This is a genomic window from Chloroflexus sp., assembly GCF_049970315.1.
GTDB lineage: Bacteria > Chloroflexota > Chloroflexia > Chloroflexales > Chloroflexaceae > Chloroflexus.
On sequence record NZ_JBMFNE010000018.1, the window covers coordinates 1 to 57671 of the forward strand.

Sequence of the window (57671 nt, forward strand, 5' to 3'; positions counted from 1 at the left end):
GGTAGCCGGCCCGACCGGCAAGACCGGCACACTCAGTTGGCGGATCACATCAAGCTGCGCAATAACCTCAGCCAATAACCGATCTTGTTGGCGGGAACGTTCCTCAAGCTCTTGCAAAGTTATGTGCAACGTTTCGGTTTGGAACGCAACCTGCCGATCAAGTTCGGCATTCAGTTGCTATAATTCATTGGCCGACTGTTGCGCTTGATGCAACGCAGTTTGGAGACGACGATGTAATGTCTCATTACCGAGACTTTGCACAAAACTGATCACGGCGATGAATCCGCACAAAATAGTAGAAGTTAGTAAAAACGCTTCCGACGAAATCGTGATCCGCGTCGGTTCAATACCGCTAACCAGCGTTAAAGATGTCTCGCTGCGCTCGACATGACAGGGAGAGGCAATAGTTAACAGGATTGCTTGATGGTGGCAAATTTGTCGCATGACGAGACAAGCGTATCCGACAGACCTGAGCGATGCAGAGTGGCAAATCATCGCACTATTGATTCCACCGACAAAGCCGGGCGGATGGTCGCGCACCACGGACATGCGAGCAGTTGTGAATGCCAACTTCTACTTCATATTTGTTGCGAACCGGTTGTGCCTGGCGTATGTGGCCGCATGACCGGCCACCTTGGCAAACGGTCTACGAACACTTCAGCCAGTGGCGTCGAGATGGCACCTGGCAGCGACTCATCGACCCATTGCGTCGTGAAAGTACGGGTGGCCGACGGTCGCGACCCAGAACCCCGTGCCGGTCTCCTGGACAGCCCGTCGGTCAAGACGACGGAAAACGAGACATCTTTAACACCGGTTATTGACATTTGGGATGGTGAGTGGGAGCCTCGCCTCCCTGTCATGGCGAGCGCCGCAAGACATCTTTAACGCTGGTTATGGTGAGTGGGAGCCTCGCCTCCCTGTCATGGCGAGCGCCGCGAGACATCTTTAACACCGGTTATGGTGAGTGGGAGCCTCGCCTCCCTGTCATGGCGAGCGCCGCAAGACATCTTTAATTATGGTGAGTGGGAGCCTCGCCTCCCTGTCATGGCGAGCGCCGCAAGACATCTTTAACGCTGGTTAGCGGCATTTGATAGGGTGAGTGGAGCACATCGGATGGTAAGATTTCTCGCTACGCGCGAAATGACACAGAGGTGCAGCGTTTGCAGCTGATCTGGGCCGATGGTGGCTCTGCTGGTCAGCTCATTGACTGGTTCGATGCCGTCTGCGGCTGGGTGCGTCAGTTCGTGCAGCGCTCCGATCAAGGCAAGGGCTGCCAAGTGCTGCCACGTCGCTGGGTCGTTGAGCGCACTTTCGGTTGGCTTGGTCGCTACCGGCGTCTGAGCAAAGACTACGAGTATTTGACCGCAACCAGTGAAGCCATGGTCTACGCCGCAATGACGCATCTGATGGTCAGGCATCTGGCTCGCATCCGGGCTAGATCGGTTTCCTGATGGACTTTTCAGACACGCTCTGAGCAAATGAGGCTATCGTCGTCCCGACAAGTGCTGTTCCAACGGTAAGCTAGCCACCAAAGTCAATGAAGCAGGTGCCGGAGCGCCGAAAGCACTCGCAGTTGGGAAGTTCCAACGGTAAGCTAGCCACCAAAGTCAATGAAGCCTTGGCAGGTCAGGAAGGCAATGCCAGCATACAAGATAGCTGATAGAAAGGTTGAGACAAGGAGCGAGACCGATTCGGGGAAGCCCACAATGATCGTACTTGAAACGATGAGGTTGATTACCAGTAAACCGAGCGCGATTATGATGATATTGCGCCCGCGCTGACGTGATTCTTCGTCAGAATGACGAATGTCGAGGAGTTTATGGAAGATGTCGGTCATAGATGTAAACAAGATTGCTCAACCGATCACTTGGCGATTATAATTGACGAGGGTTATTTTGACAATCTCATCACGAATCTCGACGCATGCACACCTCATCGTTCCACATTCGGCGCATAAACTTGACCGCACTACATTGGCTGGTGAGTGGAAGCGTTGCCTTGGGGAGTATTGCCGGCTTTACCTTAATCCAACGCCAGCCGGTACAACTGTTCAGCGTGATCTATATCGATGGCTTGAGCTGTTTTACCTTGCTCATTGCCGGATTGTTAATGCTAAGTTTACCCGGCCAGTGGCGACGGATCGGCCAACTGGTGGCCCTTGGTTTGGCAATGTTCAGTGGGCACCTGATGGGAATCGCAGTCGGTCTACTTGGCGTAGCGATCTTCAGCGAGCGGTGGCCGAATCGCATTGCGGGAGCCGTGATGGCTGCCGGTTATGGGCTGATCGGTTTCCGGGCTACGTCGTGGCACCTATTAATAAGTGGTAACGGGTTGAACAGTATCAGCTTTTTACTCGTGCTGGCCGGCGTTGTGATGATGGTCGGCGCGCTCGATCTACCGGCAGCGCCCCTACCACCATCGGTCGATCCTTTGGCGACCGTTACCGGACTGGTCGCACTCCTCCGACTGTTCAGCGTCGGGCCGTGGAATCTTGGGTGGCAACTGGCCGCATTCGTGGTTGGTGGTACGCTTGGCGTTGGCACCGCGTGGTATGCCCTTACGAGCAGCGATCCGTTTGCTGCCGAAGAATGGATAACCCGCAGTCTCAGTGGCTTAGCGATCATTGCCATTGGCTGTGCCTCGTCGGCAGGAGTCGTGGCAACCGGTTTGCTCTTCGGTCACCTGACCGTTCGTCGATTGACGCAACCTGCTGCCGGCACGAGCCGGTGGGCCGGTTGGCTGTTAAGCGGCGCCGTACCGGGAACACTCGGCTTCGTCGCACTGTGGTCGGCAAGTGCCGCCGTCATGGCAGCCGGTGTAGCAGCTTTAGCAGTTGTCGTATGGGCTACTGCATTGCTGCTGATGGTAGCCGGTGGCCGACAGATACAAACGGCTCGTCGTTTGGCGAGCACCGTTGGTGCCGGAGTGAGTCTGGGTCTTGGTATCGCGGCGCCGGCGCTATCACGCTGGTTGATCCGTCCGATCAGTGATCAGTTGCAGGGTGGATTAACCCCCTACGGCGCTATTGAACCGTGGGGATGGGCAGGGATGCTGGCTTTCGATGCCGGTTCACGGATAGCAGCCACGGCACCCGGCGTTGTCCTCTTGCTCTTAATGGGATTGATCGGCGCCTTAGCGTGGCTGATCAGTCGTTGGTGTAAATGGGTATGACCGATCTCCTTGGCGCATTAGGGCAAGCATGGGTACGAGTGCTGATCTTTCCAGGTGGGTTAAGTGCCTTCCTCCTATCCCTGCTGGTCGCATACATAAGCGGTTGCCGGCAAGTTGAACGGCTCTATGCCGTTACCTTACTCGATGTGCTCCCGCCACTCTGTGCGATCACCCTGTTGCCGTTAGTCACAGCGCCGTCATTCCCCTATGGCCTTGATCTACCGACCGCATTGGTACTCCTCCTCTGGCCGGTTGTTCGCCGTTTCGCCACGACACCACTCGATCCACCGCGCCTCATCGAGGGCTATGTACCACTCCTCAGCGCTATGCTTGCGCTCATCAGCGCCACCGCGACGTTCGATCTCGGAGGCCTACTTCGTTGGCCTACCGCACTTCCCTACCAAATCGCACTTAGCATCGGTACGATAACGTGGCTAGCTGCGTTACCGTACTTGTTACCCCCACCAACGGATCTTGCACTGGCAACGAGTCGGCTCGGTTTGATACTGATCGGCTCCTTACCGATCAGCACAGCACTGAACGTTTACACCGAGATTGGCAGCACCTTACCGTGGCTCATCACAGCCATGAGTAGCGCAACCGCCATCGCCAGCACTATCGCTTTTGGCTCCGCACCGGCATCGGTGCGGTATGTACTGGCCGGCAGCGCATTTATTACTGCCGGTTGGATCCTTGGAGTAGGGCAGTAGAGGAAAGAGACGACAACGATTACGCAGCATCGACCGAACGGTAGTTACCGTTACCGCGGGAATGAAACGTCTCGCTCAGATTAGCGATAATCGTGCGGGCCAATTGCAACTCAGAACGGATCAGACGGCGCAAACTCTGCACATCACGGTCTTCCCACTGTTCAAACAGATCGACCATGGTAGCACTTACCAACTGGATCGCCTCAAGTTCAACCCGCTGTTCGACCGGCTGGTAAATCCGCCGTACCTCTACCGAAACCGGTTCAATCTCAATGACCTCATTGGGAAAGTGGTGGGTAAAGGCACTATGCACAGCGCGTTGAAACATCCGCACCAATTCTACATCACTCCGATCACGGTGATTGGTCAACGTCACCGTATACGTCAACGTCAACTCCAGTGGATCGGCCGGCAGATCGCGCCCCTCGCTGATCAACTGATGGACCGGCGACCACGTAAACGTTATTTCAAGCCAGGGCGGCATCGTCGCCAATGTGAGCGGCTCGGCGTGATCGGGGAATAATTCAATCTTGCACGTGCGATCGTGCGTGGCGGGTATAAAACTCTCGATCAACGTGTGTTCGTGCAGGCCAACGCTGAGCCAAGCATCTTCCAATGCCATCACGAGATCGTCATAGGTTACCATCAACTCTACTCCTTAGCCGGTAGCATAACTGTTAAATTGTACCCTAGACCGACGAGGATGGCAACCGCCAAAGCTGCATCACCTCCATAATGTACTCTAACACGATCAGGCCGATGGATGCGCTATAATTCCGTAAAGAATATTCAATTCTCCCCACCCTCACGCTATTTCCTAACCAAGTGTGCTGCGCTCCTAAAAGGAATAACCGGCGTGTTACTATCATCAGCCGATAAACACACCACTCGCAGCCGCTAACGCAATCGCCCGTCGTGGATCGATCACGCGCGGTCCATGCGGATTAAACCGCAGCAACGCCGTCTCGCCGGCCCGCAGCTCGAGTTCGCGCTCACCATCGAACGCCAACACCGCCGGTTGAGCGCGATACACGCGGACCATCTCACCGGGAGCCAGCACGCAATGCGCGGCGACATGAACCGTCTGCATCAAGCCTGGTGCAACCGGCGCGCGCACCGGTATCCCACTCGTATCCAATTGCAAGTATAATCCATGCCCTGGTGGATAGTTACCGGCCAATACGTTGGCTCCAATCGACGACAAACCGATATTCCCCGGCTCGGCGCGGGTCAGAACAAGATCGGTAATCCGCCCACTATCCCAGATTGCGCGGGCAGCGACAAATCGCTCATTGTAGATAGCGGCATCAACCAATGCGATATCATCAGGTGCATCGGGCGTGAAATCGCTCTGACCGGCAGCCAACCGATACACGTCGATCCGTGGTGCGCGCGAGACCGCCGCATCAGCGCGCCCACTCGCCACCAATCCGGCAGCCAGACCGGCCGTTGTTGCTTCGATCATCATTGGAAACACGTTGTTAGTGCCGGTCGAAATTGGCATCAGTGCCACATCACCACAACCCTTTGCCACCAAGCGGTTGGTTCCATCACCACCAAGGGTGACGATACAACCAACCCCGCGCTCGGCCAGTAATTGCGCCGCCCGCCGCGAGTCATCAGGCATAAACCATGCCGGCATATCGAGTAATGTTGCTTTGATCTGCAACGGCAGGTTATCGAGCGCCTTCAGACCGATACCAAAGCGATCGGGCATAATCCAGACGTGTTGCACACCAACCGCCTCTAACCCCAGCAACACCCGTTTAACAATGCTTACCTTCTCTTCGTTATCGAACACCGAGCCATGGGCAACAAGACGCCGGATGTCTTTGCCTGAAGCCGGATTTGCAATGATACCAACCGTGATCATAGCAAACACAGCGCGGGGCACAGCGGCCCCGCGCTCATTAAAGAGATGATGCCTACCCTACGTGTACCGGTAATACCTCGTGGAGGAATGAGACGATACGATCAGTTACTCGGGTAAAACCGGTGCTACCCGGTACTACCCAGTTGAAATGGCTCATACCGGGTACGATGTCCAGCCGGCAAGATGAGCCAGCCCGGATCGCAATAGCCTCGGCCTCGGCCAACGGCACCAATTGATCGGCATCACCGTGGACGACCAATAATGGGCGTGGGGCAAGGCAATGTACCATTTCTTCGGGTGCATACTCGATCAGTGCCTCAGCACTTTCGAGCGGTACCATCACCTGCATCTGTGGAAATTCTGCGCTCACCTGATTGAGAAATACTTGTGATTCAGGGTCAGGTACGACAATCTCCAACGGATCGACCAGTGTTGAGACGCCGGTCATAACCCGTCGTCGCCGATCTTCGGCCAAGCGCACCAGAAACTCGCGCCATTCCCAATGACGACGCAGACTACGCAACCAACGCGCACCATTACCCGGCGGTTCGAGGGCCACTGCCGCTTTCACCCGCTCATCAACCGCGGCGGTTGTGATAGCATGGGCACCGCCGAGGCTAATCCCAACCAAAGCCAGCCGTTCAGGATCAACGCGGTGCAAGCGGAAATTATGATCGAATCACTGCCAACACCTCATCACGCTTCGCTTCCATCTCGGCTCGCGAGGCAATCGACTCGAGGTTGAGCCGGATCAGCGGCTCAGTGTTGGAACCACGTACATTGAAGTGCCACGTATCGTAGCTCACCGAGACACCATCGATCCGCTCGATCTTGCCATCGCGATACCGTTCGGCAATCTCTTCAAGCTTGGCACGCACATCGCTCACCCGCGAATTAATCTCGCCTGAGATGAAGTAGCGCGACTCGAGTCGGCTCAACAGCTCGCTCATCTTTACGCCACGCTTCGACAGCATTTCGAGCAGATAGAGCGAGGGGATAATGCCCGAATCGGCAAAGGCAAAGGCTTTAAAGTAGTAGTGACCGGAGACCTCACCGGCAAAGATCGCATCTTCGTTTGCCATACGCCGTTTGATAAACGCATGACCAACCCGCTCGACCAACGGAATACCTCCGGCGGCACGCACTTCGTCGGGTACCGCCCACGAGGCACGCACATCGTAGAGAATCTTCGCGCCTGGCTCCTTCTCGAGCAGATAACGACCTAAAATCGCCGTCAGGAAGTCGCCGGAGATAAACTCACCGCGATCGTCAATCGCAAAGAAGCGGTCACCGTCGCCATCAAAGGCAAAACCAATGTCGGCGCCTTCCTCCTTCACCCGCCGCTGTAATTCGGCCCGATTCTCCGGCATCAACGGGTCAAGACCGTGATTCGGCAAAGTGCCATCGGGTTCGAGATACATTCCGGTCAACTGGATCGGCAGGCGGGCATAGACCGCTTGCAGGATAGGACCAACCATCCCATTACCGGTATCTACGATCACGTTGAGCGGCTTGATCGCCTCAACGTCGATCAGGGAGAGCACCTTCTGCACAAACTGCTCTTTGAAATCGTACTCGCGACGCTCGCCGCGTCGGGTCGGTGTAGGGAAGGCTTCACGCTCGACTAAGCGGCGTAAATCCTGGATACCCTCATCACCTGACAAGAGATAGGGCATGCGACGCACCATCTTGAAGCCGTTGTATTGCTTTGGATTGTGCGATGCCGTGACCATCATACCCGGTAAACCGAGCTGTGTACACGCAAAGTAGTATTGATCGGTGCTAACCATCCCGATGTCGGCGACATCGGCGCCCTGATCCATAATGCCACGGGTCACCGCATCGAACAACGCCGGCCCAGAGGTACGCATATCACGGCCAACAATGACCGTGTCGGCGCCGAGAAACGTAACAAAGGCGCGCCCGATCAGGTAAGCAATCTCTTCGTTTAGCTCGGTCGGATAAATACCCCGAATATCATACGCCTTAAAAATTGATGGATTGACCTGCACGAAATGCCTCCTTGGCTTGATTCGGTGAATAGTTCCGGCTGTATCCTACCACAAGCAGCAACTACGTGGGCCACCCATCCAATAACTCACTCGCTGCCGCATATGGATCTCGCCGACGTGCGGCAATCTCACCAACAATGGTATTCCACCGTGGGCCACGCAACCGTTCGAGAACAAGTTCTTGAATTGCTGTAGTCAATTCACGTTCAGCAACCATGAGCGCTCGTCGGGCCGGCATATCGGTTGTGGTGAGAAACTGCCGGTGTTGGTTCACCGCATCAACCACTTGTCCACATCCCTCGCCGGTTGTCGCAACGGCGGTCAAGACCGGTGGCACCCAACCATCGGTCGATCCGCCGCCCAATTGCAACATTGTACGCAACTGGCGTACCGTCTGATCGGCACCCGGTCGATCGGCCTTATTGACGACGAAGATATCGGCAATCTCTAGCATGCCGGCTTTAATACTCTGAACATCATCGCCCATACCGGGCACTTCGACCACGATGGTCGTATCGGCAGTTTGGGCAATATCCACCTCATCCTGACCGGCCCCAACCGTTTCGATGAGCACAACCGAAAAGCCGGCAGCAGCGATCAGAGTCACGGCATCAGCCGTCGCTCGGGCCAGACCACCCATCCGCCCACGGCTGGCCATACTACGGATAAACACACCGGGGTCACCACCGAGCACCTGCATACGGATCCGATCACCGAGCACGGCGCCACCACTGAACGGAGATGACGGATCGACGGCAACAATACCAACCGTCACACCACGTTTCCGCCACTCTTGGGCCAGTGCGGTCACGAGGGTCGACTTTCCGGCGCCGGGCGGTCCGGTAACACCTACCCGGTGGGCGTGGGCGTATGGATAGGCGGCAGCTAATACTGCTCGTGCTGCCGACCCTCCCTGTTCTACCAACGAAATAGCGCGCGCTAAGGCTCGCCGTTCGCCATTGCGCAGGCGCGTCACCAAGTCGTGTTCGTTCATGCTTAACCCCGCGCCAACGGAACGTTTGCCCGGATGAAGTCGATGATAGCCTGGGTTGATGAACCCGGTCCAAAGACCTCGGCGATGCCATGTTCGCGCTTGAGGATCGCAGCGTCTTCGTCGGAGATGATCCCGCCGGCGACGACCAACACATCCGTCATCCCCTGTTCGCGCAGCAACTGCATCACCTTAGGGAGTAGCGTCATGTGGGCGCCGGAGAGAATCGAAAGACCGATCACATCAACATCTTCCTGGAGAGCTGCTTCAACTATCATCTGCGGAGTCTGTTGCAGACCGGTGTAAATCACCTCCATACCGGCATCACGGAGAGCACGTGCAATCACTTTCGCACCGCGATCATGACCATCAAGACCAGGTTTGGCAACCAGTACGCGAATTTTTCGCTCCATTGAGCGCTCCTTTTGCTGCGATAACAATGGCGTCTGTGGTAAACCCTATCGTTGGTGACATCGACAACGATCGCCTTACCCGGCAATGACGGCGGCCACGGCATCACCAACGGCAGCCGTTGTGGCGACGACCTGACCGGGAGTGGCAATATCGGCCGTTACAATCCCACGGTCGATGACCGTTGCGACTGCCGCCTCGACACACGCGGCTTCTTCAGGCAAATCAAGCGAATGGCGCAACAGCATTGCCACACTGAGAATCGTTGCCAGCGGATTAGCCTTACCCTGACCGGCAATATCTGGCGCCGAACCGTGGATCGGCTCGTAGAGGCCAAGCCGACCTTCGGCGAGCGACGCCGACGGCAACATCCCCATCGAACCGGCCAGCATCGACGCTTCATCGGTGAGGATGTCACCGAACATATTTTCGGTCACGATCACATCAAAATCGGTCGGTCGACGGATCAGATGCATTGCACAAGCATCGACCAGCATCGTCTCGAACTCTAGATCGGCAAATTCCTCGCGGACGAGACGGGTTGTGATACTCCGCCATAACCGACTCGTCTCAAGCACATTAGCTTTATCGACCAAGGTAAGCTTACCACGTCGGCGTCGAGCTAGTTGTCCGGCTACTCGTACCACCCGCACAATCTCTGCTTCGCTATAGAGACACAGATCACTCGCCCATTCACCATCAGGACCACGTTCACGCCGTTTCTCACCAAAATAGATACCACCGGTCAATTCACGCACGACGATCAAATCAACACCTTGCAGCCGTTCGGGGCGCAACGGCGATGCACCGATCAGCCGCGGATGGACCGTCACCGGTCGTAGATTGGCAAAAAGGCCGAGCGCCTTGCGAATACCGAGCAATCCCTGCTCAGGTCGAACCCGAGCCTGCGGATCGTCCCACTTTGGCCCGCCCACAGCGCCGAGCAAAATTGCATCGGATGCACGACACAGGGCTACGGTCTCTGCCGGTAATGGTTCACCGGTGGCATCGATTGCACAACCGCCGATCAAGCCTTCGCGCAGAGTGAAGGTATGACCAAACCGCACTGCGACCGCCTGCAACACCTTCACCCCTTCAGTCACCACTTCCGGCCCGATCCCATCGCCGGGTAACACAGCAATCACTGCTTGCATTGTTTCCTCAGCATCTTCACAAAAAACGGTTACGAAATGGTAAGAATCCCTCAGTATGATACTACCAAGATACGTGAGGGTATGCGACAGAATAGGATAGCACAAGGAATGAACGTATGGCGACACGCCGAGTCGAATCTTTTTTGGTCCGCATTGTCGTCGCTGAGAATGAAGGTAAGACAGCGCAGCAATGGCACGGACGGATACAGCATATCGGTACCGGCTTCGAGTGTCGGATTGATCAACTTGAAGAACTTCTGGCCTTCATTACGAATCATTTGCACGCCAGCACCAATAACACTACCACCGATCCGACATCAAGCCCAACCACATAGTAGCTACGAAGACCGGCGCCCACGCACCTGTTCAAACAGCGCAACGGTCTCCGGCAGTGGCTCGACGCCCAACTCATCACGTAGCGCGGCAACACAGCGATGATACAGCCGGATCGCTGTACCGCGCTCGCCAATCGCTCCATACGCCCGGATCAGCAACTGATACGCCTCTTCTTGAGCTTTGTCATATTCAAGAACACGCCACCCTAACGTAATTGCCTCTCGGTAGCGACCTTCTTCAAACAGGAGGCGACCTAAACTAAGAGCGGCATCGTTAAACAGCAACCCCAACCGCTCACGCTCAACCACCGACCAATCCTCATAGAGACTGTCGGGTAAGAAGGGGCCGGTATAGATCGTCACAGCCTGTTGAAATGCTTCGCGTGCCTCATCATAGTGGTTACGCTGTAACGCGCGTCGCCCGCGTTCAACCGCCTGCACGAAGGTGGCAACATCGTATTCATGGTCGCTATCAACGTTGAAACTTCAATACTTTCGGCTCACGGTAGAGCACTGAAACTGGCAACATCGTATTCATGGTCGCTATCAACGTTGAAACCGTAGGTATCACCCTGTTGCAAAATGTAGTAAGTTGGTGCGCCTTCAGGACGATCCGGTTCGAGCGCTTTAATGAGCCGGCTAACGGTCACGCGCAGATTATTCGATGCCGAATCACCATCAAGGCCGGGCCAGAGCATATCCATAATTTGATCGCGCGACAACATACGGCCCCGCTCAATCAGGAGGAGCTGGAGCAGATGGCGTGCTTTGATACTGCGCCAATCCCGTTCACGCACTTCTTGATCGCCGCGCAACACCTGAAACCCACCGAGCGCACGAATGATCAGCCGGTAGGGGGGACGATACGCCAGCCGTTCCAGCGCATCCGCGGCGGCTTGCCGAAGGTCTGGTACACGTTCCTTCAATAACGAACGTAATGTACTGTAAGCTTGAACCAACCCCAACTCACCGACCAAGCCGGCGATACGTACCCGGAGTGTCGTTGGGTACGCTTCATCGAGGAGTGGTACCAAGATGGAGGTCAGGGTTGCAGTATCAAAATTGCGCAATGCAGCAATCATTGCCCGGCTCGACAGCCCAAGCTGTAGTGCCGTTTTGATGGCCCAGAGCATCACCGGACGTGGTAGGAAGGGCAACGTCTCCACACCGACGCGGTCGCAGATCGTACAGGCGATACGAATATCATCGGCCACAGCCTCCATGTGCGGTTGTTGCTGGAACATCAAATAGGCGCGGTAGATATGAATAACCGCCTGAAACAGACCATCGCGACGCCGAACGATAAACGCGAGCAACGAATCGGCCATCGCCAACGCTTGTTCAGTCTCACCACCTTCACCCATCGCGAGCAGCAACAGAGTCTGCATCCACGCATCGTGTATCTGGAAGGACTGCAAGTCGCTCTCACGGGTCACCGGTGTATTAGGATCGGCGCACTCGCGTAATTTGTGCCAAAATGCAACAGCTTGTGCGGCAGCCGTCGGCGATTGGCTTCGTAACGCAGCGTAAATCTCAACGACACGCACCCGCATTCCTAATAACCGGTCATCAAGCTGACTCGCAATTTGCCGTCCCCGTTGCAGATACGTCGCCGCCTCATCAAAGCGCTCGTGCTCAACTAAGAGTAACGCCAGGATCAGCACCGCATTACCGGTCAACACACTGCCAGGGGTGTAGTCGTTCAGACGAAAATAGCACTCTTGTGCTTGATCAAGAGCAACTTCGCTCTGACCTTGCTGATAGAGGGCTAACGCCTGTAACAACAACAACGACTGGCGCAGCATATCGTTGCGATCAATTCGGGGCAGATCAAGAGCGGCACGGATGGCCGTCAGTGCCTCGGCCGGATAGCCCTGTTGCACATAGATTGACGAACGCAACACCGCCAACAACCACTGCCAAAGCACACTCAGCGGCCACCGTTCTGCCCACCGCCCTACTCGCAACGCGGCCCGGAACCGCCCTTGGCTATAGAGCAACGCCATGAACCCAACCAGTGCTGCACCACGCGACCAGGCATCGTTGATGCGGGTTGCGGCTTCGATCACTCGCCGGCACACGCGAGCAAACTCGGCCGGTGTATCGGCCCAAAAGAGCAAAACAGCCATATCGCGCAACGCGCGCATTTCTTGATCGGTGGCGCCGGCTAATCGATACTGTTCGGCAGCTTGTGCGATCAACTGTAATGCGCGTTCCCGATTGGTGTTAAAAAAGCTCCATCCATACATATGGAGCAGCGCCGGATCACGTTCGCGTGCATCCTGTGGCAAGCGCTCGATCCAATTGCGTAGACTCTCGCGTTGGGGAGAATCGATCAGCGGCCATGCGTACTCGCGCAGGGCATAGGCAATCGCTGCCGGATTTTCCGCCGCGGCCAGATGACGCAAAGCCGCCTCGATCTGATCGTGCCGGGCCAGGGTCATCCCAAACCGCTCATGAAGCTCACGAACAAAGACCCGGTCGAAGCGCAATAGGGCCTGATCGGCTAGTAAGCGCTGCCAGAGTGGATGGAAGCGAAACACCCGTTCACCGGAAGTGCCATCGGTTTCAACGGTGAGCGGTAGACCAAAATCAATCGCTTGCTCGAGCAGTTGCGTGCTATCATCAACTCCTAGGGCTTCATCGAGGAGTGAGGGGATCGCTTGACCAAACAATGCCGTACAGATCAGACGGTCAACTAAGTGGCTCGGGAGCATGCCCAACACTTCTGAAGCCAAATACTCAAAGAGATCGTGCTGATTTGTCGCCAAACCCTGGAGATAAGCTCGACGCTGTTCAGGTGTCTGGCGCGCCAATGTGCGCACCGCCAACTGCACACTCAACATCCAGCCACCGGTCCGTTCGAGTAACAGGTCAAGTTCATCGTCGGGCAATACCACACCGACGCGCGCTAACAACTCAATGGCCTCATCGCGTTGCAACAAGAGATCAGACGCACCAATCTCGAGCAACCCACCCTCGGCGCGTAGGCGCGGCAGTGGCGCAAACGTCAGGGGCCGGCGCGAAGCCATCACAATATGCAAATTCGGTGGTGCAGCACGGAGAAGATAACCTAACAGTTCGGTAGTTATCGGGCCTTCACTGACAAGATGTACGTCGTCGAGCATCAAAATAGCCGGTGACTGCAATTCACGTTGCACATTACTCAGTAACGCACCGGCAACCAATGGCCAGTTTTGCTTAAGACTGTCCAGACTCTGCAAGAGACGCAACGCTTGCTCACCGGCGGTAGGGAGTAAACGCCGGATAGCCACAATCAAGTACGTTAACAGTAAGGCCGGCTCTTGATCACTCGTATCGAACCCAAGCCACGCTACCTGGGCACCCGTCTGAGTGAGTTGGTCAGCCCACTGTGCGAGAAGTGTCGTTTTGCCATAGCCGGCAGGGGCAACAACGACCGTCACCGGTAATAAACGTACTTCGGTCAGTAACGCCTGCAAATCGTGACGAAGGATCTCCTCTCGTCGCACCGGCGGCGGTGTGATCTTGAGAGGTAAAATAGGGGTGCCTACCGCAACCGATGGCGCTTGCTCGGCCAGATCGGTCATGGGCTGCTCCTTAGTGTATCAACATATGCCATAGATAAAGAGAGGTGGTAATCTATGGCGTTCTCCGAAATTCAGGGTTTAATACAAGGTATGATACAGTTGTATACTATATCATCGTCTGTATTGTAGCATGCCCTTTTTATTATGCCTACCCTCCTGAACAGTCTGCCAACACCGCATCCGGCACTTGTATTCACCCGTGCCGAACGCGATCAAGCCGTTATCTTCGAGCCGGCTTGTGCATCATTCTTTCGTCCATTGGTCGACAGATCTACGTTACAACCGTGGCATACTCCCATCGGCGACCGCTGGTTGTTAGTCATACCTCCGGGGTACAGCCAGCAGTCTGCGATCACGAGCGTCACCGACTTGATCCAACGCCACCCCGGACTCAACCGACGATTGAGCGCCTATACCGATCACACCGAGCCGTTATGGTGGGAAATGCCGTCGCCTGCTACGGCAATTCTGACCGCACCGACACCTCGCATCTTGATCGGCACCGGCGAACAAGCACCGATTGCGTGGGATTCAGGTCATGCGGTTGCCCTCCATCCGATCCGCGTTGTGGCACCGGCCGATCATCTCACGCTAGCGTTACTCACATCTAGGGGCGGACGTATTCACTTACAGCAAGCATCTGACACCATCACGCTACCGGCCACACCGACCCAGATTGCCGGTCGGTTAGCCGAACTAGCCGCACAAGCGGTAGCGATGGCACACGAACAGCAAGCACTTGCCCGTGAATTCGCTCGTCGGTTACTGGCCGATTTTGGGCCACCGGGTAGTACCCTCAGTCCAGCCCTCCACCGATGGTGGGAGCTAGAGTTTCGGGATTTACTCGCCGAAGTACACCGTGCGTTACGCAATCCGATACCCGAACCGTTTCAACCTTTTTGGGCGGCACGACACGCCGAAGGTCGTTCACGCTACTATACCCTGGCCGCCGAATTAGCAGCAGTTGCGGCTGCCATTGACGAACTCGCCAATCCGTTGTGGAATGAAACACAGATACCATGACTCGCTACCCCATCCCGGCTGCACCGGCACGAACAGAAATTGTTGTGCGCGGTTCCCGTTTTATCGCACAGGCGATCCCTACCTCAACTGTAGAAGCGGCCCGTGCCGCGATTGCGGCAGTCCGTGCTGAAATGCCCGACGCGACCCATCATTGCTATGCGTACCTGATCGGGTATGGCGCCAGCACTGTCGCCGGGATGAGTGACGATGGTGAACCGGCCGGTACCGCCGGTCGACCGATGATGGCGGTACTGCGTGGAGCCAATCTCGGTGACATCATGGTGATTGTCACCCGCTATTTCGGTGGCACCCTGCTCGGTGTAGGGGGATTGGTTCGGGCGTATAGCGACGCTACCCGCGCCGTCCTTGCCATAGTACCACGTACCCAACGGGTTATCTATCGATACATCACCCTTCACGTCCCATACGCCGACTACACAATGATCCGTCGGCTGCTGGAAGCCAATGCGGCTGTGATCATTGATGAAACATTTGCCGCCGCGATTACGATTACAGTCGGTTTGCCGGCCGATCAAGCTGCTACTATCAGCAAACAGATCGATGAATATAGCGCAGGCAGGATTCGCATCGAGTCGGCACACGAGTATGGTATAATATAGGCGATGTACGCATTGCATCCCGCTACAGTCCATATACCTATCGGGCTGCTGTTAGCCAGTAGTCTCTTCACCCTAATAGCACTGCGCACCGGTCAGAAGCAGTGGGAACAAAGCGCATACCACTGTCTCATCTTTGGCCTCATCGGCGCAGTCGTCGCCATTGCCAGTGGTCTCTTTGATGCCGCTCGTCAAGTGTTTGGCCGTCCTACCGATGACCCGGTACTTTTATGGACAAATGGTCATGCAGCGGCCAGTCTTATCGCAACGTTATGTTACGGACGAGTTTGGCTCATTCGACGGCGACAGCCCGATATCGTTTACCATCTAACCCAGCGACAGAGCTATCTCAGTTGGCATATCGCCGGTAGTCTCTTTCTGATTGTCGGGGGTTGGCTTGGCGGGCGCTTAGTGTTTGGTTTCGATCTTGGCCGTTAAATCCACGAGTGGCCGTTATTGGTAGATTGCGTGAGGAGGTCATGTTCGCCTACGTCGTGTACGGTATTCTCTACCTCATCATCAACTTTTTTCGGCTCATTGGCTGGTGGCGATGGTCAATCACCGGTATTGAAAACTTACCACCGCGTGAGCAGGGTGGGATGATCCTCGTCATGAATCATATCAATTGGGTTGACATTCCCGCGGTTGGTGCGCTCTTACCATTCCGCTATCGGCTTTCGTGGTTGGCAAAGATCGAGATCTTCGCAAACCCTATAGCCGGCTGGTTTTTTCGCACGATGCACGTGATTCCGATCCGCCGTGGCAAACGTGACCTCGCTGCACTCGATGCTGCCACCGACGCACTACGGAATGGAGCCGTATTGCTGATCTTTCCCGAAGGACACCGCAGCCGCAACGGCATCTTGCAATCGGGTCGTGGTGGTGCAATCCGACTGGCGATGCAGGCCGGCGTACCAATTGTGCCAATGGCCATCACCGGCACCGAACATGGCTTCCGCGGCACCTTACTGCGCAAACCGGTCTATATTACTGTTGGTGAACCCTACCGCATCGACCCGCTGCCCGATAATCGCATTCCCGCCGATGTGATGGAACGCTTAACCACTGAAATGATGGTGAAGATTGCATCTATGCTACCACCGGCTCAGCGTGGCCCGTATGCCGCTCTGGTTGAAACAGCCACACCATCACAGTAAGGATGAAGTTCAGTCGAACGGAGATGTTTGTACCAATATAGATGCATCGCTCACGTTCAGGGCACATGCGGTTCGAGAAACAGCGTCCCATCGGGGGTAGCAACGGCACACCACCCACTCACACTACCTACTTCCACCCGCCACCACGTATAACCATCGGCGTCAACCGGCCCTTCGCGCAGGATCACTTCACGACCGGCCGGAATGAGCGCCACTACGCGCGCAGTTAGGCCTGGAGCCGACCGCAGGCGCAGCGCGGCATTCCCTACGTTAACGATAACAGCCCGGCCACCAACTTGCAACGTTGGCGGCGTCGGCGTTGGCTCCGTAGTCGGTGAAGGCAACGGTGAAGGCGTTGGCGGAATAGGTGACGGTGTTGCCACAGCCACTGTTGTTTGGGGAGTCACCATCGGTTGTGCGACGACAGCCGGACCCAAACGTCCGACGAACCAGACAACCACCGTCACCAGAAGAATACCACCCATCACGAATAGCGCAATACTCACGGGCGTGCGCCATGAGCGACGGCGGCGCACCGAATCATACCCTAACCGGTAGTAGTAGTAGTGCTGGTAGTAGAAAGGGTTGAATTCTCCCCGTTCGGCATCGGCAGCACCGAGTTCGTACATCTCGCTCGTTGTTGGCATAGGCAAGCGAGGATACCGACTATTTGGTGATAACTAAATCTTCACGCCCCATTTCACGCAGCATGTTGGGGTAGATCGTGTATATCGGCTCAACTGCAGGTAAGAGCTTGAGGATTTTAGGAATTGGACCTTTCGCAATAATTTGCCGTCGTGCTAGTGCCGTCATCAGATTGATCTTGCCGTGCCAAAATTGGTGAGCGATATCTGCTTTCATGCTCATCTCAACATCGGGCTTGAGATCGACATCACCCCAGAACACATCGCAATACGCACCGGGCTGAGTCGGTGGATGGGCAGCATCGATGGTAACAACACCGTGCGGTTCTTCGTAGCGAAACTGAATGACGATCCGGCCTTCGCAGATCCGTGGCGCAATCTGCGCATCGCATTTAACCCGATCATAGAGCGTCCCTAAAACCTGTCGCAGCTCTTCCTCATCTTTGAAGAATGGCATAAGGCGTCTCCCACATCTCTCGGCAGCTCTAGCATATGTCGTTGCCCGTATTGGGATTATACGCGGTTCAGAGACAAAACGCAAGGTCGTCAATAACGCACTGCGTTATAGTGGTGTGTCAGCACCCAACACAATCTCAGGAGCATGAACACCGGCCAACCATGCTGCACCACTCATTGGGCGACGGCTCGCCGGCTGCACCTCAACCAATTCAAGGGCGTCGCTACCGGTCTGCACCAACGGATGACCGTGGGCACTCCGGCCAATCACCATTCCTGGCGTAGCCAAGGCATCGGTCGGGACCACAGCGGCACTCATAATTCGCAACATCTGACCACGCCAGAACGTATACGCACTCGGCCATGGATCATAAGCGCGGGTCATTCGCTCGATCACAATTGCCGGCAACGTCCAATCAATCCGGCCATCTTCCTTTTTGAGCATCTTGGTGACGGTTGCTTGGCCGTGATCTTGGGGACGCAGTTCGATCTCGCCACGCACGTAGCGAGGTAGCACCTCGACCAACAACGTAGCACCCAGCCGAAACAGCTCATCGGTGAGTGGGCCGGTACGCGCATTTGGTGGAAGATCGACCATCGCTTGGGCTAAAATGGGACCACTATCCATACCGGGATCAAGTCGCATAATTGTCACGCCGGTGACCGTTTCACCGGCCAAAATCGCACCGGCCACCGGAGTCGGTCCCCGATAGAGCGGCAACAACGACGGGTGAATATTCAGATAGCCCAACGGCGGAATCTCGAGCACGGCCCGGCGTAAGATCTCACCATACGCTGCCACCACACCGACATCCGGCTGTAGTGCCCGCAGCGTCTCGACTACTGCTGGAGCACGCAGCGTCTCCGGTTGGAGCACCGGCAAGCCATGGGCCAACGCGGCAACCTTCACCGGGGGTGGTGTCAACCGCCGGTCGCGCCCGGCCGGGCGATCCGGTTGCGTAACAACGCCAACAATCGTATACCCGGCAGCCACCAGTGCATCGAGTGCATGTACTGCATAGGAGGGACTGCCGAGAAAGATAATACGCATAGAACATCTCCTTGGTCTGGCGATGGGATCGGCTCGTAGTGAGGTCGCAATTGTGCAACGCTGACATCGATCCTGTCATCGCAGGCAACAGCATATAGTATAATAGAGCTACGACTTTCGCAGACAACTTAGTCACGAACTTCACCAATTTGCCTCTGTCGAAAGGGACAACATAGAGCCATTCCGGTAAAGTCATGCGAGCAATTGTTTTCGATGGTAGTTTACGCTACACTACTGATTATCCCAAACCACACCGCCCACCAGGTGAAGCGCTGATCAAACCACATTTGGTTGGGATTTGTAATACCGATCTCGAAATTACCCGTGGGTATATGAACTTTCACGGTATTCTTGGTCACGAATTTGTTGGAACCGTCATCGATTGTGACGACCCGCAATGGCGTGGGCGACGAGTCGTAGGCGAAATCAACGCAGCTTGTCGTCGCTGCGTCACCTGTTTGCGCGGTGATGAAAGTCACTGCCCACAACGTACTACGCTTGGTATTGACCGTCGTGATGGCGCGATGGCCGATCTGTTTGTGCTACCCGAAGCCTGTCTCCATGAAGTACCGGCGACTGTTAGCGATGAGGCAGCGGTCTTTACCGAACCACTAGCCGCCGCACTCGAAATCGTCGAACAGAGCCACATCCACCCTTCCGAACGAGTTGCAGTTGTTGGCGACGGTAAACTCGGAGCAATGATTGTGCAGGTGCTGCGCCTAACGGGTTGTGCATTGACGTTGGTCGGTCGTCATCCCGAACGGTGGGAGCTGTATCGACGTCAAGGAGTAACCTGTACAACCAGCACTGACGTACCGGCAGCCCATTTTGACGTTGTTATCGATTGTACCGGCAACCCAAGCGGACTAGCAACGGCACGTCGTCTTGTTCGCCCACGTGGACGGCTGGTGCTCAAGAGTACGTTTGCCGCCGAAACCCAACTGAACCTGAGCATGCTGGTAGTTGACGAAATACAGCTCATCGGCTCGCGCTGTGGTCCATTCGCGCCGGCACTGCGCTTACTCGAACGCGGGCTTGTTGAGACATCAGCCTTGATCAGTGCCTGTTACCCCCTTGATGCTGGTTTACAGGCATTTAGCGCCGCACCCGGCCAACTTAAGGTATTGCTCAGTGTCTGAAGAGATCCATATACCGACGGTTTTAATTGCCGACGATGATCCAAACCTGCGCTTTTTGCTCAGCGATATGCTGCAACGCGCCGGTTTTGATGTTTTGGTCGCGGAGGATGGTATCGCACTCCTCCAGATCGCTCAAGAACAACTGCCAGACATCATCTTGGTTGATTTGATGTTGCCTGGAGTCGATGGCTATGAGGCGATTCGCCAGTTGCGCAACGACACACGCACTGCACATCTCCCGATTATCATTGTCACCGCACGCACCAACCCGGCAGATGTGGTGATCGGCTTTGATACCGGCGCCGATGATTACGTCACAAAACCCTTTAATGACGCCGAATTGATTGCCCGCATCCGCTCGCTATTACGGCGTACCACGCAACGCCCTGTCCGCAATCCACTGACCGGTTTGCCCGGTAACTCATTGATCGTTGAAGAGTTACGGTATCGCTTACAACGCGGTGAGTCGTTTGTGTTGCTCTACATCGATCTGAACGATTTCAAAGCGTTTAACGACTCGTATGGCTTTGCCCGCGGTGATCAGGCGATCCGACTATTGGCGCAGATCTGTGAACAGGCCCAACAACATTTTTCTGCCTACCCCACCTTTCTCGGTCATATCGGCGGCGATGACTTCGTGATGCTCTGCCCTACCACAATTGCCACCGATATTTCACGCTGGATCGTCGCGCAGTATGAGCAATCGGCAGTGAAACTGTACGATGAGATCGACCGCGCACGCGGATTCCTCATCTGCCGCGATCGCGCCGGCAATCTGCGCCATATTCCGATCGCTACAATCGCGATCGGTGGTGTCTCTAGCACACCAAACACCACCGTAGACGAATTATCGCGGGCCGCCGCAGCGATGAAGCACACGGCAAAGGCGTTTGGTGTAAGTGCAGTATATATTGATAATGTGCGGGTACGTTGATCGAAACCCACTCGTCAATGAGTCTTGCATGAGATAAGGAAACTTCCTTTGTACACCAATACGTATCGTGATTGGTGGATACCACAACCTTATCACTCAGTGTAAACGCTCCATATGCACCGCCAACAATATCTGTTGTTTTCTCGCTCTGCTTGAAAGATCGCGAAAACTGTTTACAATGAGGGCACCAGAGAGCGTTGTGGGCAAGGAGCGAGATCATGCGATGGCCGTGGCGACGAACACCGACCGAGAGCGAGAGTGAGGAACATCGCGAGCGAACAACTACGCAACGGCATCCTCGGCGCTGGCGCCGACCATTACTCATCGTCACCATCATCGGCATTTTCATCAGTCTCTTCGTGCTATTCCGTCCGGTCGATCCGCGGTTTGTCATTGTGGTCGCACCGTTTAGCGACCAAGATGGCCGTACCGGTCAACAGATTGCCGACGCACTGGCGCGCCAACTGCGGAGTAAAGGTGATAACCTTGTACAGGTGATCGAAAGCCGTACCCGCCCGACAAACAGTGCTGAGGCACTAACGTTAGCGCAACAGACGAATGCTGACATTCTGGTGTGGGGATCGGTGGAGGCGGGCGGTATTCTTGATAGTCCTAGTCTGCGACCTGAACTTATCTATCTCCCCCACAATATTGACGTGAGCCAAAGCTGGCACACCTTCGCCATTCGCTTTGCAATTCCGCACCACTTTGTGCTGAGTACCGCACCAATGAACGGCCAAACGACGCTTGTCCCATACCTCCTTACGCTTGCCGCCTATCACCACGGCGAAACCGATTTGGCCGTCGAACGGTTACAACAACTGCTCGAAATCAATCCGCAAGTATCGCCACTGCTCCCGCACATCCTGCGTGGCAATCTCTTGTGGGCACGAGGCTGGTATTCCGCCGCTGCAACCGAATACAAAGCAGCCCTTGCCGTTGCACATAGTGATCAGGCGCTATTAACCAACAACCTCGGTGCGATCTTGTTTGATGCCCAAGACCCTGAGGCGCTCCGTCTGTTTACCGAAGCGATTGATTTCCTCGATGGTCGCGATCTCGGTCAACTACGGGTAAACCTCGCTTTGTGGGCGTTACGTGAACAGCGCGCCGGTGATGCCGTATCCGATCTGGAGCAGGCCCGCAATCTGTTGCCACCCCACCCGGAGCTGGAACTACTCCTCTCTACCGCGTATCGCGAGAACGGTCAGCTCGATAAGGCAGCAGATTGCCTCGCTCGGGTTGAAACGGTGAAAACCGCGATCCTGGCGCGCACGCCTTTAGCAGTACGGACGGCCGTTGAGTTGCGCCTGAACAGCCTCCTGACCGAAGAGCGCGCTCTGATCGGGATCGAGCGGAAACTGCCACTGGCCGGCCCACTCTCCTGGGCACTCGAGGCTGCCGAACTCTTGCCATCCGCGGCCGATCTCCGACAGACACGCGATCAACTGCGCACGGCCACCGAATACAGCACCCGCGCGATCAGCTTGTGGCGCCAACGCGCAGCGAGCGAAGCAGCGATCTTCCCCAGTACCGGCCTTATGGCAACCGGGCAAGCCGAACGCAATGAAGAACTGGCTTATCGTCAATCTCGCACGCTTGCACTGATCGAAACCGCACTTCAAGCAGTTGACGGTCAAACGAATGCCAGACCAAACCAGTGGTTCATCGCCCTATTCGGTACTACGCGCGTTGACAATCCGACCATTGAGAAATTACGGCAATTGCGTGATAAACAACCGGACGATGTGTTCACATTACTCGCCCTCGGCTTTGCCTTGCGAATTGATGGGCAACTCGATGCGGCAAACGAAAGCTATCAGCAGGCCATCGAACAGTCCCCACAATTACCCGATGGCTATGTAGGCCTCGGTAAGGTAGCACTCGCGCGTAACGATCGGGAACGTGCGGTAACCGCGTTTCGCTCCGCCCTCGAACGGAATAACCGCTTCTTTCCGGCGCATGTGGCTCTTGCGCGCCTTGCCGAAACTGACGGTGATTGGCCGGCAGCTATTGAACACTGGCGTGCGCTCGTTGCATGGCAAGAGTCGCCGTACACGGCTGTGAATCTCGCCCGCGCACTCCGGCGTAGTGGAGTCAGTGGCTTTGCTGAAGCAGAACGGATACTCGTACCGTTGGCAACAACCTCTGCCGAAGCGGCGATTGAGTTGGCCCGCTTGTACAACGATGCCGGCTACCCCAAAGAGGCGGCCGCGGTGTATCTTGATGCCCTCACCCTTGATCCGCGTTCAACGGTTGCGGCGTTTGAACTTGGAGAGACCTACATCCGGCTCGGTGAACTGACCGAAGCCGAGCGCAGATTACGTGATGCCATTGCCTTTGATGAACGAAACCTCGATGCCCGCCTCCGGCTGGCCGAACTGTATGAAGGTCCGCTTAATCAGCCCAATCGGGCGATTGACCAGTACCGTATCGCGTTGGGACAGGGTGTTAACGATCTCAATCAACTGATTGCCATCGGTCAGGCGGCATTGACCGGCAACACCGCGACGGTCGCGATACAGGCACTTGAGCGTGCCCTGCAACTGAACCCCGACTCGGTGACGACCCATCAATTGTTGGCCCGCGCGTATCTGATCGGCAATCGTCTCGAAGCAGCAGCGCAAGCAGCCCTCCAAACACTACAACGGACGGCGAATCGGAATGATCCGGAAGCGATCAATGCGCGAGTCAATGCGTTGCTCACGCTCGCCGACATTGCGCGCCGCCGTAACGATAGCGCTGCCGCCGAGGACTACTATCGGCAAGTGCTGGCGGTTGACCCGCAATCTATCGCTGCCCACATCGGTTTGGGTGAATTGGCCGGTGAGCAGGGACGATGGGGAATTGCGCTCGGCTATTTCGAGACCGCGGTAGCCTTACCGGGAGGCGACACGAATGCTACTGCTCAGTTCTGGCTTGGTGAGTCTCTCTTGCGGAGCGGTCAACTCGCCCGTGCCCGTGCTGCGTACCAACGTGCCTTGGAGCTACAACCGATCTACCCTGAAGCGTTGCTTGGACTAGCCCAAACGCAACATGCCCTTGGTCAAGCTGATGCAGCATTACAAACGGTTGAGCAAGCCCTGCGCCAACGGAGCAATTACGCTGAAGCGCATCTCTTTCACGGCAAGTTGTTGCAAGAAGCCGGTCGTTTTGCCGAAGCACGTGCCGCTTACGATGCAGCCATCGGCGCCAACGACCGCATTGCCGAGAGTTTCTACCGCCGCGCACTGTTGGCAATTCGTGACAACGATTACGACCAGGCGATCCGTGATCTCAACCGCACCGTGACGCTCCAGCCCAACTTTCCCGAAGCTTACTACTGGCTTGGCCGCACTTACTACACACAAGGCCGCATCGAGAGCGCGCAGCAGGCGATAGAACGGGCAATCGCGCTCAACCCTGATTACAGTGAAGCTATCTTCTACAGTGGCTTGATCGCCGAGGATCAGGCAAACGTCGCTGCTGCCCGTGATGCGTATCAAACTCTTATTAGTCGTGAGCCAACGAGCGAATGGGGACAACGTGCACGCGCCCAACTCGAACGTTTGCCATGAACACGTTGCGACAGTACCGTATTGCTCTCCAAATCTTTCAATCGAACCGTCTCCGGCGAGATTACCGCGATCTGTCAGAAGTACCGGCATACGAGCCGCTCGGTGAGTTTTTCTTCAACGAAATGTACGGCCCGCGCGATTTTAGCCGGCGCGATCAAGAAGGCCGTCGGCTGGCCAATTTTATCGACCTCCTCCCCGGTGTGCATCTCCGTGATCTGGAGGAGATTCTCGAATTGCTCGATCTTACCTATCAACTTGACGATGATCTAGCACAACGGATGATGGCAGCCAACGTAGGAACCGACTTCGATGAGACGCTGTACGAACACTTCTACCGCGTGGCCGATAAGTACGATGCTCGTTTGCGGCAGCTCAACCTCGTGCGTAGTTCGTTGTACAATGTCTTCCAACTCTCGCGCTCATCCCTGATCGGGATGACACTGCGGCAGACAGCGTTCGTTGCCCGCCTCGTTGGCATTAGCGAGGTACATGCCTTTTTACGGCGCGGTTACGAAGCCTTACAATATGTAACGACGATTGACCATTTTGCCGAGACGATCTATCGGCGTGAACTCGACCGTCTCAATCGCATTTATCAACGATGAACCACCTTACCGAACTGATGCCGGTGATGGTTGTGATCCCGGCGCGAACCTTCCGAATGGGCACACCGGCACGCGAGACAAGTGATCTCGCCCGTCGTTATGGCGGGACACGTGAAAGCTACCACGAGGAAACACCACAACACGAGGTTTCATTACCGGCGTTTGCCATTGCCCAAACGCCGCTTAGTGCAGCGCTCTATAGCCTTGCCGTCGCCGATGGCGCCGTTCCACCATCACCGTCGTGGCACGGCCCGGTGCCACCACCGACATTAGCCGCACTGCCGGTCATTGATGTTACGTGGCACGAGGCGCGCACCTTCTGTGCGTGGCTCAATCAGCAACCCACGATTGCCCTACGCCTAATTGACAGCGCCGGTCAGCCTGTATCGCCACCATCCCACCTGCACTTCCGCCTCCCAACTGAAGCCGAATGGGAACACGCCGCGCGTGGCACCGATGGTCGGCACTTCCCGTGGGGTAACGATTTCGATCCGCAGCTCGCCAATACACGTGAAAGTGGGCGCGCTGCCCCGAACCCAGCCGGTACGTACCCCAACGGACGTAGCCCCTACGGGATTGAAGACATGGCCGGTAATGTGTGGGAATGGACTGCCTCACTCGATTATCCGTACCCGTACCGCCCCGATGATGGTCGTGAAGACCCAAAGGCGCCGGGCCGACGAATTCTCCGTGGTGGTTGTTATGCCAACCCAGCCGGCTATGCACGGTGCGCTTGCCGCTTTCGCTTACTGCCAACGATGCGCAATCCCTTTTTAGGAATGCGGTTGGCGTTGAGCATCCCTGAATATCACGTATAATGCGTCAGCACATCGTTTGATATGACGAGCTAGAGGAGCAGTATTGATATGGCTCGACCTGGAGCAGCAAAGCTTGGCCGAAATGACCCATGCTACTGCGGTAGTGGCCGCAAATATAAAGATTGCCATTTGCGGCAGGAAGAAGAGTGGCGCAGCCAGCAACTGCGTTTACGCAATGCTCAAGACGACCTCATCAAGCGGATCATGAACTTGGCGGTAAACGCTGATGCCGGTGATCTGCAAACCGCATTTGATCGCTATTGGAACGGCCGCTACCGGTTTGAGCAATTGGCCGAATTGAATACCTGGGAAGGTTACGGCGCCGATCGCTTTATGACGTGGTTTGCCTTCGACTACCGTCAAGCAGATGGGCACACGCTCGTGTCACGGCTAGCCGCAACGATGGACGAGCATGAACTAATGCCGCTGGAACGCCAACTCTTGCCTACCTGGATCGATATACGGCTGAAGCCCTACCGGGTCGAGCGGCTCCATCCCAATGCCGGCGCCGATATTCGCAACCTACTCACCGATGAAGAGCTGATCTTAGCCGACAGTCATGCCTCGCTGCGCCTTGAACTCGGCGAAGTGATCGTCGGCCATCTGGTACCGGTTGATACGCCGCTGGGTCGGAACACGCCTAACTACTACCTTGCCGGGCCGGCAGCTCACCTTACACCTGACACAGCCGAGCCACTACGCACCTTTGCCAACATCTATCTGGCAGCACTTCGCCATGAACAGCCACAGGCCGGTTGGTCTGACCTGGTACGTGAGCGGTCCGAAATCTTTAACCACTTCGTCCTGATGTTACCAACTGACAAACCCGACCCCGAACGGATCGAGCGTTTTGTTGCTGAAACCCGGCAGCGTCTCTTGGGCGAGGAAGCAGAGCAGAACGTCGAGGAACGATAGTAGTGCTGTGAAGGCACCGAGCGCAGTGGTAGACCCACCGGCAACCGTTGGGCGAGACGGGGGCAGTGTCAACGACCTGCCCCTACTCGATCTCGGCCAATGGTAGGGTGAAATGGAACGTACTCCCGTGATCAGGCGTACTGTCCACCCAGATCATCCCCTGATGGGCAGCAATCGCCAACTTGCAGAACGTCAAACCCAAACCACTCCCTTTACCACGATGACGACCGGACTGTCGAAAACGGTCAAAAATACGCTGCTGATCTTCAAGAGGAATCCCCGACCCCTGATCGTGGACAGAAATATGGGCCATCCGATCACCGGGCACAATTACCGTCAGTTCGTCCGAGAGAGTCCATCGCTGAGGCTGGCCTGTTGTCGGCTTAAGCCCTACTTCAATCGTAATCACCCCACCCTCAGGACTAAACTTCAGGGCATTATCAAGGAGGTTTTGCAGCACACGGGAAATAATCTCCCTATCGGCGAGCAACATACGTACTGCTGGATCGATCCGAGACACCACCTGCACGCCTTTAAGCTGCGCCTGGATAGAAATCGGATTGATAACACTCTCGATCACCTGTTCAATCGGGAACGGCTCACGCTCAAGCGGCATTTGCCCACTCTCGATCCGGCCAATGTCGAGCATGGTGTTCACCAAATTGAGCAACCGCTTGGTACTGTTCAGACCAATTTGCACTGCTTGCCGTTGACGCTCGGTGAACAGATCACCCAACTCGTGTATCAAGCGTTCAAACGCTAACGTAATCGTCGTCAGTGGCTGACGCAGATCATGGATTAGCATATGGGTTAAATCATCGCGCAACTGCTCAGCCTCTTTAGCCGCCGTCACATCACGGATGGTTAGCAAAAACGTCTGCACACGATCTTGCACCAGATCACCGGCTTGAGTCACCGTCCACGCAAACACCCCATCCTGACCGATCAACTCACCGTGGGCACCTGCTACGGTAAACGATCGTTGCAAGCGTGCCACCGTCTCGGGATCGAGGTTACGCTGATCAGTCCAGCGGTTCAACAGGTCGGTGAACAACTCACCATTCATATTTGTCAGCGGTGGCAACCACTCGGCCGTATGGGCTAACCAATACAACGCTTCATTGGCAATAACGATCGTTCCATTCGCGGCAATCAGGAGCAAACCATCGTGTACGGCGGCCATCACTTGCGCCAAATGATCGCGACCACGCCGAACATCTTCAAGCAGACGCATATTCTCGACCGCTACTGCTGCTTGGGTTGCGTACAGCATGAGCATCTCAACATCCGCCGAATCGAGTGCCTGCTCACCACCGATCACAATTGCACCGATCATCCGCTGGGTTCCCCGCAACGGAACTGCTACTGTGGTTGCTGAGCGAAAGGCCGGACGCCGCTTGACCAATGCGCGGCGAGCGAGGGTTTGGACAACGTCTGGTTCGAGGCTCGCCGTACCGATAGACCGTTCAAGCCGCAGATCATCGGAGCGGTGATCAAGCAGGACAATCTGCGCCCATAAGGCATCGACCAGCTCGATCATACCGCGGGCAGTCAATTCGAGAACTTGCAGTTCGGGCAACGATTGGGTATTGATAACCATCCCCAAACTGTTGAGCGCGGTCAGCCGGGCCAGGCTCTGTTGTTGGCGATTGCGCAACAGCGCCATATCAATCGCCGTGCCGGCAATACTGGCATAGACGGTTAGGGCTTGGAGATCGGCAACATCTGGGCGCTGCCCCTTCACCGGATGGTCGAGAAGCAAGATGGCGCGCACTGCACGATTTGCGGCTCGCAACAGAACGAGCAACACATCGCCATCATTCCATTGTGCTGCGCCAATATCTGGTAATTGCGGTTCGGACGACCGGACGCGATCAAACAACACCGCAAAACTCTGACTACGCCGATTGAGGATGACACAATGTTCACCAAACGACCACTCATTGACCAACACATCGAGCTGATTGGCAGAGACGTGCGTACCAAGCGGAAATTCACCGATGAGCGCACCGGTGGCAGCGACACATTCTAACACTTGATGAATGTGATGTTCACGACGACTGACAAACAACGCCGCACTGCGAAATTGCATCCGGCGACCAATCGTGTCGATGATCAAGCGGAAGAGCTGATCAGGAGGCTGCTCAACCAACAGTTCGCGATTCAGAACTAGTACCGATTGTAAATCAGTATTCAGCCGTTCAATATCACGAACCCGTTGCATAATAACGGTTTCGACCTGGGTTAATTGACTTCTCTTATCAATGAGCAACCCTATTAGGTTCGCAATGATCGCAACCTGCTCGAGATCATGCTCGATAAAAGGCGCACCGCGACGGCGATTGACGTATTCTAGACAGATCGGTGCGCCGGACGGTGAGATGTATGGGACAACCATCAGATTGCGACAGGTAAGGCCGGTCAATCGATCGATGGCATAACTTCGGCGCGGATCGTTGAGCGCATCATTAACAATCACCGGTTTGCCGGTTACAAACGCCTGACCGATAATACTGTGGTGCAACGATACACGCATCCCTACCAACTGCTGCGTATGTTCTCCGGCTGCATAGCGAAAAACCAGCTCGTACTGTTGTTCATCAAAGATAAACAAACCACCACCATCCACCTCTAACAAACGACAACTCATTTCGAGCATTTCTTGCAATGCATGATCCGGATTGAGAACGTGCTGGCCGGCTGCCACCAATGACTGCCACGCTTCCCGCTGTTGTTGCACCTCAACAGCCAAGCGACCGGTCACAATCGGGCGTAGCAAATAACCGGCAGCGTAGACAGCATCATCAAGCAAGCGACGTTGATCATCGTGCAACGCCAATTCGGACATAATCCAGGCGTATACCACACCGAGCGTCTTACCGGTGGCACGGATCGGCACCCCAACCCAATACAGCGGCGTGGTATTGGTCGCCTCGTAGTCGGGATGGGGGCGGACATCGTAGCGCGCACAATCGGCCGGATAGTCGGTTGAACTTATCGACACACCCAGCTTCATCACGGCTCCACTCAGATCGGTACTCATCGGCCAAAAATGGCTACGCTGGGCATCCTCAGATCGCGCGTTATACTGCACCACCAGCTCTAGCCACACACTAGAACGAAATGGAATCACAACGCCGATATTGACCGGACAATCGATCAGCTCGCCGAGCAGTTGACCCAGTTGACGGCACAGGAGATCGGGATCATCGGAATCGCGCAATGCCTCGACCTCCACTTGCAGCCGTTGCCGCAACCGATATTGCGTTACACGCCGTTTAACCCGTTCGTACCCAACCACGAGCAAATGTTCAATCACTGCTAAAGCCTCCACTTCGGCATCGGTCAGAGTTGTCGGTCGGATCGACAACCAACCCCATACTTCACCTTCACCGAGTGGACGCACAATGGTCATCGGATCGAGGGAGGAGGGAACGGGCGACTCGTGCAGCAATGCCACCTGATGACGAGGCAGCACTAACGGTAAGATGGAAAGCGCTCGCTGTTCAAACTCGGCGAAATGACTCGCATTGAGGAGAGTCGTGGCAATTGTGAGCCACCTCACAGCGGCATGGTCATTCGAGTCCGCAGGTAGATGATCAATCATGCTTGTTATTTTACCGCGTTTTAACTTGTTCGGTGAAAGACAGTGAGGCGCAGAAAACACTGCGCCTCCTACCTTCTTCGGTGTTACATACGCAAAACCCCGAAACTAGAGCGTTGATGCAAGTAGAAGATACCTCCTACTACCGAGTATTCGCATCTCACACATTGACCGGCGGCAAACCCTCCATCGCCGCATACTCGCGCAGGATCCGCGCTACGTGTTCTAAATCATCGAGAATAAAGTAGGTCTCGTGCATCGAATATGCAGCACCGGGCGTATTCGCCACCCGTCGGATGTCAAACGGTACCCGTGGTGTCGTTGGAGCAAAGGCGTGATCCAACTCACCGATTGAGGAAAGCAAACCGGCCCCGAACGCACGCAATTCACCATCTTCACGGATCAAACCAAACTCGATGCTATACCACCAGAGGCGAGCAATTTCGAGGCGCTGCCGCTCGTCGCCAGCAAAATAGAGTGGACCAAACGCTTGAGCAATATCGGCAAAACGCTGATCGGTGAAAAAAGCTAGATGGCCGATATACTCATGAAACAAGTCAGGGAGTGGGGTAAAGTCGAGTTCATCCATCCGTCGAATATAATTCGTCACCGGAAACCGACGTTCGGCAATGTGTTCAAACCATTCGGTCGGATTGAGATACTCGTTCTGTGCGTCACACAGCGTCCAGCCGGTCATCGCGGCAAGACGCTCGCTCACCTGCATCGGATCGGGCAAGCGTTGCAAATCGAGATTGAGCTTGCGAAAGCCTTCACGAAACAGTCGGCAGGCATAACGTTCAAGACGCGGAACTTGGCGAGCGCAGAGGGTAGCCCAAACAGCGTGATCTTCATCGGTGTAGGCGGGTAACGCAGGTGGAGCGATCGTGGCCATTGCAATACCTCCTTGTATTGAATGTCGCCAAAAACAACAACGGGCGGCGAGCTTGAGCAAAGCTCGCCGCCCGTCACAACCTAAAAGAAGCCAAGTTCCTCGCGCGCCTCTTCGGACATCATCGACGGATTCCAGAAGGGCGTCCAGACGAGATTGATTTTTACGTTTTCCAACTCTTTATAGACTTCCTTCAGCGCCATCACTTCGCGTTGAGCCTGTTGTAAAATCTGCGGCCCCGCCGGACACGCCGGAGTAGTCAGCGTCATATCGATGTCGACCGTCTTACCACCGTCGAGAATATCAATCCGATACACAAGACCGAGGTTGACCACATCGAGGCCAATCTCCGGATCAACGACATTCTTCAGCGCAGCACGCACCATATCTTCGGTAATCATACGATCCCTCTTTCTTAACGGTGAATTGTCGACTTCATGATACCATACACAGCGGGACCTGACGAGATGGTTCATAGGGTCCAGAAAGCATAACGATGATTGAACTCCTAGCCGGTAATCCGCTTCTGTTACTGTTCGTCGTTTCAGCGATTGGCTACCTGATCGGACGCATCCAAATCGGCGGGATCAGCCTCGGTGTCGCCGCCGTTCTGTTCGTGGGGCTAGCGTTTGGTGCAATCGACCAGCGCTTACGTCTGCCTGACATCATTTATCTCCTGGGACTCGTCATTTTCGTCTACACGATTGGGCTGAGCAGTGGCCCCGGATTCGTCGCTTCACTCCGTCAACGTGGGCTACGCAACAACCTCTTTATCGGCGGTATCTTGGTCGCTGCCGCCGGAATAACCCTCCTCATCCGATGGACACTCGGCCTCAACGGTGCCCAAGCTGCCGGTCTCTACGCCGGTAGTTTGACCAACACACCGGCCCTCGCCGCAGTTATCGAACAGCTTAGTCGGATCAGTGCGAATGAAGCGCAACGCGCCGAACCGGTAGTCGGCTATTCAGTAGCTTACCCGGTTGGTGTACTGGGTATGATCCTCGCCATCTACCTAACCCGCCGGCTCTGGCGCATTGACTTGACTTACGAAGCCCAACAGCTCCGTGAACTCGGTGCAATCGGAGAACATCTGATCAATCGTACCGTGCTGGTTACCAATCCGGCCATTGCCGGCCAGACCATTAGCGAGCTGGTGAAACACAACAAGTGGAACGTCATCTTCAGCCGTTACCAACACAACGGTAATATCGAGATTGCTACTCGTACCACCACCTTCATGCCCGGCGATCGCGTCAATATTGTGGGCGCACCCGAAGCAGTTGAGCGCGTTGCTCGAACCATCGGCGAGATAGCTCCCGAACAGCTCGAACTCGACCGTCATACCCTCGACTTTCGTCGCATCTTTGTCTCGAATCATGAAATTGTGGGAGTACCACTGCGTGACCTCAACTTACCGTCGACTATGGGAGCGGTCATTACCCGTATCCGTCGCGGTGATGCCGAAATCTTGCCACACGGCGACACGGTGCTCGAATTGGGCGACCGTGTGCGCGTTGTCACCCATCGCGACAATATGGAACGGGTGAGTCACTTCTTTGGCGACTCATACCGCTCGCTGGCCGAGATCGATGTCGTCTCCCTCGGATTAGGGATGGCCATCGGGATGCTGGTTGGCCTAATCCCATTCCCCTTACCCGGTGGTGGCACCTTTTCGCTCGGATTAGCCGGTGGACCGTTGATCGTTGCTCTCATTCTCGGCTGGCGTGGACGTACCGGGCCTATCGTCTGGAGCTTACCCTATAGTGCTAATCTGACCTTACGGCAAGTTGGTATGACCTTGTTCTTGGCCGGGGTAGGCACGCGCTCCGGCTATAGCTTCGTCACCACGCTCACCCAAGGGAACGGCTTACTCCTCTTTCTCGGCGGCGCCCTGATTACCGTCCCAGTGGCTTTTGCCACCCTTGCCATCGGCTATAAGCTGCTGAAGATACCCTTCAGTCTTCTGATCGGCATGCTGGCCGGTTTACAAACCCAACCGGCTGTGCTGGCCTTTGCTAATGAACAAACCGGCAACGAAGCGCCCAACATCGGCTACGCAATGGTCTACCCAACGGCAACGATTGTCAAAATTATTCTGGCGCAATTGCTTCTCGGTGGCTGATTTGACAAAGATAATGATATAATGTATCATTTTGAGTGCCGCTGTGGAGATTAACAGCGTTCCTTTGTTTCCTATTAATCGAGATAAGGTATCAATATGGATCGGGTGAACAACCAGCCATCACCGTTACCGGTAACCGTACTCTCCGGCTTCCTCGGCAGCGGTAAGACGACACTACTCAACTATGTGCTGGCCAATCGGGCCGGCTTGCGCGTTGCTGTGATCGTCAACGACATGAGTGAAATCAATATTGACGCGCACCTCGTCCGTACCGGTGAAGCCGCACTCAGTCGCACCGAAGAGCGCCTGGTCGAGCTGACCAACGGCTGTATTTGCTGTACACTGCGTGAAGATCTCTTGCTGGAGGTAGCCCGCCTGGCTCGCGAAGGGCGCTTCGACTATCTGCTGATCGAGTCAACCGGCATCGCCGAGCCACTTCCTATCGCCGAGACGTTCACGTTTCCCGGTCCTGATGGGACAACGCTTGCCGATATTGCCCGCCTTGATACAATGATAACTGTTGTCGATGCGTACAATTTTCCGCGAGATTTGCTCTCGCTCGATGAATTACGTGATCGGCAGTTGGCCGTCAGCGACGATGATGATCGCACGGTCGTCGATCTGCTGATCGAACAAGTTGAATTCGCCAACGTGATCGTTCTCAACAAAACTGACCTGGTTGCCGGCGATGATCTTGATCGGCTTGAAGCACTCTTGCACAAACTCAACCCAGAAGCACACCTTATCCGTAGTGTCTTCGGACGAGTACCGCTCGATCACATCCTCAACACGGGCCGCTTCAGCTTTGAGCGCGCAGCGCAGATGCCAGGCTGGCTGAAAGAGTTGCGTGGTGAACACACGCCTGAAACCGAAGAATACGGGATTACCAGTTTTGTCTTTCGGGCATGCCGTCCGTTTCACCCACAACGTTTGTGGGACCTGTTCCACAGCGAATGGCCGGGTGTTTTGCGTTCAAAAGGTATCTTTTGGCTGGCAACCCGTATGAATCAGTGTGGCATCTGGTCGCAGGCCGGGGCTGCTTGCCGGATCGAGCCGGGCGGATGGTGGTGGGCAGCAAGCGACGAGCAACCTACCGATCCTACCGAACAAGCAGCATTGGCTGCGTTATGGGACGCGCAATGGGGTGATCGCCGTCAGGAGTTGGTGTTCATCGGTCAAGATATGGACGAAGATGCCCTTCGGCGCCAACTTACCGCCTGCTTGCTGACCGATGCTGAGATGCGTCTTGGCCCTAGCGAGTGGGCAACGTTCCCCGATCCATTCGGTAGTTGGGAGATGATGTGGACCGCCGATGAGGATTAAGGCTCACGTTAGTAGTGAAATGACATGTAGGACGACGTCCTACACTAGTAACAGAAGGGAAGGAAGTCAATGAAAGTCGCGTATATCTTTGCGACCTCAGGCCATACGGCCAGCTACAAGCTAGGAAAGATGATTCTGCCGCAACTAGAAGCCGGTACTCACGGTGCGCAGGTCGTTGGGATGTTCTTTTTCGACGACAACACCTATCTGCTCCGCGCCGGTGACCCGATGGGAGAGCGGTTGGCGAACGTGGCAGCCGAGCACGGCATCCTTCTGATGATGTGTGACCAGTGCGCCCTTGAACGCGGTTTAGCTGAAGGAGAGCCGGGTAATTGTGTGGTGAAAGGGACGGTAACCGGGGTGAAGGTAGGCTGCTTCCCCGATCTATACGCAGCATTGGCCGGAAACCCGCCCGATCAAGTGATTACGCTGTAAAGCTCCCCTCGCATTCCGCCGAAAGGTGAGCGACGTTGTGTAACACGATGACGAAGAGTAGAAAAAGTAGAAAGATAGAACTCGCATTCCGCCGAAAGGTGAGCGACGTTGTGCAACAACGTTGCTCGCTCAGAAGAAAGGATTGCAGCCATGGCTCGTCGTTGTGATCTCACCGGAAAAGGCCCATCGTTTGGTCATCATGTCTCATTTTCAAAACGCCGCACCAATCGACGCTGGTTGCCCAATGTGCAAACACGGCGCATTTGGGTCCCCGAAGAGCAACGGTATGTAAAGCTAAAACTCTCGGCCACAGCTCTGCGTGAAATCGAACGGAAAGGGTTGCTACAGGCTCTCCGCGATCGTGGTCTTACCTTACGTGACATCGAGCGACGATCACGCTCGTAATGGCAAGATTTCTCGCTGCATTCGAAATGACATGAAGGGGTCGCCGGACCTTATCATTTCAAGCGTCGTGAAACGGATGGCTAGATTGTTCGCTGCGCTAGCAATGACACGAGAGGGTCGCCGGCCCTGGTCACGGCGCGGACTGCACCCCATCCCCTTCCTTATCATGTCTCGCTTCGCTCGACATCTTCTAGACAATCGTACACTTCTCAATGCATGCAATATGGACCTAAACTGGCTCATTGTCGGCGGTGGGATTCACGGTGTGCATCTAGCATTCGTGCTACGCGAACGGTGCGGCATCGCTGCCGATCAAATGCAGATCATCGACCGCCACGAACAACTCCTTGCTCACTGGGAAGCGTGTACCACCGCCTGCGGTATGCGTTATCTGCGTTCAACGGTCGTACATCATCTTGCCCCCGATCCCCACGATCTGCTGCGCTTTGCGCAACACACTCGAGCCGAAGCACATCACTTCCACGGTCGCTACCAGCGTCCCTCGCTCGCGATCTTTCGCGCCCATAGTTGGTCGCTGATCGAACGGTACCGACTCGTCGATCTGACCCAACGTGGTCGCGTCAAAGGTTTGGTCTGTCGCGAGGCAGGTTGGTGCGTCGAAACGGATCGAGGAGCAATCACTGCGCGCAATGTCATCTTGGCGCTTGGGATCGGTGAACAGCTTCGTTGGCCGGTATGGGCATCGTCACTACGGGCTGCCGGTGCGCCGATACACCATCTCTACGAACCGGGTTTTGACCGCACGCGCATTGGTGCCGGAGCGAGTGTTGTCATTGTTGGCGGTGGAATCAGTGCTGCACATCTTGCCCTTGCCCTCTGCACAACAACGTCTGTCACCCTTGTGATGCGGCACCCGATCAAGATTGCACCGTTTGATAGCCCACCGGGATGGATGGGACCGAAAGAGCTGCGTCGCTTTCACGCTGAACCTGATATGCGATATCGTCGTGCCATGATCAACCAAGCACGTTTACCAGGGACAATGCCGGTTGAGGTGGCGCAAACCCTGATCACCGCCGTTCAACATAAGCGCTTGCAGATTGTGATCGATGAGGTACATGCTGCCGACTACAACAATGATGACGGAATCACGCTAACGCTCAGCGATGCAACGCTGCACGCAGCAACCGTTATTCTTGCCACTGGCCTCACCGGAGAGCGACCAGGGTACCCATGGCTCGATGAGGCGATTGCGGTGTATGACTTGCCGGTAGCGGCGTGTGGTTATCCTATTGTTAGGCCTGATCTCCGGTGGACACAGGGTTTATACGTCAGTGGAGCATTAGCCGAACTCGAGCTTGGTCCGGTTGCCCGTAACATCGTGGGGGCGCGACACGCCGGCGAACGGCTGGCAAACAACATACGCGGCTAAGCGCCGCACATATCTTGGTACTACAGAACGGTAAACGCTAAGTTCTATCTGCCGAATGAGTGTGCCGGTGGCGCCTTTCCGGTAGGCAAGAGAACCGACGATACGTCACGGACTGACGTACTACGCAAGTGGCACGACGAGCGCCCTTGTTGTCCATACCTGATTGGCATGAGCGATCAGGGGACGACCACTGCAATGTGCGCAATAATCGGTTCTGACACCGCAACACCGGTGTATCATCGCGCGACCTTCCTGAACGCGATAGCCAATGAAATGGCACACTCCGCTCACTGTGACCAGGCTCAAGATGTCTCGCTGCGCTCGCCAGGACAGTGCAGTGCTCACCATCCCACAGCCCGACAGCCCCCCTTGTCATTTCGCGCGTAGCGAGCAATCTTCACATCATCCCCGCTGTCATTTCGCGCGCAGCGAGCAATCTTGCCATCCGATGCGCTTCGCTCACCGTGACCGGCTAAAGATGTCTCGCTTCGCTCGACATGACACGGGGAGGATGACGTCCGGCGCTCACCATCCTACGTCCCGGTAGTCCTCTTTTGTTATTCCGCGCGCAGCGAGCAATCTTCACATCACCCCCCTGTCATTTCGCGCGCAGCGAGCAATCTACCAATTCAGCTCACTCCGAAGATGTCTCGCTGCGCTCGCCAGGACAGGGGTACGATAACACATAGGCTCAGATCATCTGGAAGCAGATCAGGCATTCGTATCACTGCTGGATACGAGCCTAAGGTGACAGCGATTGCAGTGCTTATCGGTCACTCATCCATGCTAAAGAGCACGCCTGTGCCAGCACATCGCGCGTTTGTTTGGTGATCGTGCCAACGGATGTAGCGTGCATCTGCACCGGACGCTACCGGCAAAACCTATAGCCGGTCATCCCCAACTATCGTCAGACGACACCAAAGCGGTGTGATCGTGCAGAACGGTACTATCACGCATCTTACGAAATGCATGGTTATCAGCGGGACATCGGTTGATCCCTTGACAGAACCTAATCAGCAGCCACATCGTCGAAGCAACGCTGGTCATCGTCGGTCCGATCACGCGGCATCCAGGCTTTTTCTTCTACGATCAGCTCAATGGTCTTCAGGCGACGACCATTCTCAGCATCGTATCGGTAACGCACGCAGATGAGGCGATCACCATACAGTGCTTGCAGCTTTTTGGTACCACGCTGGCCGGGTTTGAGCTTAAGACGAGTGCGCATTGGTAGCTCCGCTGAACAAAATATAATTATCCCCTCCCTTTCCACTATAATGATCCGTTTGTACCAAATTGTTACCAAATTATTAAAATACCCGGTGGGAAAGTGACACGCGCCCAGCATTGTTCCTGTATCATGGCTCAACATTTTACGACGCTCATCGTAGCATTCGTCTGGTACACCGCATTGTGGTCAACACTTCAGCGAATCGGACAGGAATACATATGTCTACCAGTCTTCATCCTGCTACCTAGATTGGTACGGTTGCACTCACCATCAGCGATCTGGAGCGATCACTGGCGTTTTACCAACACCTGATCGGACTGCGCCTCCATCACCGTGATGGTAGCGTCGCCTATCTTGGTGCAGGTGGCGATGATCTCCTAGTCTTGTATCATCAACCGCACGCTCGTCGCTATCGCACAGTTTGCGGCCTGCTTCGCCATTCTGCTAGCCAATCGATATGAACTAGCCCATGCCTTAGCTCGACTTTATCAAGCTAACTATCCGCACGCACCAACCGATCACATCGTGACCAAATCGACCTACCTTGATGACCCTGAACGACATCTTCTTCGCGCGCCGCACTGATGGTAGCTTAAGTGATGGGCGTGAACCACTCGATGTCCCTGCCTTCTTACGTCTAATCCACTCCCCTAACGAGGTCGCATCACCGGTTGACTCCACAACTCGTATCAGTTATGTCCATCTCCACGTCGCCAATCTCGACCGAGCCGTGCAATTCTATCATGGTGTGCTAGGGTTTGACGTACAGAGCGTGATGCACCGTTTTCAAATGGCGATGGTCTCAGCCGGTGGTTATCATCATCACATCGGACTGAATACATGGCGTGGCAGAGGTATCCCGCCGGCGCCTTCTGACGCAATCGGATTACGCTGGTTTGAGGTTGTGCTGCCAGATTACGAAGCGCTCACACCGGTTCGCGAACGGGTGCAGGCTACCGGTATCGCTTGTACGCAGCATCCAACAGGATGGCACGTCGGAGACCCGTTTGGTCATCGCGTCGTCTTAACAACGATGGCTATGCGGGCAAACACGATGCACCATCGCTGAGTGACAGAAGTTCACTTGCACACAATTCGGGAAAATGTGCATATAATACAAAAGAATGTGCATATTGGCCGGTTGGCACAACGAACCGGATAACTCTATGTGGCCTGCTACCTCGCAGATCATCATTTTTAGCGGCGAAGCGAGTGCGGCGGCGGCTACAGCGACGGCTGCCGCTGCTGCTCAACATCAACCGACACTGCTCGCCAGTCTGACGGCAACTCATGCCTGCACTACGCTCATTGGAGCACAACTTGCTCCTGAACCGACGCATATCACAGCCAACCTCGATTTGTGGACGTTTCATCCGCTGACCGATTTGAGTATTACATGGGCCGAACTCCGTTCCCAGATCAACATACCCGGCCCCCCAATCGACGGGAGCGATTTGCCACTCCTACCAGGCCTTGAGCTGTTTTTGGCCGTCTATCGACTCGCAACCTATGCCCAACGTGGCTACCGAATCATCTGCGTCGACGCCGGCCCACCCGATGTCCTCTTGCGGGCCTTGTCCGTCCCTGACACCTTCCGCTGGATCGTGCGGCAACTGTTTGGTCTCGACCGTGGCCCCGGTCAATCAAGCGAATCGTTAGCACGGGCTGCATTACCGGCCAATCTCTTACCATTCGAGCAGATTGGCCGGATGCAAGAGGCGCGGGTGCGGTTTGAGCAGTTGCGCGACGCTGCGCTCGACTCGGCACGGGTACGAGCACGTTTGGTCATCCATCCCGATCAGGCCGGCTTGCGGTCAGCAACGGTGTATGCACCGGCGTTACCACTGTTCGGTCTTACCTTCGATGCCTTGATTGTCGGCCCATTACTACCGACGGTCAGTGATGGGCATGGGTTGGCTGCATCGGTGCTCGAGCAAGAAACGGTACTAGCAGCGCTAGCAGCGCGTTGGCCGAACGTACCACTCTTCCACTTACCGCTGCTGGCGACTCCTGGTAGCGTGGCACATTTCGCTACCATCGGGCAGAGCTTGTTCCACCCACCTATCCCTCTCCCACCACCGATCACGATCGGTCCAATCCACGATCCATTCATGAGCCTGTATTTACCCGGCGTTGCCCGCGAAGACCTCAGCATTAGTGTTAGCGGCGACGAATTGATCGTATCGCTTGGTCCATACCGACGCCATTTACTACTCCCGACAACGTTACGTGGTGTACCGATCCGTGCAGTACGTGAGGGAGATCGACTGACTATTCGCCGACGAGAGTAGTACTCGTTTTGTGTTAAATGAGGGAATCATGGCGCACAACACCACCGATCTGAGCAGAATGAAAGCTGTTGTCACCGGGGGCAGTCGCGGCATCGGGCGCGCAATTGCCGAAGCTCTCGCGCGCGCCGGGGCAGAGGTCGTTATCTCATCGGCCAACGCTGCCAATCTGGCTGAGGCCGAACACGCGCTACAGGCCGCCGGTCTCAAGGTCAGCGGTGTACGCTGCGATGTCAGCAATCGCTTAGCAGTTGAAGCGTTAGCTGCTACCGCGGCTGAACGCATGGGACGGATCGATCTGTGGGTCAATAACGCCGGGATTTCAGGACCGTTCGGCTATGCGCTCGACGTACCGCCGGAAGCGTGGGAACGGGTCATTCAGGTCAATTTGCTCGGCACGTACTACGGTTGTCGGGCAGCATTGCCGTACATGATTAAACAGCGCAACGGTCAGATCATCAATCTTTCAGGCGGCGGTGCCAAACGCGCCCAACGTTTTCTTTCGGCGTACAGTACCTCAAAAGCGGCGATTGTTCGTCTAACCGAAGCCTTTGCCCGCGATTACCAGGATCACCCCTACCTACGATTCAACGTACTGACGCCGGGCATGGTACCAACCGATATGATCAATCACTTCGAGACGGTTGGCCCCGGCGGCGAAGCGATCAAGCAACTACCACGGGTGTTACGCATCTTTGGTACTACTGCTGAAGAGACGGCTGCATTAGCACTGCGCATCGTCCGTGAGGGCAAAAACGGTCAGATTTTTGAAGTGATGCCGCGCCACCGTGCAATCTGGCGTCTGTTGAAAGCCGCAGTTCGCCGATCGTAAATCCATCGGCGTGTGGCTGCGGCAGAACGTTACACCTTCCGCCGCAGCCATGCCACCGTCTCATCTGGCGGTAACGGTTGCCCGATGTAATAGCCCTGAAACAGATCACAACCGGCGCACAGTAATAGCTGAAACTGACCTTCTGTTTCAACTCCTTCAGCGACCACCTGCATCCCAAGATGATGCCCCAAAGCGATAATGGCATCGATGATGCTACGCTCAACGGTTGCATCGCGCTGATCAAGGCGCATTACGAACGAACGGTCAATCTTTAAGATGTTGATCGGCAAGCGGTGCAAATAAGACAACGATGAATAGCCGGTACCAAAGTCATCAATTGCCAGCGTTACACCTAATCGCCGCAACTCCGTCAATTGACGGCGTAGATCTTCGATCTGTCCCATTAACATCGTTTCGGTGAGTTCTAACTCGAGCCAGCCGGCGGGTAGCGCGGCCTGTGCCAAAATATCAGCCACCTGTCGGACAAAATCGACGTGGGCAAATTGCAACGCCGACACATTAGCCGCCACCGGAACGAGCGGCAACCCTTGTCGTTGCCATTCACGCACCTGGCGAGCCAGTTCAGTTAGTACCCATATACCAATCGGGATAATCAAACCGGTCTCCTCAGCCACAGAAATAAAGCGCACCGGTGAGACCATCCCCAGCTCGGCACTATTCCAGCGCAAGAGCGCCTCAAAGCCGGCTATGTTACCACTGCGATCAACCTTAGGCTGGTAATGCAACAGTAACTCGTTGCGCTCGACTGCCCGTCGCAAGAGTGTCTCGATCTGCAATTGTTCGAGCAATGTGTTCGTGATCGTCGCATCAAAAAATTGAAAACTGTTCCGCAAGGTATGCTTGGCCCGATACATCGCGATATCAGCAGCCCGTTGCAGCGACACCACATCACTTCCATCAATGGGGTAAAGGCTCGCCCCAATACTTGCACTCACGAAAATCTCGTGGCCGTTGATAAAAAAGGGGTGATCGAGTGCTTCGTGCAACCGGCGGGCAACGGTTGCAACATGTTGGGGTGATGTAATTTCGGGCAGTACCAATAAAAACTCATCACCTCCATGGCGGGCCAATGTGTCCGTCGCTCTTAAGCATAACTCAAACCGACGCGCAACCTGTATGAGGAGCAGATCACCAATTGCATGACCAAGCGTGTCATTGACATGCTTGAAACGGTCGAGATCGATAAACAGCACGGCTACCAATGAGTTATTTCGGCGGGCTAGATCAATGGCTTGTTGCAAACGATCTTCAAACAACAACCGGTTGGGTAAACCGGTGAGTGCATCGTGATGCGCCTGATAGGCCAATTTATGGAGCGTAGTATGCTGTTCGAGCGCAATAATCGTCAATTGCTCAATCTGATCGATAGCTTGTTTCTCATCGGTGGTTAGCGGCGTATCGTTCCGTCGGCACAGCAACAACCAACCATCCGCCTGATCGCGATTGGTACGGACAACCGCAATCCAAGCTCGATTCACGACATGGAGCTGTATGAGTTCCTGCATGCGTTGCCCGACCGGCGAATCGAGCGGTAACTCAGCGATCCGCTGACGAGAGTACGGTGACATCGTCAGTATCTGCTCGGCCAACCGATCAAGGTTTGGTTGATCGTCATGCATAATCTCGTGATGATAACTCACAAAAACACCTGCGGAGCGTATCGCATACGCCGCATAAACCAGATCGGGCATCTGCTCACCGATAAGCTGTAACAACTCACGCGCAATCGTGCGCAAATCGTACTGACGTGCGATCAGTTCGAGCACCCGACGACGGACCAGAGCAATCTGGTCAGCCTGATGCCGCGCCGATACATCTTCGAGCACAATGACTACACGCACCCGTGAACCGGCACCAAACCGCACCGCCCGCACCGACAACCAACGTCGCGTGGAATCGACCGCAGCAACCTCGCTCTCATATCGTTCCTGCGCGCTCGCCAACAGTTGCTCAATCGCGGCAGCGATCACAACTGCCGGTCCCCGACCCAATTGGCACGCCGCCAGGAAAGCAGCGCCGACAGCACAATCAAACGTATCAACCCCTAGTAACGGACCGAGCTGGAGCCAGCGTACATTCGCTGCCAACACCCTGCCGTAGCGGTCGAGAATTGCAATCGCCGACGGCAGCGCATCGAGTGCTGAATGAAGGAGCTGCTGGGTCTCAATTAACAACTGCTCGGCCTGTTTTCGCTCGGTAATGTCGTGCAACACTGCCAGCATTGCCGGCAAACCATACCACTCGATCGGTTCAACCCGCAGATCGACAATAACAACCGATTGATCAGGACGCACAATCTCTACATCAACGGTGAGGTCAGGTTGGAGGGGAAAACCTAACGAACTACCTTGTAGTTGCTCGGCACGGCGACCAAACAAGCGCAGCGCAGCATCGTTGGCGAACAAGACGGTACCGGTCATATCCAGTACCAATAACGCATTGACATTATTGGCAACAATTGTTTGTAACGAGCGTTGGTCGGGATACGGTGTTGGATCAACAGTACCGTCTTGTTCGCAGTCAGATTGATCAACCTGCACTGGATCAACTCCTATGCCCGTTCATACTCATAATCATCTCGATGATATGGGGATAACAGTACCGAACCACTGGTATAAGAAGACCGGTATCGTTCAGGATATTCCTCAACCAATACGGTACTACAACGTGCAACATGCATTAGCTTGAGGAAGAAGATTCACTGTTGGAACTGTCGCTTTCACTATCTCGAAACATGGCACTCAGCCGCTCAATTTCACTCGGTGCAATATGGGTAAACTGACCAGACAGAATACCAGAGATGTTACGGAATGGACGCCCGATATGCATCCCACGACTATCTATCGTAAACTCACGGATATCTTTGTCATGGCTGGAACCACGCATCTTGAGCACGGTTATCCCACGGCGCATTTCACCGAACAGCTCGACATAGCGCAGCAGAATGATCGAGTCGGTGATGGTAGAGATATGCGCCTCAGTAATCGACGAGCCACCGAGCAACGTTGGCGTAGTCGCCGTATAGAGACCGGCCATCTCTTGATGTTTGATAAACGAGGTCAGACCAATCACAAACTCGCGGAAACCTTTAATCGTCGCGACTCGTTCGAGGGCCGAAAGGCTATCAACGGCTACGCGCTGCGGGCGGAAGCGATCGATCTCCGCCTTCATAAAGATCAGTTGATCTTCCAGACTGGTCACTTCAGGATAATTGCAAATAACGCGCAGCAACCCATCGCGCTCCATCTGCTCGAAGTCAATCCCCCAACCGATTGCATTACGGAAGAGCTGATCGCGGCTCTCTTCAAAGGCAAACAACAGCGAGCGCTCATTCTGACGGACACCGGCAGCCATAAAGGTCGTTGCCATCAAGGTCTTACCGGTACCGGTTGCACCGCTCACCAACACAATCGAGTCACGGAAAAATCCGCCGCCGCACATCCGATCAAGCTCGGCATTCCCCGACGTTGTGCGGACACTTGACGAGCGCTGCTTCAACTCGATAGCCGAGAGCGGAATAACGTGAATACCCTCGCCGGGGATGACGGTAAAGGGGAAACTGCCCTTCTGATGCGAGGTACCGCGGAACTTGAGAATCTCGACCGTGCGCCGACGCTTCTCGTCTTCAAGCAGGTTCCGCAAGATCACCACATCATCCGAGACAAACTCCTCGACGCCATAGCGAGCGATTTCACCGTATTCTTGCGTGCGTTCGGCGGTGAGCACGGCGGTCACCCCTAAACGACGCAGCGTACTCACAATGCGGAATAGCTCATTCCGCACCACACGCGAATCGTTGAGGCGGGTAAAAATCGCACCGAGCGAATCCATCGATAAACGCACGGCACCGATACTACACACCGCGTGCTCGATCCGAGCCAGCAATGCCCCAAGATCATACGCTCCCAGTTCAACCAGCTCTTCTTCGGGTTGTGGCGACACATCGACAAACGCCCACTTACCCTCTGCCTCCCAGCGGGCAATATCCCAGCCAAAACCGAGCATGTTGCGTCGCAGCGCCTCAGGTGTCTCTTCAAAGGTGACAAACACTCCCGGCTCACCACGTTTGATCCCGGCGGCCAAAAATTGCGCGGCGAAGACGGTCTTCGCGCTACCTGCCGTCCCCGAAACGAGGGTAGTACGGCCCTTCGGTAAGCCACCGTTGGCGATATGATCAAAACCGGTAATACCGGTTGGGAGCCGTTCAATCTGATCAGCGCACACCAGTGTTCTCCTTTATCAAAAGCCTATTGGCGAACGTGGTTCAAGCTCGTGGCGGTAAGTTTAAGACATTGAGCAAATCGGCTACACTCGACAGATCACCGATCACACGCCGGTATGGTGGTGGTGAACTTTTGATCAGGGTTGGTGTAGCCAGAATCTTTTGATTCTCAGCTTGCTGAGGGTCAGCAAGCACATCAATGATCGTCAACTCACACTCATACTCGGCCAAATCGTGATCGATCATGTGGCGGAGCGTATGAATGGCTCGCTCGGCACGTGGTGTCTGACCGGCGATATAAAGATGCAAAACAATCTTACTCACAGTCTATCATCCCGACAGCAGGCACGATTGTCACCACCGCTAACGTTCTAGATCGTGAGACGCCACGTCACCGGCGGCTAACGTGCGATAGTACGATGCCAAATGCCCCATCAATTCAAGCAATATGAGGCGACCTTCTTCAAAATAGGCTTGCAATTTCTTCGGTGTGTGGTACTGACTCCGATCACGCATTGCTTGTAAATGTACCTCGATCAAATCGCGTGGTGTCGCCCAAACCGAACCAAACCATTCACCCAACATACGCACCGACCATGACGGCATCGATGTGCGATGGATACGACTAGATAATGCTTCTTCCAGCAGCACACCATACCGTTCGAGACCTTGGTTGAAGAGATGGGGAGCCCGTAGGCGTAGCGGTTCGAGCCGCGAACGCACCAGATCGTCGGGACGCGACATTGCCTCAACGTTGATCAATTCGCGCTCCATTTGGCGGACCTGCTCACGCAGCAATGCTGCCTCAGCAGCCATTTGAGCCGCGCGGCGTTGGGCTGTAATATCTTGGTGAGCCACGACTAAACCGCGCTGTTCACCGCGCAACGGCACTGCCCGCAAGGCATACCAACGCTCACCTTGTGCTCCCGTATCGGCATACTCATAGGTAAACTCGGCTTGCTCACCGGCAAGCACCGTCTGCAAACCCTGAACTACCTCCGGAGCAGCAGTACTCAACCCAATCGCTGCGCAGGCCGCTGCGTATTCGACGCCCACCCCAACTGCCGTAACGTCGGTACAGCCATGCTGACGCGCCAACGCGATCCATGCATCATTCACGGCCACAATTTTACTATGCTCATCGAGGACCACAATTTCACTAGATAGGGAATTGAGAATGGCAATGCTGAACGCTTCAGCAGCTCGCAATGCCGCTTCAGCCTGTCGCTCGAACGTCACATCACGCAACGTGATCAAGAGCGCATCCTGTCCCTCCCAAACAATCGACAGCACCCGCATTTCAGCAACAGCAAAATCACCGTTGGGACGTAACACTTCAACTTCTGCGCGTTCTCCAAGGACGAGCGGGAACCCAAACAGTTGCCCGTGTAACTCTGCACCGTGACGGTTGAGCAACTGTTCGGCTGCCCGATTGAGGAAGCGTACTGTACCGCTCCGATCAACAATGATCACGCCATCAGCATCGTGGCTAACAACTGCGCGTAGGTTTTCTTCGGCTGTCGAGGGTGAGAACATCTCGATGTCGCCTACCTCCGTGCTTTCATTCGATACAAAGCTATCAATTCCCAAACGTGTTTATCTGCCGAAACTGCCAACGTTCGTACAATGGCCGGCTGACATTCCGCAATAGCATGATGAAACTATCTGCAATTTGTGTCAAGCCAGCCATTGTGAAAATGATCACTGTATTCGTAATTTTTTATACTTCAGACTACACGTAGCGCTTGATTCAGATCGGCTATTAAATCTTCAGGATGCTCAACCCCAACCGATAATCGAATCATCGCCGGGCCGATCCCGAACACGACCCGCTCTTCCGGGTCGACATCAGCATGGGTCATGGTTGCCGGATGCTCGGCCAACGACTCGGTCCCTCCCAAACTCACCGCCAAACGGATCAGTTGCAGATGGTTAAGAAAGCGAAACGCTTCGGCTTCACCCCCATGCAGATCGAACGAAATCATCGCTCCCGGACCCAAACACTGCCGCCGGTAAATGTGATATTGGGGATCATCACTGTCGAGATGACCCAAATAATAGACCCGTGCCACTTTGGGATGGCCGGCTAGAAAATCGGCTACACGCCGTGCCCCGGCCTGTTGCGCCTCCATCCGCACCTTCAGCGTTTCCAGCGACCGCAAGAGCAGCCAGCCGGTGTGGGCGCCCGCCATCGTGCCCATAATTGTGCGCATACCCTTGACCTGTGCGATCAGCTCGCGGCTACCGAGACACACACCGGCAATCACATCACTATGCCCACCGATGTATTTGGTCGCCGAATAGAGCACCAGATCGGCGCCGTGCGCCAATGGATGCTGCCAGAGTGGGCCAAGGAAGGTGTTGTCAACCGCTGTCAACACCCGGCGCGGCGCCCGTTTCGCCAACGCCGCGAAGCCAGCAATATCCACCAGCGCATTGGTCGGGTTGGCCGGCGTTTCGAGGTAGATCATCCCCACTGCGTCAAACAACCCGGCCCGCCGGAGCTGAGTCTCGACCTGTTCGGGTGAAACGCCTGAGACAAAGCCGTACCGCCGGATACCAAAGGCCGGCAAAATGTGTTTGAGCAGGTAATCGGTGCCGCCATACACTGGCTCGCTATGCACAATCACATCACCGGGGCGCAGAAATGTCAGCAGGGTCGTTGTAATCGCTGCCATTCCGCTCGCGAACACTGCTGCCGCTTCAGCTTGATCCCACAACGTTAGTCGATCTTCCAGTATTTCGAGATCGGGATTGTTATGTCGACTATAGATCAGCCCAATCTCCTCTCCTTCGTGGGGAAGGCGCAGACCATAGGCAATCTCGAAAAAGGCTTTTCCCTCTTCTGCCGACTGAAAGACGAACGTTGATGTTTGAAAAATCGGACACTTAATCGCGCCTTCTGACAGTGCTGGCACATAGCCATAGCTCATCATCAGGCTTTCCGGATGCAGCCGATGGCCGTCAATAGTGGTTTGTTTGCTCTGTTTGGTCATACACGCCTCCCTGCGCATGAGCACCATCGCTCGGTTACGGTAGCAATTGTGCAATACTGTAGATGATGAGACCAACTAAACCCCCTACAATGGTACCATTAATGCGGATAAATTGCAGATCGCGCCCAAATTGTAATTCGATCTTGCGCGTCACTTCCGCCGTATCCCAGCTATGTATGATCTGAGTCACGAATTCACCGATTGCCCGCCGGTAACGTCGGACCAAAGCTGCGACTGCCGCAGTGAGCCACCGCTCGATTTTTGCCCGCCATTCAGGATCACGTTCAAGGATGTCGGCAAATTGGGTAACGGCCGGCGCGATTGAACGACGCAACGGTGAGGCAGGCGTCACGCTTTGCTCGAGCAACGTCAGTTTGACATCACGCCAACTCGCCTCCACCCATTCACGAAGGAGTGGATGCACCAACACTTCGCGCTTCAACGCTTCGCCTTGTTGCTGAATCTGCGGATCAAATTGCAGATTAACGATCCAACGATCGATCAGCGCGGTAAATTGCTGGTAGAGCGGATGATCAGGATCTTCACGCAATTCGCGTAACAAACGCTGTACACCCTCCAATAACCGTTCGTAGATGCGTTGGTCGACGATCCGCGGGACCCACACCGGCAACTCACCGGCGATACGACGCCGGATTTCTACTTCGTTGCTCGCTATGACCTCAGCTAATAAACTCACAATCTGCATGAGCACATCGCGCTGATGCCCACCGGCCAGCAATACGCCTAATAAACGTCCGAGCAACGGTGCCACCGGAATCGTTTCTAACCAACGGCTCAAACCGTTCGCCAGCGCCTGACTCACATCCTCATCGTTCACCACCCGCAACACGCCACTCACCGCCTCCGCAGCGAGATCGGCTACCTGTTCACCCCGTTTGGGGTTCCGCAACCAATGCGCAAGGCGAGTCGCCGGGTCGTGGCGACAGATGCGCTCGGTAATCTGATCGGGATCGAGAAAGTTCGTCTCGATAAAACGACCAAAACTCACCGCAATGCGTGTTTTGCGGGCTGGAATGATTGCCGTATGCGGGATCGGTATGCCTAGCGGATGACGAAAGAGCGCCGTAACCGCAAACCAGTCTGCAAATGCACCGACCATCGCCGCTTCGGCAAAGGCACGGACATACGGTATCCACGGCATAGCATCACGCCAGATACTGGAACCCACAAAGAGCATGCCCGCCATAACTAAGAGACCGGTCGCTAGTAGTTGCATCCGGCGCAGATCTCGCAAACGTTGTTGATCCTCCATACCGGTTTCCTTGCATCAGAGCGGAGAGACATGCAATGTATTATAGAAGCTGTTATTCACTCACCGCTAACGCCTGCGCTCGACCGATCACATCCTGCAACTATGATATGATAACCGTATGATTACTAACGAAATCAATGGCTTTGCACCTGTCATTCTCGTCGGTATTGCCCTTGTCATCAGCATTACCGTTGACTGGATCGTCCGACGGCGTATCCAACGGTGGGCCGACGCTCGTAACCGGATCGTTATCGAAGCCATTGCCATCGCACTCGGCGGACAATTCACCTTCTGGACCTTGTTTCTGATCTTCCAACAAGTTGCCAACCACTTCCTCGCCGAGTCGACCATCACCGCCATCCAGCCTCTTCTCGATCTCGCCGGGATAATGGCGATCACAATCTTGATCGTGCGTTTGATCACGAATCTGGTCGACTCGTACCTTCGTCATCGCCAAATCGGTAACATTTCGCTCATCCAGAATCTGCTACGCGGGTTAGGCGCACTTGCGGTCGGTGGCACCCTCTTAATAAGCTATGGTGTGCCGCTTAGCCCGGTGCTCACCGTTATTGCCGGTTCGAGCCTTGGTCTGACCCTTGCCTTACGAGAACCGTTAGCAAACTTTTTCGCCGGCGTACAGATCATCGTCTCGAACCGGGTCAAGCCCGGTGATTACATTCGGCTCGCTTCCGGTGAAGAGGGATTTGTCACCGATATTCGCTGGTCCGACACGTACATTCGTCAGCTCGCTAACAACATCATCATTATTCCTAACGCACAGATGATTACACAGATCGTGACGAATTTTAGCCGCCCTGAACCGGAGCTAGCGGTGCTGGTTGATGTTGCTGTGAGTGCAGAGGCCGATCTGGAGCGTACCGAAGCTATTGCTTTGGAGGTGGCTCGTGAGGTGTTAACCACGACGACCGGTGGAGTCGCCACGTTTGAGCCGCTGGTGCGCTTTAACACGATCGACGCTACCGGCATCCGCTTCACCGTCGTCTTACGTGGACAAAGTTTTACCGATCAGTTTCTCCTGCGCCACGAGTTCATTAAACGATTACACACCCGTCTTCACCACGAGGGGATCGCTACGCCTACCCACATGGTACGGTTGTTCGCAGAAACATAACGGGCGGGCCGGCATGTATCTGCCAACCCACCCGACACCAGGCGACGATCTACCGCACGGAGTAGAGCAACCTGTGACCATCATCGCGCCGTCGCATACGCTCCCTCTCTGTGCTAAGACAACGGTAACGAACGATGTGAGGTGATATCCGAAATGATCGCGTTCAATACTTCAAGCAATGACCGGCACTCGGTAGGAACATTGGCGTCGGTGAAGCGCATAACTACAGTATCGATCTGAATGAGATAGTTCAACCGATCGCAACAGGGTGACGTAGGGACAGGTGTTGTTGCGAGACGTTCTCCATTCAGGGCAGCGATGATTGTCTGCAATCTGTTACGTTGCGCAGTGCTGAGTGTTGCGGTCATCACCGTTTTCCCCCGCTGGAGACGAACGTTCCCTGTTTCCAGATCGACCGTTAACCGATCATCAAACCCGGCAAATCCTCCACTGCACTCGAAGACGAGCAGCTTGTGAGAGGGTGAACCAGAACTACAAGCAGCAACGAACACAATGCTGTACAAAAGAACAACAAACGGGATGAGACGCAGACGTAAGAATCTACGCTGCATATAACGATAAAACTTGATCATTGCAGATCGACCTTCTTTGCGCAACGTACAATGATGTTAATACGTCGGTTTGACCGTCATCACTCCTTGCAAAGCTCGATCCGGTGGATCGGCAACCGGCAACCGATGGGTCAAAACAAGCGCCACAATGATGACCACCCACAACGGCCAACCGGTGATGCCCAGCGCCGTCGCCCAGATCGTGTCAACTGTCGCCCCTTCGCGGGTAAACAGCGCAATTGCGCCACCAAAGGCATTGATGCTGCCATGCCCGATCACCGCCGGCCAGACGCTTCCTGTCGCCAGCCTCGTCCACCCCAGTATGATGCCTACCAACACGCAGAACGCCGTCATCATCACCACGCCAAGCGCCGGATTAGTCGGGTAGTTGTAGCCGAGCAGGATGATTGGCGCGTGCCACAAGCCCCAAATCACGCCGCTGATGATCAACGCCGGCCATTGGCCGAGCGGCAACAACTGCGGCAAGAGATACCCCCGCCAGCCCCATTCTTCGCCAAACACTGGTGCCGCGTTGAGCAATGGCCCGGCGACCAATGCCACCCCTAGTTGCGCGATCACGATCGGCCATAACGAAATATTGGTTAGCGCCTCACCCGCACCCGCTGCGTTGAGCAGGGCGCGAAATCCAGACAATGACAAATCGAGATCGTAGACGCCGAACAATGCGCTGACAAACGGTGAAACGACCATCATGAGTCCGGGTACCGTCCACGCAAACAGCCAGTACCAGCCCCAGCGCCGGCCTTTGCCGATCCCCAACCCGGTCGCTTTCACGATTCCTCCCGGCGGCGGGCTAATCCAGCGGGTTACGATCAACGTCGCCAATGCCGGCGTGACCATCATCGCCAGCATCAGCGGCAACGCCAGCGGATCGGCCAGACCGGCCTCGCTCAGCCACAATGGCGCGCAGCACAACCACGCCAAGCCCACACTTAAACCAACAAACCAACCTAACCCACGCCAATTCAGCGCAGCCATCAGTGTTTCCTTTCGCGGCTAGCCGGCCCGGTGCAGCCGCCGCCACACAATGTACGAATACGGGATGGTCGCCAACGCCGGCACAATGATCAACGGAAAACTGGTCGCAAACAGCCAATCTTCCGGCACGAACAGGCTGACCAGCGCCGACGCCAAGCCGCCGGCCACGAACAAGCGCGCACCGACCCGGTGCGTGATCCGCCACACCTCCGGATCGGCCAGCGTCCACGGGGTGCGAATGCCGACAAAATAGTTTGGCGTCACCCGGCCTAACTCGTTTCCTAAGACCGCAATCAGCAGCGCCGCCCCAATGCTGATCAGCCGCGGGACGCTGATCGGCCAAGCGACCGCTCCACCAACGGTGATGACATGAATCACAGCAAAAAAGATGATGAGGCTATTCATAATCAGCGCGTATGTGCGCGCAAAGGCGACATACCCCTGCCCGTGCGGATCGATCCGCGGCAAGATCGGCGCGAGTGCGGCCATGAGCGTAGCGATCGCCGGTGGAAAGAAGGCCACAAACCACCGGCTGCCATAGCCATCAATTTCACCGGCTGCATTCCAGTGAATTGGCGCCGGATCGGGGATGAAGGGTAGCATCACTGCGCCAAACACCCACATCAGCGCCGTGATGACAATCATGAACCGCAGATTACGCATGGCCGCCCTCCTTTCGTTGTGTATCGGCATCTGCGCCAACCTTGAACAGGTCCATCAACAGAGTCAACACCTCTTGCAACACGGTTGTATTCAGGCGATAGATCATATGTTGGCCATGCCGCTCGGCAGTCACCAGATCCGCCGCCTTGAGCACGCTGAGATGGTGCGATACGCTCGGCGCCGAGATCGCAAATCGTGCCGCAATTTCGCCCGCTGTCATGTCGCGCTCGTTCAGCATCTGGAGAATCGCTCGCCGGGTCGGATCCGACAAGGCGTGAAGCGTGCGGGTGATAGCTTGTTCCATAGATAGTTAGCCAATCTTCTAAATACTCTCAACCCTTAGTATAGATAGCTTCACTGCATCATGTCAAGAGGAATGTATACTATATGTAACCATGCTGTAACTACGTTGACTACCCTACGCACAGAACCGCGCATTTACGCGCCTTGATGGCGCGCCATCAAAGGAGATTGGCAATGACACAGCCACCGAATGGCTTCGACCCAAATGACCCGATTGGGACGTGGCGGGCATGGCGTGACGCCAGCCTCGACGCATGGGCCAAGAGCCTCACCGCAATGGTCAATACCGAGACCTTCTCACAAGCAATAGGCGCCCAACTCGATGCCCTTCTCGCCGTCTCTGGCCCAATTCAGCAAGCAGTACAACAGTACATGGAACGGTATCTGGCCCAAGCCCAGATGCCTTCGCGCAATGAGGTAATCTCATTAGCCAGCCGGCTCACCAACATCGAGTTTCGGCTTGATGATATGCAAGCCCAACTCGATGAGTTGACCGATATGGTCCGAGCCTTGGCCGCTGCTGGTCCAATGACACCGACCGATGTGAGCATGATCGGTGAAAAACTCACCGCAATTGAAGAGCAATTGACCGCCATCGCGGCTGCCCGTCCGACTGCTCGTAACCGCAAGACGACGACTGAAGATAAAGAGTAGGAGTGTTTTGCCATGACTAGTGCAGATGCTGCACCGATCGATTTCGATCGGATGACCGAGCAGTTGCTGAAGGAGATTGAGCGCACCACGAAGAGCAGCGATATGGCTGCCCGGATTGCGACCAATCGTATCAAAGTCGCGGTCGGTCAGACGCCAAAAGAGCAGATTTGGGCGCTGAATAAGATGCGCCTGTACCACTACTATCCGCAGGTGCCGCCGGAGCAGCGCAAACCGATCCCACTGCTTTTGGTCTTCGCGCTGATCAACCGGCCATATATCTTCGACTTGCGTCCCGGTAACAGCTTCGTCGAGTTCATGCTTAAGCATGGCTACGAAGTCTATCTGCTCGACTGGGGTACCCCCGGCCCGGAAGATGCACATTACGATTTTGAGGACTTCTCGCTGAAGTTTTTGCCCCGTGCAATCCGGGCTATGAAGCGTCACAGCGGCAAGAACGAGTTTAGCATGTTGGGTTGGTGCATCGGAGCGACAATCGTCACCATTTATGCAGCGATGCGCCCCGATGATGGGCTGCGTAACCTGATTTTGCTGACTGCGCCAATCGATTTTAGCGACAAAGAGGGGAGTACCTTCAGCCGCTGGCTCAATACCGAGTACTACAACGTCGATGAACTGGTGCGCCAGTTCGGGAATGTGCCCGCCGCTATCATCGAATACGGCAATAAGATGCTGAAGCCGGTCGAGAATTATATCGGCACCTACTTGAAGCTGTGGGATAACCTCGATAACCCGGCTGTGGTCGAGGCATGGCTTGCCATGAATACATGGGTGACCGATAATGTTGATTTTCCCGGCGCTGCGTTCCGCCAATGGGTCGTTGAGTTCTTCCGCGAAAATCGGCTGATGGAAAATAAGCTCATGATGGAAGGGCGCGTCGTTGATCTTGCCAATATCAAGGCAAACTTGCTCAATGTGATCGCCGACAAGGACCATATCGTCCCCAACTGCCAGTCGCGCTCGGTGATGGATCGCGTCGGAAGTAAGGATAAGAAGCTGATCGAACTGAAAGGTGGTCATATCGGCATTATGGTCGGTAGTGGTGCCAGCAAGCGAGCATGGCCTCAGATCGAATCATGGCTGAGCGAGCGTAGCAACTAGCATTCCCGTCACGTCAGTCAGACACTGTTTGGCATCGTCGTTGTCTGCTAACGACGATGCTAGGGCTCTTTGTTTTCTCAATTTCGTCGCAGCCAGCATTTTTGGCGCTTGAAAAACCAGAAGGAGAACGGTATGCGCCTGAGCGGAAAAGTTGCTATCGTAACCGGCGGTGGGCAGGGCATTGGCCGTGCCACGGCGCTCCTGTTCGGCAAAGAGGGAGCGAAAGTTGCCGTCGCCGATATTAACGAGGAAGCAGCCACAGCGACTGCTAACGCGATTCTTGAGGCTGGCGGACAGGCGAAGGCCTTTGTAGTGAATGTCGGGCAAGCAGCTTCGGTGGAGGCGATGGTCAAGGGAGTTGTCGAATGGGCCGGTACCGTTGATATTCTCGTGAACAACGCCGGTATCACCCGCGATGCTCGTATGGTCAAGATGACCGAAGAGCAGTTCGACGCGGTGATTAATGTCAATCTGAAGGGCGTTTGGCTCTGCACCAAGTATGTCGCGCCGATTATGCTCGAAAAGGGCAAAGGCTCGATCATTAACGCCGCCTCGATCGTCGCTTTCAACGGTAATTTCGGCCAGACCAATTATGTCGCCTCGAAGGCCGGCGTGATCGGGATGACAAAGACGTGGGCGCGCGAGTTCGGACCAAGTGGTATCCGAGTAAACGCGGTGGCTCCCGGCTTTACCCAGACTGATATGATCGCGCATGTGCCCGAAAAGGTGCTCGATGAGTTTAAGGGTCGCACACCGCTCCGCCGGCTGGCCACGCCCGAAGATGTAGCATATGCTTACCTCTTCCTCGCCTCCGACGAGTCAGGTTTTATCACCGGTGAGGTGTTGCCGGTTGATGGAGGCTTAGATCTGTAGTACGGCCACCCCTCGTGAGTGCCCGTTGGGGCCCCCTTGTGGGTGCCCCCCTCGTGAGTGCCCGTTGGGGCACCCCTTGTGGGTGCCCCCCTTGTGGCTGCCCCCCCTTGTGGCTGCCCCCCCTTGTGGCTGCCCCCCTTGTGGCTGCCCCCCTTGTGGCTACCCCCTTGTGGCTACCCCCTCGTGGGTGCCCGTGCCCGTGTTGGGGCACCCCTTGTGGGTGTCCTCGGTAGTACCTCTTACTCCCTCTCACTACGTTGCAGCGCTGCACCACCTGCCAACGCCGCCACACCCAAGCCGGCCAGCCATGCTAACGGTGCGAGCTCGCCACCTGTGTTAGGCAGCGTTGCCGGCACCGGCTGCGTCGGCGTCTCTGGCTGCGCCGGTGTCGTTGCCGGTGCTGCACCGATAGCAATGCGCCCATCAACCGCCGGATTGACCGGTGAATTGGCCGCAATGTATTCCTCTACCACATCGGCCAAAATGAAGCCGGTGTCAACCTGATTGCGCCCGCGGGTAAAGACGCTGTAGCCGTCGCCGCCGGTCAGCATAAAGTTGTTGGTCACAACAACATAGTCGGCGTTCGGGTCAATCGGTTTACCATCGACGGTTACGCTGGTTACCCGACTCGTCGCAGGTAGCGACGGATCGTAGGTGAAGCGCAGCCCGGCCACTTGCGGGAACCGACCGGCGCCGCTCTCAACCTGGCTTACGCCATTGTTAAGCGCTTCGATGATCTGTGCCCCGGTGAGTGTTACGAGCGCCAGCGTATTACCGAACGGCAAGACCTCTAAAATCTGGCCGACAGTTACCGGACCGGCAGGGATCGACGCTCGGATACCGCCACCATTGGTAATGGCAATAGTGGCTCCTGAATTACGTGCCTTCGCCAGCATCGCCTCGGCCACTAGATTACCCAGATTGGTCTCGCGTGAGCGGATGTTGGTTCGGTTACCATCGAGATCAACTGCGGTTGCGCCAACCACGCGGGCACGCAACTGATCGAGAGGGCCACGGAACACGGCAATCCGATTCTCGAACCCTTGATCTGCCGGTAGCGACGGTAAGATTTCGGTTGGATTACCCTGCAAATCGATCACCGTACCGGCAGCGTTGAAGGCCACGGTGATGTCACCTAACCAGCGACCCCACTCCCAGTCGGTCACAACTACCACCGGCTTAC

56 protein-coding genes and 1 pseudogene (1 of these 57 running past the window's edge) are annotated in these 57671 nt (G+C 55.4%); 28 read left to right on the forward strand and 29 right to left on the reverse strand.

Features of this window, described 5'->3' with window-relative positions; translation table 11 throughout:
* Positions 1 to 177: 177 nt before the first annotated feature.
* Positions 178 to 444: a hypothetical protein gene (locus tag ACP5OT_RS12500; RefSeq protein WP_424677424.1), complete on the reverse strand. Its 267-nt coding sequence runs from the start codon at positions 442 to 444 to the stop codon at positions 178 to 180.
* Between the two features lie 119 nt (positions 445 to 563).
* Here ACP5OT_RS12500 and ACP5OT_RS12505 point away from each other — a divergent pair, with 119 nt between their 5' ends.
* Both ACP5OT_RS12505 and ACP5OT_RS12510 read left to right on the forward strand, forming a co-directional pair.
* Positions 564 to 821 (forward strand): transposase, encoded by a 258-nt coding sequence (locus ACP5OT_RS12505; protein ID WP_424677423.1) that lies wholly within the window; start codon positions 564 to 566, stop codon positions 819 to 821.
* 339 nt (positions 822 to 1160) lie between these two features.
* A pseudogene (locus ACP5OT_RS12510) lies at positions 1161 to 1451 on the forward strand (transposase); the annotation flags it as partial.
* A gap of 143 nt (positions 1452 to 1594) precedes the next feature.
* On the opposite strand, the gene ACP5OT_RS12515 reads toward ACP5OT_RS12510, so the two are convergent.
* A complete protein-coding gene (locus ACP5OT_RS12515; protein WP_424677548.1) occupies positions 1595 to 1837 on the reverse strand; it encodes a hypothetical protein in 243 nt (80 codons plus the stop codon).
* Positions 1838 to 1923: 86 nt separating this feature from the next.
* On the opposite strand from ACP5OT_RS12515, the gene ACP5OT_RS12520 reads away from it, so the two are divergent.
* Both ACP5OT_RS12520 and ACP5OT_RS12525 read left to right on the forward strand, forming a co-directional pair.
* On the forward strand, positions 1924 to 3171 hold the full coding sequence (locus ACP5OT_RS12520) for a hypothetical protein (protein ID WP_428113121.1): 1248 nt from the start codon (positions 1924 to 1926) through the stop codon (positions 3169 to 3171).
* Entirely contained in the window at positions 3168 to 3881 is a 714-nt protein-coding gene (locus ACP5OT_RS12525; RefSeq protein ID WP_428113123.1) for a hypothetical protein, read from the forward strand. The genes ACP5OT_RS12520 and ACP5OT_RS12525 overlap by 4 nt, the downstream gene beginning before the upstream one ends.
* Positions 3882 to 3900: 19 nt before the next feature.
* Here the strand turns inward: ACP5OT_RS12525 and ACP5OT_RS12530 are convergent, their stop codons facing one another.
* From ACP5OT_RS12530 to leuB, 7 genes are all read right to left on the reverse strand, one after another.
* Positions 3901 to 4527, reverse strand: coding sequence for a hypothetical protein (locus tag ACP5OT_RS12530; protein WP_424677545.1), 627 nt, complete (start codon positions 4525 to 4527; stop codon positions 3901 to 3903).
* A 222-nt stretch (positions 4528 to 4749) separates the two neighbouring features.
* Positions 4750 to 5754, reverse strand: coding sequence for an ATP-NAD kinase family protein (locus tag ACP5OT_RS12535; RefSeq protein WP_428113125.1), 1005 nt, complete (start codon positions 5752 to 5754; stop codon positions 4750 to 4752).
* Positions 5755 to 5806: 52 nt separating this feature from the next.
* The gene (locus tag ACP5OT_RS12540; RefSeq protein ID WP_428113128.1) at positions 5807 to 6415 is read right to left on the reverse strand and encodes an alpha/beta fold hydrolase; all 609 of its coding nucleotides are present in this window, start codon (positions 6413 to 6415) and stop codon (positions 5807 to 5809) included.
* A gap of 7 nt (positions 6416 to 6422) precedes the next feature.
* Complete coding sequence (gene manB / locus ACP5OT_RS12545) at positions 6423 to 7766, reverse strand: phosphomannomutase/phosphoglucomutase (RefSeq protein ID WP_424676476.1); 1344 nt, start codon at positions 7764 to 7766, stop codon at positions 6423 to 6425.
* Between the two features lie 61 nt (positions 7767 to 7827).
* Positions 7828 to 8760 (reverse strand): methylmalonyl Co-A mutase-associated GTPase MeaB, encoded by a 933-nt coding sequence (gene meaB / locus ACP5OT_RS12550; protein WP_424676477.1) that lies wholly within the window; start codon positions 8758 to 8760, stop codon positions 7828 to 7830.
* 2 nt (positions 8761 to 8762) lie between these two features.
* Positions 8763 to 9170, reverse strand: a complete 408-nt coding sequence (locus ACP5OT_RS12555) for a cobalamin B12-binding domain-containing protein (RefSeq protein WP_012615892.1) — start codon at positions 9168 to 9170, stop codon at positions 8763 to 8765.
* A 75-nt stretch (positions 9171 to 9245) separates the two neighbouring features.
* Positions 9246 to 10322: a 3-isopropylmalate dehydrogenase gene (gene leuB / locus ACP5OT_RS12560; RefSeq protein ID WP_424676478.1), complete on the reverse strand. Its 1077-nt coding sequence runs from the start codon at positions 10320 to 10322 to the stop codon at positions 9246 to 9248.
* Between the two features lie 116 nt (positions 10323 to 10438).
* On the opposite strand from leuB, the gene ACP5OT_RS12565 reads away from it, so the two are divergent.
* Positions 10439 to 10657 (forward strand): hypothetical protein, encoded by a 219-nt coding sequence (locus ACP5OT_RS12565; RefSeq protein ID WP_424676479.1) that lies wholly within the window; start codon positions 10439 to 10441, stop codon positions 10655 to 10657.
* A 3-nt stretch (positions 10658 to 10660) separates the two neighbouring features.
* Here the strand turns inward: ACP5OT_RS12565 and ACP5OT_RS12570 are convergent, their stop codons facing one another.
* Together ACP5OT_RS12570 and ACP5OT_RS12575 are read right to left on the reverse strand one after the other, a co-directional pair.
* The gene (locus ACP5OT_RS12570) at positions 10661 to 11098 is read right to left on the reverse strand and encodes a bacterial transcriptional activator domain-containing protein (RefSeq protein ID WP_428132298.1); all 438 of its coding nucleotides are present in this window, start codon (positions 11096 to 11098) and stop codon (positions 10661 to 10663) included.
* Between the two features lie 59 nt (positions 11099 to 11157).
* Entirely contained in the window at positions 11158 to 14226 is a 3069-nt protein-coding gene (locus ACP5OT_RS12575) for a winged helix-turn-helix domain-containing protein (RefSeq protein ID WP_428132300.1), read from the reverse strand.
* A gap of 144 nt (positions 14227 to 14370) precedes the next feature.
* Here ACP5OT_RS12575 and ACP5OT_RS12580 point away from each other — a divergent pair, with 144 nt between their 5' ends.
* The 4 genes from ACP5OT_RS12580 to ACP5OT_RS12595 are packed head-to-tail and all read left to right on the forward strand — an operon-like array spanning position 14371 to position 17023.
* Positions 14371 to 15249: a hypothetical protein gene (locus ACP5OT_RS12580; RefSeq protein ID WP_424676481.1), complete on the forward strand. Its 879-nt coding sequence runs from the start codon at positions 14371 to 14373 to the stop codon at positions 15247 to 15249.
* Positions 15246 to 15869 carry a YigZ family protein gene (locus ACP5OT_RS12585; protein ID WP_428113135.1) on the forward strand — a complete coding sequence of 208 codons (624 nt, stop codon included), beginning with the start codon at positions 15246 to 15248 and terminating at the stop codon, positions 15867 to 15869. Before ACP5OT_RS12580 ends, ACP5OT_RS12585 begins: the two co-directional genes overlap by 4 nt.
* A gap of 3 nt (positions 15870 to 15872) precedes the next feature.
* On the forward strand, positions 15873 to 16304 hold the full coding sequence (locus ACP5OT_RS12590; RefSeq protein ID WP_424676483.1) for a DUF2231 domain-containing protein: 432 nt from the start codon (positions 15873 to 15875) through the stop codon (positions 16302 to 16304).
* A gap of 41 nt (positions 16305 to 16345) precedes the next feature.
* Positions 16346 to 17023: a lysophospholipid acyltransferase family protein gene (locus ACP5OT_RS12595; protein WP_424676484.1), complete on the forward strand. Its 678-nt coding sequence runs from the start codon at positions 16346 to 16348 to the stop codon at positions 17021 to 17023.
* A gap of 56 nt (positions 17024 to 17079) precedes the next feature.
* Here the strand turns inward: ACP5OT_RS12595 and ACP5OT_RS12600 are convergent, their stop codons facing one another.
* The 3 genes from ACP5OT_RS12600 to fmt all read right to left on the reverse strand — a co-directional run bounded on the left by ACP5OT_RS12600 (position 17080) and on the right by fmt (position 19174).
* Positions 17080 to 17652, reverse strand: a complete 573-nt coding sequence (locus ACP5OT_RS12600; RefSeq protein ID WP_424676485.1) for an SH3 domain-containing protein — start codon at positions 17650 to 17652, stop codon at positions 17080 to 17082.
* Between the two features lie 37 nt (positions 17653 to 17689).
* A complete protein-coding gene (locus ACP5OT_RS12605) occupies positions 17690 to 18124 on the reverse strand; it encodes a hypothetical protein (protein ID WP_424676486.1) in 435 nt (144 codons plus the stop codon).
* Between the two features lie 105 nt (positions 18125 to 18229).
* Positions 18230 to 19174, reverse strand: coding sequence for a methionyl-tRNA formyltransferase (gene fmt, locus ACP5OT_RS12610; protein ID WP_424676487.1), 945 nt, complete (start codon positions 19172 to 19174; stop codon positions 18230 to 18232).
* A 194-nt stretch (positions 19175 to 19368) separates the two neighbouring features.
* Here fmt and ACP5OT_RS12615 point away from each other — a divergent pair, with 194 nt between their 5' ends.
* The 6 genes from ACP5OT_RS12615 (at position 19369) to ACP5OT_RS12640 (ending at position 27142) form a co-directional block, all read left to right on the forward strand.
* Positions 19369 to 20313 carry an MDR/zinc-dependent alcohol dehydrogenase-like family protein gene (locus tag ACP5OT_RS12615; RefSeq protein ID WP_424676488.1) on the forward strand — a complete coding sequence of 315 codons (945 nt, stop codon included), beginning with the start codon at positions 19369 to 19371 and terminating at the stop codon, positions 20311 to 20313.
* A complete protein-coding gene (locus tag ACP5OT_RS12620) occupies positions 20306 to 21247 on the forward strand; it encodes a GGDEF domain-containing response regulator (RefSeq protein WP_424676489.1) in 942 nt (313 codons plus the stop codon). The genes ACP5OT_RS12615 and ACP5OT_RS12620 overlap by 8 nt, the downstream gene beginning before the upstream one ends.
* Positions 21248 to 21465: 218 nt before the next feature.
* Positions 21466 to 24804, forward strand: a complete 3339-nt coding sequence (locus ACP5OT_RS12625; protein ID WP_424676490.1) for a tetratricopeptide repeat protein — start codon at positions 21466 to 21468, stop codon at positions 24802 to 24804.
* The gene (locus ACP5OT_RS12630) at positions 24801 to 25409 is read left to right on the forward strand and encodes an FFLEELY motif protein (protein ID WP_424676491.1); all 609 of its coding nucleotides are present in this window, start codon (positions 24801 to 24803) and stop codon (positions 25407 to 25409) included. Before ACP5OT_RS12625 ends, ACP5OT_RS12630 begins: the two co-directional genes overlap by 4 nt.
* Positions 25406 to 26227 (forward strand): formylglycine-generating enzyme family protein, encoded by an 822-nt coding sequence (locus tag ACP5OT_RS12635; protein WP_424676492.1) that lies wholly within the window; start codon positions 25406 to 25408, stop codon positions 26225 to 26227. Before ACP5OT_RS12630 ends, ACP5OT_RS12635 begins: the two co-directional genes overlap by 4 nt.
* Before the next feature lie 48 nt (positions 26228 to 26275).
* Complete coding sequence (locus ACP5OT_RS12640) at positions 26276 to 27142, forward strand: YecA family protein (protein WP_424676493.1); 867 nt, start codon at positions 26276 to 26278, stop codon at positions 27140 to 27142.
* A gap of 82 nt (positions 27143 to 27224) precedes the next feature.
* Here ACP5OT_RS12640 and ACP5OT_RS12645 read toward each other — a convergent pair whose 3' ends face one another.
* The 3 genes from ACP5OT_RS12645 to ACP5OT_RS12655 all read right to left on the reverse strand — a co-directional run bounded on the left by ACP5OT_RS12645 (position 27225) and on the right by ACP5OT_RS12655 (position 32036).
* Positions 27225 to 30707, reverse strand: coding sequence for an ATP-binding protein (locus tag ACP5OT_RS12645; protein WP_424676494.1), 3483 nt, complete (start codon positions 30705 to 30707; stop codon positions 27225 to 27227).
* Positions 30708 to 30906: 199 nt separating this feature from the next.
* Positions 30907 to 31638 carry an amino acid hydroxylase gene (locus tag ACP5OT_RS12650; RefSeq protein WP_424676495.1) on the reverse strand — a complete coding sequence of 244 codons (732 nt, stop codon included), beginning with the start codon at positions 31636 to 31638 and terminating at the stop codon, positions 30907 to 30909.
* 80 nt (positions 31639 to 31718) lie between these two features.
* Complete coding sequence (locus ACP5OT_RS12655; protein WP_012615911.1) at positions 31719 to 32036, reverse strand: metal-sulfur cluster assembly factor; 318 nt, start codon at positions 32034 to 32036, stop codon at positions 31719 to 31721.
* A gap of 95 nt (positions 32037 to 32131) precedes the next feature.
* Between ACP5OT_RS12655 and ACP5OT_RS12660 the strand changes: the two genes are divergently transcribed.
* From ACP5OT_RS12660 to ACP5OT_RS12680, 5 genes are all read left to right on the forward strand, one after another.
* A complete protein-coding gene (locus ACP5OT_RS12660) occupies positions 32132 to 33757 on the forward strand; it encodes an aspartate:alanine exchanger family transporter (protein ID WP_424676496.1) in 1626 nt (541 codons plus the stop codon).
* 96 nt (positions 33758 to 33853) lie between these two features.
* Positions 33854 to 35080 (forward strand): zinc metallochaperone GTPase ZigA, encoded by a 1227-nt coding sequence (gene zigA, locus ACP5OT_RS12665; RefSeq protein ID WP_424676497.1) that lies wholly within the window; start codon positions 33854 to 33856, stop codon positions 35078 to 35080.
* Positions 35081 to 35149: 69 nt separating this feature from the next.
* A complete protein-coding gene (locus ACP5OT_RS12670) occupies positions 35150 to 35515 on the forward strand; it encodes a SaoD/DsrE family protein (protein ID WP_424676498.1) in 366 nt (121 codons plus the stop codon).
* A 150-nt stretch (positions 35516 to 35665) separates the two neighbouring features.
* Positions 35666 to 35920 carry a 50S ribosomal protein L28 gene (gene rpmB, locus ACP5OT_RS12675; RefSeq protein WP_424676499.1) on the forward strand — a complete coding sequence of 85 codons (255 nt, stop codon included), beginning with the start codon at positions 35666 to 35668 and terminating at the stop codon, positions 35918 to 35920.
* Between the two features lie 223 nt (positions 35921 to 36143).
* Positions 36144 to 37313, forward strand: a complete 1170-nt coding sequence (locus ACP5OT_RS12680; RefSeq protein WP_428132306.1) for an FAD/NAD(P)-binding protein — start codon at positions 36144 to 36146, stop codon at positions 37311 to 37313.
* Positions 37314 to 38322: 1009 nt separating this feature from the next.
* On the opposite strand, the gene ACP5OT_RS12685 is transcribed toward ACP5OT_RS12680, so the two are convergent.
* A complete protein-coding gene (locus ACP5OT_RS12685) occupies positions 38323 to 38538 on the reverse strand; it encodes a hypothetical protein (protein WP_428113665.1) in 216 nt (71 codons plus the stop codon).
* Positions 38539 to 38849: 311 nt separating this feature from the next.
* Here ACP5OT_RS12685 and ACP5OT_RS12690 point away from each other — a divergent pair, with 311 nt between their 5' ends.
* The 4 genes from ACP5OT_RS12690 to ACP5OT_RS12705 all read left to right on the forward strand — a co-directional run bounded on the left by ACP5OT_RS12690 (position 38850) and on the right by ACP5OT_RS12705 (position 41661).
* Positions 38850 to 39002, forward strand: coding sequence for a hypothetical protein (locus ACP5OT_RS12690; RefSeq protein WP_428132326.1), 153 nt, complete (start codon positions 38850 to 38852; stop codon positions 39000 to 39002).
* Between the two features lie 86 nt (positions 39003 to 39088).
* Positions 39089 to 39610, forward strand: a complete 522-nt coding sequence (locus tag ACP5OT_RS12695) for a VOC family protein (protein WP_428132308.1) — start codon at positions 39089 to 39091, stop codon at positions 39608 to 39610.
* Positions 39611 to 39707: 97 nt separating this feature from the next.
* Entirely contained in the window at positions 39708 to 40832 is a 1125-nt protein-coding gene (locus ACP5OT_RS12700; RefSeq protein WP_428132310.1) for an ArsA-related P-loop ATPase, read from the forward strand.
* 28 nt (positions 40833 to 40860) lie between these two features.
* Entirely contained in the window at positions 40861 to 41661 is an 801-nt protein-coding gene (locus ACP5OT_RS12705) for an SDR family NAD(P)-dependent oxidoreductase (RefSeq protein ID WP_424677243.1), read from the forward strand.
* Between the two features lie 29 nt (positions 41662 to 41690).
* On the opposite strand, the gene ACP5OT_RS12710 is transcribed toward ACP5OT_RS12705, so the two are convergent.
* The 6 genes from ACP5OT_RS12710 to ACP5OT_RS12735 all read right to left on the reverse strand — a co-directional run bounded on the left by ACP5OT_RS12710 (position 41691) and on the right by ACP5OT_RS12735 (position 50173).
* Positions 41691 to 44222 (reverse strand): sensor domain-containing protein, encoded by a 2532-nt coding sequence (locus ACP5OT_RS12710; protein WP_424677242.1) that lies wholly within the window; start codon positions 44220 to 44222, stop codon positions 41691 to 41693.
* Between the two features lie 139 nt (positions 44223 to 44361).
* Positions 44362 to 45906: a circadian clock protein KaiC gene (kaiC, locus tag ACP5OT_RS12715; protein WP_424677241.1), complete on the reverse strand. Its 1545-nt coding sequence runs from the start codon at positions 45904 to 45906 to the stop codon at positions 44362 to 44364.
* Positions 45907 to 45946: 40 nt separating this feature from the next.
* The gene (locus tag ACP5OT_RS12720; RefSeq protein ID WP_424677240.1) at positions 45947 to 46228 is read right to left on the reverse strand and encodes a circadian clock KaiB family protein; all 282 of its coding nucleotides are present in this window, start codon (positions 46226 to 46228) and stop codon (positions 45947 to 45949) included.
* 39 nt (positions 46229 to 46267) lie between these two features.
* Positions 46268 to 47440 carry a PAS domain-containing protein gene (locus tag ACP5OT_RS12725; RefSeq protein ID WP_424677239.1) on the reverse strand — a complete coding sequence of 391 codons (1173 nt, stop codon included), beginning with the start codon at positions 47438 to 47440 and terminating at the stop codon, positions 46268 to 46270.
* 191 nt (positions 47441 to 47631) lie between these two features.
* Positions 47632 to 48900, reverse strand: a complete 1269-nt coding sequence (locus ACP5OT_RS12730; RefSeq protein ID WP_424677238.1) for a cystathionine gamma-synthase family protein — start codon at positions 48898 to 48900, stop codon at positions 47632 to 47634.
* A gap of 34 nt (positions 48901 to 48934) precedes the next feature.
* Positions 48935 to 50173 carry a DUF445 domain-containing protein gene (locus ACP5OT_RS12735; RefSeq protein ID WP_424677237.1) on the reverse strand — a complete coding sequence of 413 codons (1239 nt, stop codon included), beginning with the start codon at positions 50171 to 50173 and terminating at the stop codon, positions 48935 to 48937.
* 118 nt (positions 50174 to 50291) lie between these two features.
* Here ACP5OT_RS12735 and ACP5OT_RS12740 point away from each other — a divergent pair, with 118 nt between their 5' ends.
* On the forward strand, positions 50292 to 51305 hold the full coding sequence (locus ACP5OT_RS12740; protein ID WP_424677236.1) for a mechanosensitive ion channel family protein: 1014 nt from the start codon (positions 50292 to 50294) through the stop codon (positions 51303 to 51305).
* Between the two features lie 113 nt (positions 51306 to 51418).
* Here the strand turns inward: ACP5OT_RS12740 and ACP5OT_RS12745 are convergent, their stop codons facing one another.
* From ACP5OT_RS12745 to ACP5OT_RS12760, 4 genes are read right to left on the reverse strand one after another with little or no spacing between them, the layout of a single operon-like run.
* A complete protein-coding gene (locus ACP5OT_RS12745; RefSeq protein ID WP_424677235.1) occupies positions 51419 to 51898 on the reverse strand; it encodes a protealysin inhibitor emfourin in 480 nt (159 codons plus the stop codon).
* 36 nt (positions 51899 to 51934) lie between these two features.
* A complete protein-coding gene (locus ACP5OT_RS12750; protein WP_424677234.1) occupies positions 51935 to 52876 on the reverse strand; it encodes a CPBP family intramembrane glutamic endopeptidase in 942 nt (313 codons plus the stop codon).
* 18 nt (positions 52877 to 52894) lie between these two features.
* Positions 52895 to 53539: an SdpI family protein gene (locus tag ACP5OT_RS12755; RefSeq protein ID WP_424677233.1), complete on the reverse strand. Its 645-nt coding sequence runs from the start codon at positions 53537 to 53539 to the stop codon at positions 52895 to 52897.
* Complete coding sequence (locus ACP5OT_RS12760) at positions 53532 to 53843, reverse strand: autorepressor SdpR family transcription factor (RefSeq protein ID WP_424677232.1); 312 nt, start codon at positions 53841 to 53843, stop codon at positions 53532 to 53534. The genes ACP5OT_RS12755 and ACP5OT_RS12760 overlap by 8 nt, the downstream gene beginning before the upstream one ends.
* 173 nt (positions 53844 to 54016) lie before the next feature.
* On the opposite strand from ACP5OT_RS12760, the gene ACP5OT_RS12765 reads away from it, so the two are divergent.
* The 3 genes from ACP5OT_RS12765 to fabG all read left to right on the forward strand — a co-directional run bounded on the left by ACP5OT_RS12765 (position 54017) and on the right by fabG (position 56488).
* Entirely contained in the window at positions 54017 to 54496 is a 480-nt protein-coding gene (locus tag ACP5OT_RS12765; protein ID WP_424677231.1) for a hypothetical protein, read from the forward strand.
* 12 nt (positions 54497 to 54508) lie between these two features.
* Complete coding sequence (locus ACP5OT_RS12770) at positions 54509 to 55615, forward strand: PHA/PHB synthase family protein (RefSeq protein ID WP_424677230.1); 1107 nt, start codon at positions 54509 to 54511, stop codon at positions 55613 to 55615.
* Between the two features lie 132 nt (positions 55616 to 55747).
* Complete coding sequence (gene fabG, locus ACP5OT_RS12775; RefSeq protein ID WP_424677229.1) at positions 55748 to 56488, forward strand: 3-oxoacyl-ACP reductase FabG; 741 nt, start codon at positions 55748 to 55750, stop codon at positions 56486 to 56488.
* 239 nt (positions 56489 to 56727) lie between these two features.
* Here fabG and ACP5OT_RS12780 read toward each other — a convergent pair whose 3' ends face one another.
* Positions 56728 to 57671: the 3' portion of a 5'-nucleotidase C-terminal domain-containing protein gene (locus ACP5OT_RS12780; RefSeq protein ID WP_424676820.1), read on the reverse strand. 820 nt of this gene lie beyond the right edge of the window; only the last 944 of its 1764 coding nucleotides appear in the window; its start codon lies off the right edge, out of view — the gene reads right to left on this strand; its stop codon occupies positions 56728 to 56730.

Excerpts from the sequence above, each read along its gene's own strand:
- ACP5OT_RS12500 (WP_424677424.1), bottom strand. The coding sequence starts at position 444 with ATGCGACAAATTTGCCACCATCAAGCAATCCTGTTAACTATTGCCTCT.
- ACP5OT_RS12505 (WP_424677423.1), top strand. The coding sequence starts at position 564 with ATGCCAACTTCTACTTCATATTTGTTGCGAACCGGTTGTGCCTGGCGT.
- ACP5OT_RS12515 (WP_424677548.1), bottom strand. The coding sequence starts at position 1,837 with ATGACCGACATCTTCCATAAACTCCTCGACATTCGTCATTCTGACGAA.
- ACP5OT_RS12520 (WP_428113121.1), top strand. The coding sequence starts at position 1,924 with ATGCACACCTCATCGTTCCACATTCGGCGCATAAACTTGACCGCACTA.
- ACP5OT_RS12525 (WP_428113123.1), top strand. The coding sequence starts at position 3,168 with ATGACCGATCTCCTTGGCGCATTAGGGCAAGCATGGGTACGAGTGCTG.
- ACP5OT_RS12530 (WP_424677545.1), bottom strand. The coding sequence starts at position 4,527 with ATGGTAACCTATGACGATCTCGTGATGGCATTGGAAGATGCTTGGCTC.
- ACP5OT_RS12535 (WP_428113125.1), bottom strand. The coding sequence starts at position 5,754 with ATGATCACGGTTGGTATCATTGCAAATCCGGCTTCAGGCAAAGACATC.
- meaB (WP_424676477.1), bottom strand. The coding sequence starts at position 8,760 with ATGAACGAACACGACTTGGTGACGCGCCTGCGCAATGGCGAACGGCGA.
- ACP5OT_RS12555 (WP_012615892.1), bottom strand. The coding sequence starts at position 9,170 with ATGGAGCGAAAAATTCGCGTACTGGTTGCCAAACCTGGTCTTGATGGT.
- leuB (WP_424676478.1), bottom strand. The coding sequence starts at position 10,322 with ATGCAAGCAGTGATTGCTGTGTTACCCGGCGATGGGATCGGGCCGGAA.
- ACP5OT_RS12565 (WP_424676479.1), top strand. The coding sequence starts at position 10,439 with ATGGCGACACGCCGAGTCGAATCTTTTTTGGTCCGCATTGTCGTCGCT.
- ACP5OT_RS12575 (WP_428132300.1), bottom strand. The coding sequence starts at position 14,226 with ATGACCGATCTGGCCGAGCAAGCGCCATCGGTTGCGGTAGGCACCCCT.
- ACP5OT_RS12580 (WP_424676481.1), top strand. The coding sequence starts at position 14,371 with ATGCCTACCCTCCTGAACAGTCTGCCAACACCGCATCCGGCACTTGTA.
- ACP5OT_RS12585 (WP_428113135.1), top strand. The coding sequence starts at position 15,246 with ATGACTCGCTACCCCATCCCGGCTGCACCGGCACGAACAGAAATTGTT.
- ACP5OT_RS12590 (WP_424676483.1), top strand. The coding sequence starts at position 15,873 with ATGTACGCATTGCATCCCGCTACAGTCCATATACCTATCGGGCTGCTG.
- ACP5OT_RS12595 (WP_424676484.1), top strand. The coding sequence starts at position 16,346 with ATGTTCGCCTACGTCGTGTACGGTATTCTCTACCTCATCATCAACTTT.
- ACP5OT_RS12600 (WP_424676485.1), bottom strand. The coding sequence starts at position 17,652 with ATGTACGAACTCGGTGCTGCCGATGCCGAACGGGGAGAATTCAACCCT.
- ACP5OT_RS12605 (WP_424676486.1), bottom strand. The coding sequence starts at position 18,124 with ATGCCATTCTTCAAAGATGAGGAAGAGCTGCGACAGGTTTTAGGGACG.
- fmt (WP_424676487.1), bottom strand. The coding sequence starts at position 19,174 with ATGCGTATTATCTTTCTCGGCAGTCCCTCCTATGCAGTACATGCACTC.
- ACP5OT_RS12615 (WP_424676488.1), top strand. The coding sequence starts at position 19,369 with ATGCGAGCAATTGTTTTCGATGGTAGTTTACGCTACACTACTGATTAT.
- ACP5OT_RS12625 (WP_424676490.1), top strand. The coding sequence starts at position 21,466 with ATGCGATGGCCGTGGCGACGAACACCGACCGAGAGCGAGAGTGAGGAA.
- ACP5OT_RS12630 (WP_424676491.1), top strand. The coding sequence starts at position 24,801 with ATGAACACGTTGCGACAGTACCGTATTGCTCTCCAAATCTTTCAATCG.
- ACP5OT_RS12635 (WP_424676492.1), top strand. The coding sequence starts at position 25,406 with ATGAACCACCTTACCGAACTGATGCCGGTGATGGTTGTGATCCCGGCG.
- ACP5OT_RS12640 (WP_424676493.1), top strand. The coding sequence starts at position 26,276 with ATGGCTCGACCTGGAGCAGCAAAGCTTGGCCGAAATGACCCATGCTAC.
- ACP5OT_RS12650 (WP_424676495.1), bottom strand. The coding sequence starts at position 31,638 with ATGGCCACGATCGCTCCACCTGCGTTACCCGCCTACACCGATGAAGAT.
- ACP5OT_RS12655 (WP_012615911.1), bottom strand. The coding sequence starts at position 32,036 with ATGATTACCGAAGATATGGTGCGTGCTGCGCTGAAGAATGTCGTTGAT.
- ACP5OT_RS12660 (WP_424676496.1), top strand. The coding sequence starts at position 32,132 with ATGATTGAACTCCTAGCCGGTAATCCGCTTCTGTTACTGTTCGTCGTT.
- zigA (WP_424676497.1), top strand. The coding sequence starts at position 33,854 with ATGGATCGGGTGAACAACCAGCCATCACCGTTACCGGTAACCGTACTC.
- ACP5OT_RS12670 (WP_424676498.1), top strand. The coding sequence starts at position 35,150 with ATGAAAGTCGCGTATATCTTTGCGACCTCAGGCCATACGGCCAGCTAC.
- rpmB (WP_424676499.1), top strand. The coding sequence starts at position 35,666 with ATGGCTCGTCGTTGTGATCTCACCGGAAAAGGCCCATCGTTTGGTCAT.
- ACP5OT_RS12680 (WP_428132306.1), top strand. The coding sequence starts at position 36,144 with ATGGACCTAAACTGGCTCATTGTCGGCGGTGGGATTCACGGTGTGCAT.
- ACP5OT_RS12685 (WP_428113665.1), bottom strand. The coding sequence starts at position 38,538 with ATGCGCACTCGTCTTAAGCTCAAACCCGGCCAGCGTGGTACCAAAAAG.
- ACP5OT_RS12695 (WP_428132308.1), top strand. The coding sequence starts at position 39,089 with ATGACCCTGAACGACATCTTCTTCGCGCGCCGCACTGATGGTAGCTTA.
- ACP5OT_RS12700 (WP_428132310.1), top strand. The coding sequence starts at position 39,708 with ATGTGGCCTGCTACCTCGCAGATCATCATTTTTAGCGGCGAAGCGAGT.
- ACP5OT_RS12705 (WP_424677243.1), top strand. The coding sequence starts at position 40,861 with ATGGCGCACAACACCACCGATCTGAGCAGAATGAAAGCTGTTGTCACC.
- ACP5OT_RS12725 (WP_424677239.1), bottom strand. The coding sequence starts at position 47,440 with ATGTTCTCACCCTCGACAGCCGAAGAAAACCTACGCGCAGTTGTTAGC.
- ACP5OT_RS12730 (WP_424677238.1), bottom strand. The coding sequence starts at position 48,900 with ATGACCAAACAGAGCAAACAAACCACTATTGACGGCCATCGGCTGCAT.
- ACP5OT_RS12735 (WP_424677237.1), bottom strand. The coding sequence starts at position 50,173 with ATGGAGGATCAACAACGTTTGCGAGATCTGCGCCGGATGCAACTACTA.
- ACP5OT_RS12740 (WP_424677236.1), top strand. The coding sequence starts at position 50,292 with ATGATTACTAACGAAATCAATGGCTTTGCACCTGTCATTCTCGTCGGT.
- ACP5OT_RS12745 (WP_424677235.1), bottom strand. The coding sequence starts at position 51,898 with ATGATCAAGTTTTATCGTTATATGCAGCGTAGATTCTTACGTCTGCGT.
- ACP5OT_RS12750 (WP_424677234.1), bottom strand. The coding sequence starts at position 52,876 with ATGGCTGCGCTGAATTGGCGTGGGTTAGGTTGGTTTGTTGGTTTAAGT.
- ACP5OT_RS12755 (WP_424677233.1), bottom strand. The coding sequence starts at position 53,539 with ATGCGTAATCTGCGGTTCATGATTGTCATCACGGCGCTGATGTGGGTG.
- ACP5OT_RS12760 (WP_424677232.1), bottom strand. The coding sequence starts at position 53,843 with ATGGAACAAGCTATCACCCGCACGCTTCACGCCTTGTCGGATCCGACC.
- ACP5OT_RS12765 (WP_424677231.1), top strand. The coding sequence starts at position 54,017 with ATGACACAGCCACCGAATGGCTTCGACCCAAATGACCCGATTGGGACG.
- ACP5OT_RS12770 (WP_424677230.1), top strand. The coding sequence starts at position 54,509 with ATGACTAGTGCAGATGCTGCACCGATCGATTTCGATCGGATGACCGAG.
- fabG (WP_424677229.1), top strand. The coding sequence starts at position 55,748 with ATGCGCCTGAGCGGAAAAGTTGCTATCGTAACCGGCGGTGGGCAGGGC.